The sequence below is a fragment of the Halomarina rubra genome, from assembly GCF_023699475.1.
Lineage (GTDB): Archaea > Halobacteriota > Halobacteria > Halobacteriales > Haloarculaceae > Halomarina > Halomarina rubra.
In genome coordinates this window covers 550,878-605,493 of sequence record NZ_JALXFV010000003.1, presented here as the reverse complement: position 1 = coordinate 605,493, position 54,616 = coordinate 550,878, and the positions used below count along the sequence as shown (strand labels likewise).

58 protein-coding genes (1 of these 58 running past the window's edge) are annotated in these 54,616 nt (G+C 68.6%); 21 read left to right on the top strand and 37 right to left on the bottom strand.

Going from position 1 to position 54,616, the window contains the following annotated elements; translation table 11 throughout:
• The 6 genes from fer to M1L36_RS08290 form a co-directional block, all read right to left on the bottom strand.
• Window positions 1–363, bottom strand: the 5' portion of a protein-coding gene (fer, locus tag M1L36_RS08315; RefSeq protein ID WP_250873242.1) for a ferredoxin Fer. The gene continues 333 nt to the left of window position 1, outside the view; 363 of the gene's 696 nt are visible here — the first part of the coding sequence; it begins with the start codon at window positions 361–363; the stop codon falls past the left edge of the window.
• 67 nt (window positions 364–430) lie between these two features.
• Entirely contained in the window at window positions 431–1,189 is a 759-nt protein-coding gene (locus M1L36_RS08310) for a hypothetical protein (RefSeq protein ID WP_250873241.1), read from the bottom strand.
• A gap of 55 nt (window positions 1,190–1,244) precedes the next feature.
• Window positions 1,245–2,111, bottom strand: coding sequence for a halocarboxylic acid dehydrogenase DehI family protein (locus M1L36_RS08305; RefSeq protein WP_250873240.1), 867 nt, complete (start codon window positions 2,109–2,111; stop codon window positions 1,245–1,247).
• A gap of 71 nt (window positions 2,112–2,182) precedes the next feature.
• Window positions 2,183–2,692: a thioesterase family protein gene (locus tag M1L36_RS08300; RefSeq protein WP_250873239.1), complete on the bottom strand. Its 510-nt coding sequence runs from the start codon at window positions 2,690–2,692 to the stop codon at window positions 2,183–2,185.
• Between the two features lie 24 nt (window positions 2,693–2,716).
• A complete protein-coding gene (locus tag M1L36_RS08295; RefSeq protein WP_250873238.1) occupies window positions 2,717–3,397 on the bottom strand; it encodes a uracil-DNA glycosylase in 681 nt (226 codons plus the stop codon).
• A 61-nt stretch (window positions 3,398–3,458) separates the two neighbouring features.
• Window positions 3,459–3,671, bottom strand: a complete 213-nt coding sequence (locus M1L36_RS08290) for a DUF7860 family protein (protein ID WP_250873237.1) — start codon at window positions 3,669–3,671, stop codon at window positions 3,459–3,461.
• Between the two features lie 96 nt (window positions 3,672–3,767).
• Between M1L36_RS08290 and M1L36_RS08285 the strand changes: the two genes are divergently transcribed.
• From M1L36_RS08285 to M1L36_RS08275, 3 genes are all read left to right on the top strand, one after another.
• Window positions 3,768–4,004 (top strand): DUF8151 family protein, encoded by a 237-nt coding sequence (locus M1L36_RS08285; protein ID WP_250873236.1) that lies wholly within the window; start codon window positions 3,768–3,770, stop codon window positions 4,002–4,004.
• Window positions 4,005–4,196: 192 nt separating this feature from the next.
• On the top strand, window positions 4,197–7,445 hold the full coding sequence (gene ileS / locus M1L36_RS08280) for an isoleucine--tRNA ligase (protein ID WP_250873235.1): 3,249 nt from the start codon (window positions 4,197–4,199) through the stop codon (window positions 7,443–7,445).
• Between the two features lie 143 nt (window positions 7,446–7,588).
• The gene (locus tag M1L36_RS08275; RefSeq protein WP_250873234.1) at window positions 7,589–7,936 is read left to right on the top strand and encodes a hypothetical protein; all 348 of its coding nucleotides are present in this window, start codon (window positions 7,589–7,591) and stop codon (window positions 7,934–7,936) included.
• 30 nt (window positions 7,937–7,966) lie between these two features.
• On the opposite strand, the gene prs is transcribed toward M1L36_RS08275, so the two are convergent.
• Genes prs through M1L36_RS08260 form a run of 3 tightly spaced genes read right to left on the bottom strand, consistent with a single transcriptional unit; the run spans window position 7,967 to window position 10,142 of the window.
• Entirely contained in the window at window positions 7,967–8,812 is an 846-nt protein-coding gene (gene prs / locus M1L36_RS08270; RefSeq protein WP_250873233.1) for a ribose-phosphate diphosphokinase, read from the bottom strand.
• A 22-nt stretch (window positions 8,813–8,834) separates the two neighbouring features.
• Window positions 8,835–9,311: a hypothetical protein gene (locus M1L36_RS08265; protein WP_250873232.1), complete on the bottom strand. Its 477-nt coding sequence runs from the start codon at window positions 9,309–9,311 to the stop codon at window positions 8,835–8,837.
• Between the two features lie 54 nt (window positions 9,312–9,365).
• A complete protein-coding gene (locus M1L36_RS08260; RefSeq protein ID WP_250873231.1) occupies window positions 9,366–10,142 on the bottom strand; it encodes an HVO_0234 family beta-propeller protein in 777 nt (258 codons plus the stop codon).
• A 181-nt stretch (window positions 10,143–10,323) separates the two neighbouring features.
• Between M1L36_RS08260 and M1L36_RS08255 the strand changes: the two genes are divergently transcribed.
• Complete coding sequence (locus tag M1L36_RS08255) at window positions 10,324–11,376, top strand: pyridoxal phosphate-dependent aminotransferase (RefSeq protein WP_250873230.1); 1,053 nt, start codon at window positions 10,324–10,326, stop codon at window positions 11,374–11,376.
• Window positions 11,377–11,388: 12 nt separating this feature from the next.
• On the opposite strand, the gene M1L36_RS08250 is transcribed toward M1L36_RS08255, so the two are convergent.
• Entirely contained in the window at window positions 11,389–11,739 is a 351-nt protein-coding gene (locus M1L36_RS08250; protein ID WP_250873229.1) for a hypothetical protein, read from the bottom strand.
• Between the two features lie 127 nt (window positions 11,740–11,866).
• Between M1L36_RS08250 and M1L36_RS08245 the strand changes: the two genes are divergently transcribed.
• From M1L36_RS08245 to M1L36_RS08235, 3 genes are all read left to right on the top strand, one after another.
• A complete protein-coding gene (locus M1L36_RS08245; RefSeq protein ID WP_250873228.1) occupies window positions 11,867–12,313 on the top strand; it encodes a hypothetical protein in 447 nt (148 codons plus the stop codon).
• A gap of 109 nt (window positions 12,314–12,422) precedes the next feature.
• Window positions 12,423–13,784 (top strand): phosphoglucosamine mutase, encoded by a 1,362-nt coding sequence (gene glmM, locus M1L36_RS08240; protein WP_250873227.1) that lies wholly within the window; start codon window positions 12,423–12,425, stop codon window positions 13,782–13,784.
• Between the two features lie 161 nt (window positions 13,785–13,945).
• The gene (locus M1L36_RS08235) at window positions 13,946–14,794 is read left to right on the top strand and encodes a hypothetical protein (RefSeq protein WP_250873226.1); all 849 of its coding nucleotides are present in this window, start codon (window positions 13,946–13,948) and stop codon (window positions 14,792–14,794) included.
• Here M1L36_RS08235 and M1L36_RS08230 read toward each other — a convergent pair.
• The 15 genes from M1L36_RS08230 to ahaH form a co-directional block, all read right to left on the bottom strand.
• Window positions 14,788–15,375 carry a SprT-like domain-containing protein gene (locus tag M1L36_RS08230; RefSeq protein ID WP_250873225.1) on the bottom strand — a complete coding sequence of 196 codons (588 nt, stop codon included), beginning with the start codon at window positions 15,373–15,375 and terminating at the stop codon, window positions 14,788–14,790. The two genes, M1L36_RS08235 and M1L36_RS08230, sit on opposite strands and share 7 nt — an antisense overlap.
• A gap of 98 nt (window positions 15,376–15,473) precedes the next feature.
• On the bottom strand, window positions 15,474–15,857 hold the full coding sequence (locus M1L36_RS08225; protein WP_250873224.1) for a hypothetical protein: 384 nt from the start codon (window positions 15,855–15,857) through the stop codon (window positions 15,474–15,476).
• A 103-nt stretch (window positions 15,858–15,960) separates the two neighbouring features.
• Window positions 15,961–17,130 carry a DUF7118 family protein gene (locus tag M1L36_RS08220; protein ID WP_250873223.1) on the bottom strand — a complete coding sequence of 390 codons (1,170 nt, stop codon included), beginning with the start codon at window positions 17,128–17,130 and terminating at the stop codon, window positions 15,961–15,963.
• Window positions 17,123–17,521 (bottom strand): phosphoribosyl-AMP cyclohydrolase, encoded by a 399-nt coding sequence (gene hisI / locus M1L36_RS08215; protein WP_250873222.1) that lies wholly within the window; start codon window positions 17,519–17,521, stop codon window positions 17,123–17,125. The genes M1L36_RS08220 and hisI overlap by 8 nt, the downstream gene beginning before the upstream one ends.
• Window positions 17,522–17,593: 72 nt before the next feature.
• The gene (locus M1L36_RS08210) at window positions 17,594–18,664 is read right to left on the bottom strand and encodes an A24 family peptidase (RefSeq protein WP_250873221.1); all 1,071 of its coding nucleotides are present in this window, start codon (window positions 18,662–18,664) and stop codon (window positions 17,594–17,596) included.
• A gap of 55 nt (window positions 18,665–18,719) precedes the next feature.
• Window positions 18,720–19,115, bottom strand: a complete 396-nt coding sequence (locus M1L36_RS08205; RefSeq protein ID WP_250873220.1) for a DUF6276 family protein — start codon at window positions 19,113–19,115, stop codon at window positions 18,720–18,722.
• 257 nt (window positions 19,116–19,372) lie between these two features.
• Window positions 19,373–20,068 (bottom strand): V-type ATP synthase subunit D, encoded by a 696-nt coding sequence (locus tag M1L36_RS08200; protein ID WP_250873219.1) that lies wholly within the window; start codon window positions 20,066–20,068, stop codon window positions 19,373–19,375.
• A gap of 145 nt (window positions 20,069–20,213) precedes the next feature.
• Complete coding sequence (locus M1L36_RS08195) at window positions 20,214–21,632, bottom strand: ATP synthase subunit B (protein ID WP_250873218.1); 1,419 nt, start codon at window positions 21,630–21,632, stop codon at window positions 20,214–20,216.
• A gap of 3 nt (window positions 21,633–21,635) precedes the next feature.
• Window positions 21,636–23,396, bottom strand: a complete 1,761-nt coding sequence (locus M1L36_RS08190; RefSeq protein ID WP_250873217.1) for an ATP synthase subunit A — start codon at window positions 23,394–23,396, stop codon at window positions 21,636–21,638.
• Window positions 23,393–23,722 carry a V-type ATP synthase subunit F gene (locus tag M1L36_RS08185; RefSeq protein WP_250873216.1) on the bottom strand — a complete coding sequence of 110 codons (330 nt, stop codon included), beginning with the start codon at window positions 23,720–23,722 and terminating at the stop codon, window positions 23,393–23,395. The genes M1L36_RS08190 and M1L36_RS08185 overlap by 4 nt, the downstream gene beginning before the upstream one ends.
• Entirely contained in the window at window positions 23,719–24,774 is a 1,056-nt protein-coding gene (locus tag M1L36_RS08180; RefSeq protein WP_250873215.1) for a V-type ATP synthase subunit C, read from the bottom strand. Before M1L36_RS08180 ends, M1L36_RS08185 begins: the two co-directional genes overlap by 4 nt.
• A complete protein-coding gene (locus tag M1L36_RS08175) occupies window positions 24,771–25,352 on the bottom strand; it encodes a V-type ATP synthase subunit E (protein ID WP_250873214.1) in 582 nt (193 codons plus the stop codon). Before M1L36_RS08175 ends, M1L36_RS08180 begins: the two co-directional genes overlap by 4 nt.
• Window positions 25,353–25,376: 24 nt before the next feature.
• Entirely contained in the window at window positions 25,377–25,658 is a 282-nt protein-coding gene (locus M1L36_RS08170) for an ATP synthase subunit C-like protein (RefSeq protein WP_250873213.1), read from the bottom strand.
• A gap of 170 nt (window positions 25,659–25,828) precedes the next feature.
• Window positions 25,829–28,069, bottom strand: a complete 2,241-nt coding sequence (locus tag M1L36_RS08165) for a V-type ATP synthase subunit I (RefSeq protein ID WP_250873212.1) — start codon at window positions 28,067–28,069, stop codon at window positions 25,829–25,831.
• Window positions 28,056–28,388 (bottom strand): ATP synthase archaeal subunit H, encoded by a 333-nt coding sequence (gene ahaH, locus M1L36_RS08160; RefSeq protein ID WP_250873211.1) that lies wholly within the window; start codon window positions 28,386–28,388, stop codon window positions 28,056–28,058. The genes M1L36_RS08165 and ahaH overlap by 14 nt, the downstream gene beginning before the upstream one ends.
• Before the next feature lie 521 nt (window positions 28,389–28,909).
• Here ahaH and M1L36_RS08155 point away from each other — a divergent pair.
• Entirely contained in the window at window positions 28,910–29,569 is a 660-nt protein-coding gene (locus M1L36_RS08155; RefSeq protein ID WP_250873210.1) for a methyltransferase domain-containing protein, read from the top strand.
• Between the two features lie 47 nt (window positions 29,570–29,616).
• Here M1L36_RS08155 and M1L36_RS08150 read toward each other — a convergent pair whose 3' ends face one another.
• Both M1L36_RS08150 and M1L36_RS08145 read right to left on the bottom strand, forming a co-directional pair.
• Window positions 29,617–30,102, bottom strand: coding sequence for a type IV pilin N-terminal domain-containing protein (locus M1L36_RS08150; protein WP_250873209.1), 486 nt, complete (start codon window positions 30,100–30,102; stop codon window positions 29,617–29,619).
• 78 nt (window positions 30,103–30,180) lie between these two features.
• Entirely contained in the window at window positions 30,181–31,404 is a 1,224-nt protein-coding gene (locus M1L36_RS08145; RefSeq protein WP_250873208.1) for a DUF7096 domain-containing protein, read from the bottom strand.
• A gap of 108 nt (window positions 31,405–31,512) precedes the next feature.
• Here M1L36_RS08145 and M1L36_RS08140 point away from each other — a divergent pair, with 108 nt between their 5' ends.
• From M1L36_RS08140 to M1L36_RS08125, 4 genes are all read left to right on the top strand, one after another.
• Window positions 31,513–32,715, top strand: coding sequence for a helix-turn-helix transcriptional regulator (locus tag M1L36_RS08140; protein ID WP_250873207.1), 1,203 nt, complete (start codon window positions 31,513–31,515; stop codon window positions 32,713–32,715).
• Between the two features lie 35 nt (window positions 32,716–32,750).
• Window positions 32,751–33,545: an electron transfer flavoprotein subunit beta/FixA family protein gene (locus tag M1L36_RS08135; protein ID WP_250873206.1), complete on the top strand. Its 795-nt coding sequence runs from the start codon at window positions 32,751–32,753 to the stop codon at window positions 33,543–33,545.
• A 58-nt stretch (window positions 33,546–33,603) separates the two neighbouring features.
• Window positions 33,604–34,572, top strand: a complete 969-nt coding sequence (locus M1L36_RS08130) for an electron transfer flavoprotein subunit alpha/FixB family protein (RefSeq protein WP_250873205.1) — start codon at window positions 33,604–33,606, stop codon at window positions 34,570–34,572.
• 156 nt (window positions 34,573–34,728) lie between these two features.
• Window positions 34,729–35,436 carry a class I SAM-dependent methyltransferase gene (locus M1L36_RS08125; RefSeq protein WP_250873204.1) on the top strand — a complete coding sequence of 236 codons (708 nt, stop codon included), beginning with the start codon at window positions 34,729–34,731 and terminating at the stop codon, window positions 35,434–35,436.
• 33 nt (window positions 35,437–35,469) lie between these two features.
• Here M1L36_RS08125 and M1L36_RS08120 read toward each other — a convergent pair whose 3' ends face one another.
• Window positions 35,470–35,790 (bottom strand): hypothetical protein, encoded by a 321-nt coding sequence (locus M1L36_RS08120; RefSeq protein ID WP_250873203.1) that lies wholly within the window; start codon window positions 35,788–35,790, stop codon window positions 35,470–35,472.
• A 108-nt stretch (window positions 35,791–35,898) separates the two neighbouring features.
• Between M1L36_RS08120 and M1L36_RS08115 the strand changes: the two genes are divergently transcribed.
• Window positions 35,899–36,753, top strand: coding sequence for a polyprenyl synthetase family protein (locus M1L36_RS08115; protein ID WP_250873202.1), 855 nt, complete (start codon window positions 35,899–35,901; stop codon window positions 36,751–36,753).
• A gap of 249 nt (window positions 36,754–37,002) precedes the next feature.
• On the opposite strand, the gene M1L36_RS08110 is transcribed toward M1L36_RS08115, so the two are convergent.
• A complete protein-coding gene (locus M1L36_RS08110; RefSeq protein ID WP_305794382.1) occupies window positions 37,003–37,944 on the bottom strand; it encodes an NAD(P)-dependent oxidoreductase in 942 nt (313 codons plus the stop codon).
• Window positions 37,945–38,113: 169 nt separating this feature from the next.
• On the opposite strand from M1L36_RS08110, the gene M1L36_RS08105 reads away from it, so the two are divergent.
• Both M1L36_RS08105 and M1L36_RS08100 read left to right on the top strand, forming a co-directional pair.
• Window positions 38,114–42,241: a DNA-directed DNA polymerase II large subunit gene (locus M1L36_RS08105; RefSeq protein WP_250873201.1), complete on the top strand. Its 4,128-nt coding sequence runs from the start codon at window positions 38,114–38,116 to the stop codon at window positions 42,239–42,241.
• A gap of 306 nt (window positions 42,242–42,547) precedes the next feature.
• Entirely contained in the window at window positions 42,548–43,594 is a 1,047-nt protein-coding gene (locus tag M1L36_RS08100; RefSeq protein ID WP_250873200.1) for a zinc-dependent alcohol dehydrogenase family protein, read from the top strand.
• Between the two features lie 24 nt (window positions 43,595–43,618).
• Here the strand turns inward: M1L36_RS08100 and M1L36_RS08095 are convergent, their stop codons facing one another.
• A complete protein-coding gene (locus tag M1L36_RS08095; RefSeq protein WP_250873199.1) occupies window positions 43,619–44,155 on the bottom strand; it encodes a GNAT family N-acetyltransferase in 537 nt (178 codons plus the stop codon).
• Window positions 44,156–44,232: 77 nt separating this feature from the next.
• Window positions 44,233–44,847, bottom strand: a complete 615-nt coding sequence (locus tag M1L36_RS08090; protein WP_250873198.1) for an MBL fold metallo-hydrolase — start codon at window positions 44,845–44,847, stop codon at window positions 44,233–44,235.
• A gap of 82 nt (window positions 44,848–44,929) precedes the next feature.
• Here M1L36_RS08090 and M1L36_RS08085 point away from each other — a divergent pair, with 82 nt between their 5' ends.
• From M1L36_RS08085 to M1L36_RS08075, 3 genes are all read left to right on the top strand, one after another.
• A complete protein-coding gene (locus M1L36_RS08085) occupies window positions 44,930–45,106 on the top strand; it encodes a DUF5786 family protein (RefSeq protein ID WP_250873462.1) in 177 nt (58 codons plus the stop codon).
• Window positions 45,103–45,666, top strand: a complete 564-nt coding sequence (locus M1L36_RS08080) for an endonuclease dU (protein ID WP_250873197.1) — start codon at window positions 45,103–45,105, stop codon at window positions 45,664–45,666. The genes M1L36_RS08085 and M1L36_RS08080 overlap by 4 nt, the downstream gene beginning before the upstream one ends.
• 67 nt (window positions 45,667–45,733) lie before the next feature.
• Entirely contained in the window at window positions 45,734–46,324 is a 591-nt protein-coding gene (locus M1L36_RS08075; RefSeq protein WP_250873196.1) for a uracil-DNA glycosylase, read from the top strand.
• A gap of 70 nt (window positions 46,325–46,394) precedes the next feature.
• Here M1L36_RS08075 and phnE read toward each other — a convergent pair whose 3' ends face one another.
• From phnE to M1L36_RS08060, 3 genes are all read right to left on the bottom strand, one after another.
• On the bottom strand, window positions 46,395–47,396 hold the full coding sequence (gene phnE / locus M1L36_RS08070; protein ID WP_250873195.1) for a phosphonate ABC transporter, permease protein PhnE: 1,002 nt from the start codon (window positions 47,394–47,396) through the stop codon (window positions 46,395–46,397).
• Entirely contained in the window at window positions 47,393–48,157 is a 765-nt protein-coding gene (gene phnC / locus M1L36_RS08065) for a phosphonate ABC transporter ATP-binding protein (protein WP_250873194.1), read from the bottom strand. Before phnC ends, phnE begins: the two co-directional genes overlap by 4 nt.
• A 65-nt stretch (window positions 48,158–48,222) precedes the next feature.
• Entirely contained in the window at window positions 48,223–49,293 is a 1,071-nt protein-coding gene (locus M1L36_RS08060) for a substrate-binding domain-containing protein (protein ID WP_250873193.1), read from the bottom strand.
• Between the two features lie 142 nt (window positions 49,294–49,435).
• Here M1L36_RS08060 and hisH point away from each other — a divergent pair, with 142 nt between their 5' ends.
• Window positions 49,436–50,131, top strand: a complete 696-nt coding sequence (gene hisH / locus M1L36_RS08055; RefSeq protein ID WP_250873192.1) for an imidazole glycerol phosphate synthase subunit HisH — start codon at window positions 49,436–49,438, stop codon at window positions 50,129–50,131.
• 82 nt (window positions 50,132–50,213) lie between these two features.
• Here hisH and M1L36_RS21345 read toward each other — a convergent pair whose 3' ends face one another.
• From M1L36_RS21345 to M1L36_RS08045, 3 genes are all read right to left on the bottom strand, one after another.
• Entirely contained in the window at window positions 50,214–50,342 is a 129-nt protein-coding gene (locus tag M1L36_RS21345; protein ID WP_305794381.1) for a hypothetical protein, read from the bottom strand.
• A 216-nt stretch (window positions 50,343–50,558) separates the two neighbouring features.
• Entirely contained in the window at window positions 50,559–50,906 is a 348-nt protein-coding gene (locus tag M1L36_RS08050; protein WP_250873191.1) for a hypothetical protein, read from the bottom strand.
• 118 nt (window positions 50,907–51,024) lie between these two features.
• Window positions 51,025–51,588 carry a cysteine hydrolase family protein gene (locus M1L36_RS08045; RefSeq protein ID WP_250873190.1) on the bottom strand — a complete coding sequence of 188 codons (564 nt, stop codon included), beginning with the start codon at window positions 51,586–51,588 and terminating at the stop codon, window positions 51,025–51,027.
• A 119-nt stretch (window positions 51,589–51,707) separates the two neighbouring features.
• Here M1L36_RS08045 and M1L36_RS08040 point away from each other — a divergent pair, with 119 nt between their 5' ends.
• A complete protein-coding gene (locus M1L36_RS08040; protein WP_250873189.1) occupies window positions 51,708–52,808 on the top strand; it encodes a tRNA (guanine(26)-N(2))-dimethyltransferase in 1,101 nt (366 codons plus the stop codon).
• A 75-nt stretch (window positions 52,809–52,883) separates the two neighbouring features.
• On the top strand, window positions 52,884–54,155 hold the full coding sequence (locus M1L36_RS08035; RefSeq protein WP_250873188.1) for a YihY/virulence factor BrkB family protein: 1,272 nt from the start codon (window positions 52,884–52,886) through the stop codon (window positions 54,153–54,155).
• Window positions 54,156–54,616 lie beyond the last annotated feature (461 nt).

Sequence of the window (54,616 nt, the reverse complement as noted above, 5' to 3'; positions counted from 1 at the left end):
CTCTGCTGCTCGCGCGAACAGGTCCTCGTCGTCGATTTCGAGACCCAGGTCGGCGAGCACGTCGTAGTCGAGGTACTCGACGCGGACGCCGTCGGGGACCTCGGCCTCCTCGTCTTCGGCCGAACCGCCCTCGTCGGCCGCCTCCGGGGTGGCCGTCTCGTCGGTATCCTCGCGCCTGGCGCGCTCGAACTCCTCGGGGCGGTCCTCCTGGATGGCGGCGTACGCCGCTCTGACGCGCTGGAACTCGCGCATCGACCCCCCGTGGTCGGGGTGGGCCTCCAGCACACGCTCGCGGTAAGCACGTTCTACGGCGACGTCGTCGGCGTCCGGGTCGACACCCAGTACGTCGAACGGGGACTCCACACACCGAGTAGGGAACCGGGTCGGTAAAACCCTCCCCAATCGGCACCGACGACGACCGTGACCCGCGCTACCGTTCGACGTGCTCGGACGCCGGTTCGCGGTCGTCGGCCCCGCGAGTCGAGTCCGTCGGCGGGCGGTCGGACGCCGTGGTCCGGTGGCGACCGGTCTCGTCGGACGGGACCGCGGTCGTCCCGTGGTCGAGTTCGCGCGTCACCGGCCGAGCGAGACGGGCGAGCGCGCGTCGGCCCCACCCTCGCTCCTCGCGGTCGCGGGCGACGTAGGCGCTCCCCTCGCGGACGACGAGGTCGCGCCGTTCGAGGAGTGCGAGCGCGTCGTCGACGGCGTCGGGCGTCTCGTCGAACCGCTCTCGGAGTTCGCGGCGCGTCGCCGGCCGCTCGCGTAGGTCCTCGCGAAGACGCTGGGCGAGGTACTGGCGGTAGACGGCCTCGCCGTCGGCCGGGTCGCGCTCGGCGACGGCGACGCCCTCGTGGCGGAGTTCCTGGACGCCGTCGAGGAGGAGCCAGACGCCGCCGAGCGCGAGCAGGAGACCGACCGTCTCGTCGGCGTCGCCGTCGAGCAGGTCGAGCGCGCCGCCGGCCAACAGCACCCACGCGCCGAGTCCGACGCGTCTGACCGCGTCCGAGAGACCGTACGCGTCGGCGACGAGGCCCGACCCGCCGACGAGCACCGCGGCCGCCAGCGAGTTCACGGCGCTGCCGAACGACTGGTCGAACAGCCACGCGAGGAGAGCGGTGAACGCCAGTGCGCCGGCTATCGAGCGTCGGTCGATGCGCTCGCGGAGGGTCCGGCGGAGGGGAGCCAGCATCGTGTGCGTCGTCACACCACCCCGACATGAAGGCTGTCCTCCTCGGCTCGCTCCCTCAGCCGAGCGACCGTTCGCCCGCGGCGTCGACGGTCGCCGCGAACGCCGGGAGCGCGGGCAACACCGTCTCGACCGGGCCGGTGTTGAACCGTCGGAACAACCCCTGTACGCCCTCGATGGCGTCGTCGTCCATCCCGACTCCTCGCAGGTCGTCGGGCGCGAGTCGCGGTCGGTACGGGGTCGAGGAGACGAACGCGTCGGTCAGGTCGGCGGTGTCGCGACGGGCGGTCTCGAACGCGTCGCTCTCGACGAGCGGTTCGACGTCGGCCCACAGCGCGTCGAGGAACGACGGCCACTGTGCGAGACAGCGGTAGATGCTCGGGAGGCTGTCGTCGTCGAAGCCGTGGAACGCGCGTATCGCGGCGAGCGTCTCGTCGAGTGCGTCGGGCGGCGTCTCGACCATCGACGGCGGCGAGCCCCGGTCCCGGTCCAGCCAGTCGGGGAACGGGCGGGTCGCCCACCGCTCGTCGGGTGGCGTCGGCTCGTGGTCGTCGTGGAGCGCGCGGTCCATCGTCTCGAACAGCACCGCCAGCCGCGGGGCGACCACGTCGAACGTGGCGAGTTGGCCGCGCAGTTCGGCGAACTCCGCGGGCGAGAGGTCGACGGCGCTGGGGCGGTAGGCGGGCACGTCGAGCGCCGAGAGCACCGCGTCGCGGTACTGCACCGAGAACCGGGCGAACCCGCGGGTCTCGAAGACGGGTTTCACCTGCCCCCACGCGTAGCGGGTGAACTCGGGGTCGTTCGCCGTCGCCGTCCGGAAGATCCAGTTGACGACCGGCGCGCGGAACGTCCGCTTCACGTCGTCGTAGAGACCGCGTCGCCACCCCGTCGCCGCCGACTCGTACAGCTGCTGACTGGTGTCCATGCGTTCCAGTCACACGCGAAGCGGGTAGCCGTTGTCCCCGCGGCTGGCGAGCGGACCGAAGCGGTCTTCGCTCACTCCAGCGCGTCGCCGAATCGCTCGCGCGAGACGACGCGGAACGTCATCGCCACCTCGCCGACGGGTCGCGGGTCGTTCTCGGTGGCGCGACCGTCGCTCTCGGCGTGGTGGTCGTCTCCGGTCCCGTCACCCCGCTCTCCGTCGACTCGCGACACGCTCGCGTCGAGGTGGACCGACGGCCCGTCGACGCGCCGGACGACCGTCTCGACGCGAATCCGTGCCCCCTCCGGTGCGGCCCCGCGGTGGGTCACCTCGGCGTGTTCGCCGACCGTGCCCGTCCCGTCGGGGAGCAGTCCGTGGAGGGACTCCCGGCCCGTGAACTCGCAGGCCGCCAGGAGGTGTGGCGTCCCGAGGACGTGGCGGTGTTCGTCGGGCGTCGAGTCCGCGGCCGCCGGGAGACCGGGCGGGTCGGTCTGCTCGCCGAACACCGTGGTCGTGTGGCGGCGTTCGACGACGAACTCGCGCGTGCCGCGGACGGCCTCGTCGGCGAGGTGCGAGAGGTCCATGTGAGCGCCACGGACACCGACGGGTTAACTGTGGACCCCACACGCCGCGAGCGCGTCGTCGATGGCCGCGAGGTACGACTCGCGGTCGTAGCCGAGACGCGCGATCCAGACCTCCTGATAGGAGGGGTGGAGGACGGGGAGCACCGGAACGCCGAGCGTCGGGCAGTTCTGGCGCTCCAACACGAGGTCGAGGAAGCCGTCGACGGTTCGACCCTCGACCGCCAGCAGCGACTCGGTGGCGTGTCTTCCCGTCGCCAGCACGCAGTCGGGGTCGATGCGCTCGACCTCCTCGCGGAGATAGGGCCGGCAGTTCGCCCGTTCTTCGGGGTGGGGTTCTCGGTTGTCCGTCTCGTGACAGGGGCGGTCGAGCGTGGCCGCGGCCTCGGGGTCGCCGTGGGGAATCGCGGCGCTCGGGAAGCACTTGACGGCGTTCGTGTAGTACGCTTCGTGGCCCAACTCCTCGACCATCGTTCGAATCTTCTTGCCCGAGCGCCCGCCGGAGTACGCCATCCCGGTCCAGTTGCCGCCCCGCCAGCGCTCGGCGTCGGGACTGCCCGCGGCGGGCGCTTCGCCCACGACGACGAGAGCGGCGTCTCGCGGGCCGGCACCCCAGCAGATGCGGTTGCGCGCGGCGACCAGCGCCGGACAGCGCCGGCAGTCCTCGGCGAGGGGGAGTCGCTGGTCGGCGTCGGGGAAGGTGGGCATGCTCGCGCTACGCCACCGACGGAGAAAGTCGGCGGGGCCGGCGAGCGCCGGGGGCGTCAGGTCACTCCGTCAGCGGGAGGACGACGCCGAACACGAGCGGGGCGAACAGGCCGAGGAGGATACCGAGCGCTTCCGCGTCGATGAGCAGCGTGTGTGCGAGCGACGGACCTTCTATCAGCGTCGCGCCGAGCGCGCCGCCGACGAACATCGTCACGCCGAGTGCGAACCCGGCCTTCGCGAGTCGTGGGTAGTCGAGTGCTCCGTAGCGTCCCATACCTCCGTGTTCGGATACGGTCTCGAAAACGTTGCGTGGCGGAGTGTGACACACCGACACGGAACGCTGATACGGTTCCGTCGGCGATGGGACGACGTGAGCGACTTCGCACTCGAACCACTCGTCGACCTGTTCCAGGTCCTCGTGTACGGCTTCCTGACGACGCTGCTGACCGTCGGCGGCCTGTTCATCGAACAGACGGGCGTCTCGACGCTCGCCACCGACACCACGCTCGGTCTCTGGATGGCCGGTATCGGGGCCGTCGCGCTCGGGGCGGCGTACCTCGTCGCGACCGACCGGTTCCTGCCGAGCCTCCGCGCGCTGACCGCCTGAGACGAGCGGCCGACCACCGAGTACCGACCGAACCGCACGTCAATCGGACCGCACGCCGACCGCGTTCTCGCGCCGGCGACGTTCTCGCGCCGGGGGCCACACCACGATTCTCGCCGAATCGGCAGACGGCGCGCCGACAGCCCCGTCTGTCCGACCGATTGGCCTTTAGTGACGGCGGTGTGTTGTGACCGTATGAGCGATTCCGAGGAGTCGGATGCATCCGGGCCGGCCCGCGAACGGTTCGGCGAGGTGCCCGACCAGTACGACCCGCACGCACTGGAGGAGCGCGTGCGAGAGTACTGGCGCGAGACCGAGGCCTACGAACGGACCAAGCAACACCGCGAGGGTGCGGAGCGCTACTTCTTCGTCGACGGCCCGCCGTACACGAGCGGGGCGGCCCACATGGGGACGACGTGGAACAAGTCCCTGAAGGACACCTACATCCGCTACAAGCGAATGCAGGGGTACGACGTCACCGACCGGCCGGGCTACGACATGCACGGCCTCCCCATCGAGACGAAGGTCGAGGAACGCCTGGAGTTCGAGAACAAGAAGGACATCGAGGCGTTCGGCATGGAGAACTTCATCGAGGAGTGCAAGGAGTTCGCCGACGAGCAACTCGAAGGGCTGCAGGACGACTTCAAGTCCTTCGGCGTCTGGATGGACTGGGAGAACCCCTACAAGACCGTCTCGCCGGAGTACATGGAGGCCGCGTGGTGGGGCTTCGCCCAGGCCCACGAACGCGGACTGGTCGACCGTGGCAAACGCTCCATCACGCAGTGTCCGCGCTGTGAGACCGCCATCGCGAAGAACGAGGTCGAGTACCACGAGATCGAGTCGCCGAGCATCTACGTCTCGTTCTCGCTGACCGGCCGCGAGGGGAGTCTCGTCGTCTGGACGACGACCCCCTGGACCGTCCCCGCCAACACGTTCGTCGCCGTCGACGAGGACGCGACGTACGCCGCGGTTCGCGTCGAGAGCACGGAGAGCGGCGACTACGAGGGCGAACTGCTCTACGTCGCCGAAGCGGTCGTCGACGACGTGATGGAGCGTGCCGGGGCGACCCAGTTCACCGTCGAGGAGACGATGCAGGGCACGGACCTCGTCGGCTGGTCGTACGAACACCCACTCCCCGAGGAGGTTCCCGACCACCCACAGAGCGCGGGTGCGGGCGAGGTGTACCACGCCGACTACGTCGAGATGGACCGGACTGGACTGGTTCACTCCGCGCCCGGCCACGGCCAGGAGGACTTCGAACGCGGCGACGAGTTGGGCCTGGACATCTTCTGTCCGGTCGGCCCCGACGGCGTCTACAGCCAGCAGGGTGGCAAGTACGCGGGGCAGTTCGTCCGCGACGCCAACGACGACATCATCGCCGACCTCGACCGCACGGGCCACCTGCTGAGCGCGAGCACGACGCGCCACGACTACGGCCAGTGTTGGCGCTGTGACACGGACATCGTCTTCCTCGCGACCGACCAGTGGTTCGTCACCGTCACCGACGTGAAGGGGGAGATGCTCGACAACCTCGAAGACTCCGAGTGGTACCCCGCAGAAGCGCGGGACAACCGCTTCCGGAAGTTCATCGAGGGCTCGCCCGACTGGAACGTCTCCCGGCAGCGTTACTGGGGCGTCCCCATCCCCATCTGGACGCCCGAGGAGTGGGACGGCTCGATGGACGACGTACAGGTCGTCGCCACGCGCGAGGAACTCGCAGAGCGCGTCGACCAGGACGTCGACCCCGAGGAGGTAGACCTCCACCGACCGACCGTCGACGACCTCACCATCACCGAAGACGGCACGACCTACACGCGCGTTCCGGACGTGTTCGACGTCTGGCTCGACTCCTCCGTGGCGTCGTGGGGCACGCTCGACTACCCCGGCGAGACCGAGGACTTCGAAGAGCTGTGGCCCGCCGACCTCATCATGGAGGCCCACGACCAGACGCGTGGCTGGTTCTGGTCGCAGCTCGGCATGGGGACGACCGCGATGGGCGAGATTCCGTACAAGCAGGTCCTCATGCACGGCTGGGCGCTCGCCGAGGACGGCCGCAAGATGTCGAAGTCCATCGGGAACGTCGTCACGCCGAGCGAGGCGATGGACCGCCACGGTGCGGACCCGATGCGCCTGTTCCTGCTCGGCGTCGACCCGCAGGGCGAGGACATGCGCTTCTCGTGGGACGAGATGGCGACGATGCAGCGGAACCTCAACATCCTCTGGAACGTGTTCCGCTTCCCGCTGCCGTACATGCGGATGGACGGGTTCTCGCCGGACGACGTGGCGCTCGAAGAGTGCGAGTTGGAACTCGTCGACGAGTGGGTGCTGTCGCGACTCGCCACCACCGTCGAGGAGATGACCGACCACTGGGAGCAGTTCCGCCAGGACCGTGCGCTCGACGCGCTCCTCGAGTTCGTCGTCGAGGACGTCTCGCGGTTCTACATCCAGGTCGTCCGCGAGCGGATGTGGGAGGAGTCGGACTCCGACAGCAAGACCGCCGCCTACGCGACGCTGTATCGCGTGCTGACGGAGACGACGAAACTGCTCGCGCCGTTCGCGCCGTTCGTCGCCGACGAGGTGTACGGCACGCTCACCGGCGAGAACGACCACCCGACCGTCCACATGTGCGACTGGCCCGAACCGGACGCGACCTACCAGGACGCCGACCTGGAGGCCGACGTGGCCGTCCTCCGCGCCGTCGAGGAAGCGGGGTCGAACGCCCGCCAGCAGGCAGAACGGAAACTCCGCTGGCCGGTCCCGCGGGTCGTCGTCGCCGCGAACGACAGCGACGCGGCGCGGGCGGTCCGCGAGTACGCCGCGCTGGTCGAAGAGCGCCTCAACGCCCGCGAGGTCGACGTGGTCGCACCCGGCGAGGAGTGGGGTGAACTGCGCTACTCCGCACAGGCGGACATGTCGGTGCTCGGTCCCGCCTTCGGCGGGCAGGCCGGCGAGGTGATGCAGGCGCTCAACGCCGCCCGCATCTCCGAACCGACGCTCGACGCGCTCGAAGTCGCCGTCGCCGACGAACTCGGCGAGGACGTCGACCTGACCGACGAGATGGTCGAGTTCGTCACCGAGACGCCGGAGGGCGTCGCCGCCACGCCGTTCCGCGTCGCGGGCGACGACCGCGGGGTCGTCTACGTCGACACTTCGCTCACCGAGGAGATCGAGAGCGAGGGGTACGCCCGCGAGGTCATCCGTCGCGTCCAGGAGATGCGCAAGGACCTCGACCTCGACCTGGACCGCGAGGTCCGCGTCGAACTCGACGTCGCCGACGAGCGCGTCTCCGGACTGGTCCGCGAACACGAGGCGCTCATCGCGAACGAGGTCCGCGCCGAGGAGTTCGGCCCGGTCGAGGACGGCCACCGCAAGGAGTGGGAGGTCGAGGGCGTGACGATGACCATCGCCGTCGAACCGCTCGCGGCACCCGAGCAAGCGGACTGAGTTGCCGAGGCAGCGGTTCGGCTCTCTGCTGTGGAATCGCGACGTCTCGGAACGGCGTCGTCGTCCTCGTCGCTGCCATCGCGCCCACCCTGCTGCCGGACCCGGGACAAATACTCATCACCGAGGGAGTCGTTACCACACGCATGCGCTACGGGACGAGCGTTCGGGGGGGCACCGTCTACGTCGCCACACCGAACGGTGAACTCCCCGTCGGCTCGTACGACGCCGTCGTGAAGTCCGTCGGCGGTCCCTCGTGGACCATCTCGTACTCGCCGTGGGTGCGCGAGCGCTACCCGGACCTCGACACCGACGACGAGGGCATCACGCTGAACGTCCGCGACTTCGTCGAGTCGCTCACTCACGACGAGCGGTTCGTCGACGCGCTGGCGGCGTGTCCCGACTGGCCGGTCAACGAGGAGGACCCGCTGTCGCCACGTCTGGGTCTGTTCGTCGGGCGACTGCTCCAGCGACTGGAGCGCGGGTTGGAGTGAGGGAGCCGGAGCCGAGGCGGTGTCGACTGCTCAGAGCGCGTCCGCGACGACCGACGCGACGCTGACCGAACTCACCGTCCGTTCGACGGTGTCGGTGCCGAACACGTCCTCGACGCCGGCGCGGGCGAGTTTCGTCCGAGCGTCGGCCGCGAGCATCGGGTGGACGCAGGTGGCGAACACGCGCCCGACGCCGTCGTCGTGGAGGTGCTCGATGGCGCTCGACATCGTCGAGCCGGTGGCGATGATGTCGTCGACGACGACCGTGTCGCGGCCGGTGGCGTCGGTCTCGCTCGGCGTGTGGCTCACGTCGCCGGTGTCGTAGTCGCGCACCTTCTCGAAGTGGTCGACGTCGCCCGCGCCGTAGGCGTCCCGGACGGACTCGGCGAACCCGCGGGCGCTGGCGTCGGGCGCGAGAAACAGAGGGTCCGCGAGGTCGGCGGGGAGCGGGTCGGCCAGCAACGCGCTCGCGTCGACGTGGTCACACGGCACGTCGAAGAACTCACAGACCGCGGGTTCGTGGGGCGTGACGGTCAGGACGCGGTCGGTGCCCGTCGAGACGGCACGGGCCATCGCGGCCGCCGAGACGGGTTCGCCGGCGGTGAACTGCTTGTCCTGGCGGGCGTAGCCCATGTACGGCAGGACGGTCGTGACGCGTTCGGCCTGTCGCTGTGCGAGGTCCTGCAGTTGGAGCAGTTGGACGAACGCGTCGCTCGACACCGTCGAGGCGACGACGATGGCGTGGTCGGCGTCGAACTCCGCTCGTGCGATGAGTTCGCCGTCGGCGAACCAGTCGTACTCGACGGGCGCGACGGCGTGGTCCGTCTCGGCGGCGAGTCGCGCCGCGAGCGACTGCGACGCCGACCCCGGAAGTATCATGCCCGGGCGTCGGCGGCGCGGGCTAAAACGCGTTTTCCTTCGGGGTGTCGGTCGGCGTGACGGCCCGGCAGTCGGTGACGTCGCCCAGAAGCCGAAGCACCTCTATCTCGTCGTCATCGCTGGAGAAGCCGACGCGGACGGAGACTCTGACCAGTCCCGGTTCGTCGACGCCCTCGTCCAGCGGTGTCTCCGTCCACCCGTTCGAGGACTCGTGGCGGGCACGCACGACGTAGGGGCCGGTCGTGTCGTGCCAAACGCACGGGATTTCGGCACCGTCGACGGTGTTGTCGGCGAACGCGTCGGTCTCGACGGTTCGGTCGAGGACCGTCTCCCCGTCGGCGTCGACCTGGACGGTGATAGTGTGGGGTTCGTCGTCCCAGTTGCCGATGTCGAGACTTCCGAGACCGACGTACTCCTCTCGACCGAACAGCCCCGAGACGCTCGAACAGCCAGCGGTCGCGGTCGTCCCGAGCGCTGCGAGGAGGGCGCGGCGGCGCATGGTTCGCATGGCGAGCGAACGAGAATAAGTCTTCTCGGACGAGCGTCGTGTCGCTCAGGGCACCGCCACGCCGCGCACGTCGGGCAGGCCGAGCGTCCGCGCGTGCCACTCGTCGTCGCCTTCGACGAGGAACGTGCCGTCCTCGGTGACGGCGTACAACTGTTCGCCGTAGGCGACGCCCGCGACCGTGCCCGAGACGGGCAACTCCACCCGAGTCCACGTCTCGCCGTCGAGTTCGAGGAGGGCGTCGTCGGTCGCGGCGTGGGTCCGTTCGCCGTCGGAAGTGACGACGCGGTACGACCCCTGCCCGTCGTCCATCCAGCCGTTGCCCAGCAGGTAGAGACCCTTGGCGGTGGCGACGCGGGGGACGCCGCGGACGGTCACGTCCCGCGCGTCCGCGAGGCCGGCGTGGGTGAGACCGTCGGGGGTGATGCGGAACACGCCGTCTGCGGCCGCCACGAGGTCGCCGTCGAGAGCGCGCACGTCGTCGCACTCGCCGAGTTCCGTCCACGTCCCGTCGTCAGCGTAGCGCTCGACACGGCCCTCACCAGCGGCGAGGAGGTCGCCCGCGCGGTCGAATCCGACGGCGCTCGCGGGGCCGAACCCGGTCTCGGCGAGCGTCGCGCCCAGCAGGACGTCCTCGTCGGTGGCGACCGCGAGCGTCCCGCTACTGGCGGCCACGTCGCTGGTTGGCCGGCGGTCGGCGAGGCCGAACTCGCCGACGAGGTCTCCCGAGACCGACACGCGTGCGAGGCCCATCCCGGTCGCGACGAACGCGACGGTTCGCCCCGACCGCTCGCCGTAGACCCGTTTCTCGTCGAGAGTGCTCATAGCAGAGCGCGCGCGTGCCGAGCGGGAAAAGCTGTCGTCGTCGGGCGGTCAGTGGAGAGCGGTGGGGGCGGAGCGGTCGGTCCGGGGCGGCCAGCGTGGAGCGGTGGCCCCCGGCGGTGAGCCACCGCCGGCGACGGCCGGCCGACGACAGTCACAAGTCGTCCGACTCCGAGGTTCGGCCGTGTTCTCCCCCATCGACTACCTGGAGTGGATCTCCGGGCGACCCGAACGGGCGACCCACGACCTCGCCTCCTCGGACCTCCGCCCGGAGGGGCCGTGTTCGGGCGTCGTCCCCGAACCGCTGGCGGACCTCCCCGACCCCGAGGACGTCACGCTCGAAACTCAACTCGCGGACATCTACGACTGCGCGACGGGGAACGTCCGCGTGACCGCGGGTGCGAGCCACGCCAACGCGCTGGTCGCCGCGACGTTCGCCGAGGGGCGGGTGCTCGTCGAGTCGCCGGGGTACGAACCGCTCGTCGCCTGTCCCGAGGCGTTCGGCGCACACGTCGAGCGCTTCGAGCGCCCCGACGGACACCTCGACCCCGCCCTGCTCGCCGAGGCACTCACCGACGACACCGCGATGGTCGTGGTGACGAACCGGCACAACCCCACTGGCGAACTAGCCGACCGCGAGACGCTCCGAGCGTGCGCCGAGCACGCCGCCGCCCACGACGCGCTGCTGGTCGTCGACGAGGTGTACGCCGCCTACGACCCCGAGGCCGGCGAAGGACCGTTCGGCGGGCCGACCGCCGCCAGCCTCCCCAACACGCTCGCCATCGGGTCGCTGACGAAGTTCCTCGGCCTGGGCGACCTGCGCATCGGGTGGGTCGTCGGCCCCGGGGAGTCCGTCGCAGCCCTCGACACCGCGGCGTGGTACTTCCCGGTCGTCGCCGGGCCGAGTCGCGCGCTCGCCCGGCGGGCGCTGGCGAACCGCGAGACCATCGCCGACCGCTCCCGGGAGCTGTGTGCGCGGAACCACGACCTGCTGGCGACCTGCGTCGCCGACTCGTTCGCGGGCGAGGTGCCTGACGGCTCACCGTACGCCCTGGTGAGCCACCCCGCCTACACGGGCGACGAGTTGGCCGCACGGGCCGCGGAGGAGGAGGTGCTGGTCGTTCCGGGGCGCTTCTTCGAGCGGCCCGACGCGGTGCGGGTGAGCCTCGGTGGACACCCGGAAGCGATGGACGCTGCGCTCGCAGCGTTCTCTGGGGCAGTCGAACGCACGAACTGAGCGAGCGACGCGCTACTCCTGGTCGTCCTCGTCGTCCTCGGGGTCTCTCGCGCCCGCCGGTGCGACGCCTTCGGTGCCGGTGGCGGCCGCGCCCGTGCCCGCCGACGGGTCGCCCGCCGGGTCGGTCCGGGTGTCCTCTCGGACCTCGCCCATGATGGCCTCGGCGTCGATGCCCGCGAGCACGTCGTTGAACTCCGTGGTCACCGCCGCGTCGATCTCCTCGCGGAAGCGCTCCTCGCTGGGGTACTCCCGGACCGCGAGCACGCGACCCTCTTCGGTGGTGATGACGGCTTCGGCGACGCCGTCCTCGTAGCGGTACTGTCGACCGCGGACCAGTTCGTCCTCGCCAGTGTGGTCCGTCATACTCCGCCGTACCACGGCCTCCGGGATGAAACTAGTGGCGGAGGTAACGTACGTAGCCACACCTCGGATTTCGAGAAACAATCCTAGCCCTCCTCCCTACCGGGCCGGAGGTCCCCGTGACGGATGGATGCGACTCGTCGAACAGACCAACTGGAACGACTGTGGGGCGGCGTGTCTCGCCACCGTTACCGGCGACCCGCTCGCCGACGTCAAGCGAACCGTCGACGTGCCGACCCCACACGGGCAGCTCGAAGCCTACCTCGACGGCCACGCGCTCCCCAACGACCACGTCACCGTCCGCGGCGAGCCGACGGTCCGCGCGCTCGCCCGCCAGCACCGCCCGTTCGCCCGCCCCGCCCCGTTCGAGCGCCGGACGCTCGTCCTCTCGGTGGCCTCCCCCGCCCGTGGTATCGACTGGCACGCGGTCGTCCTCCACCGGGGCCACGTCCTCGACCCGCAGGCCCAGTTCGACCGCGCACGCCTCTACGAGAGCCGCTGTATCTGGGCGACAGAGGTGTACCCGCGCGAACGCCCGACGGGGACGGCCCGAGCCGCCGGCACGAGCGCCGACTGAGCCACCCCCGAGCGCGCACTCGTCGATTCGATATAGCGCCCGAGAGTGTATCGCACCGACCGAGGCGCTCCGCAATTCCTTTGCGGACGGGCCGCAGAGAGGCGTTCGAATGAAGATTTTCGGCTCCAGCGGCGTTCGAGGCGTCGCGAACGAGGAGCTCACCCCGGCGTTCGTCGCGCGGGTCGCCATGGCCGTGGGGTCGGTCTGGCGGACCGACCGCGACGAGCCGGTCCGCGTCGCGCTCGGCCGTGACACCCGCGTCACCGGCCAGATGTTCGCCGATAGCGCCAGCGCGGGGCTGGCGAGCGTCGGCTGCGACGTCGACCACCTCGGCGTGCTCCCGACACCCGCCCTCCAGGCGTACGCCGCCGAGGAGGAGATTCCGGCCGTGATGATCACGGCGAGTCACAACCCGCCACAGTACAACGGCGTCAAACTCGTCGGCACCGACGGCGTCGAACTGGCCCGGGACGCGCTCGAACGCGTCGAGGACCGCCTGCTCGGCGAGCGGTTCGCGCAGGTCCCCTGGGACGAGACCGGCGACACGCGCCTGGTCGACGACGCCCGCGAGCGCTACGTCGACGCCCTGCTCGCGAGCGTCGACCGCGAGCGCATCGCCGCCGCGGACCTGACGGTTGCGCTCGACCCCGGCCACGGGGCGGGGGCGCTCACCAGCCCCGAGTTCTTCCGTCGACTGGGCTGTCGGGTCGTCACCGTCAACGCTCAGCCGGACGGCCACTTCCCCGGCCGCGACCCCGAACCCGTCGAGAAGAACCTCGGTGACCTCCGGCAGTTGGTCGCCACCACCGACGCCGACGTCGGTATCGCCCACGACGGGGACGCCGACCGGGCCATCTTCGTCGACGAGACGGGCACGCACGTCGAGGGCGACGCGGCGCTCGCGGCGTTCGCCGCCAGCGAACTCGCCCCCGGTGACACGACCGTCAGCGCGGTCAACGTCTCCCAGCGCCTCGTCGACGCCGTCCGGGAGGCGGAGGCGGACCTCGAACTCACCCCCATCGGCAGCACGAACATCATCACCAGCATCCAGCGCCTCGAACGCGAGGGCCAGCGCGTCCCCGTCGCCGGCGAGGGCAACGGCGGCGTCCTCTTCCCGGACTACCGCCTCGCCCGTGACGGCGCGTACGCCGCCGCCCGGTTCCTCGAACTGCTCGCCGACCGCGCGGCGAGCGACATCGCCGCCGAGCACGCCGGCTACCACAACGTCCGTGTCAACGTCCACTACGAGGACGACGCCGAGCGCGAACGACTCATCTCCCTGGCCGAGGAGGCCGCACTCGAGGCCGACGCCGAACTCACGACCATCGACGGCTTCCGACTGGACTACGGCGACGCGTGGGTGCTCGTCCGACCCAGCGGCACCGAACCCGTCGTCCGCATCTACGCCGAGGCCCGCGACCTCGCTCGCGCCGAGGAGTTGGCCGAGTCGATGAACAGCGCGCTCCAGTAGCGAGACGCCGATTTTCCGAGACCGCTTCGACCGCGAGCCGAGAGGCATCCGAGCCACCGATAAATCCGATATCGCTATACGAAATCGGTGTCGTGGTCAACAGCTCGTGCACGGACTGCGGCTCCCGAAAGCATATGCCGCCGAGCATGAACGTTCGGTCGATGAATTGGTCTGCCTCCCGTCGTCAGTTCCTCCTCACCGGTAGCGCCGCCGTCGCCGGGGTCGCGGGCTGTCTCACGACATCCGAAGAGTCGTCCGCGTCGAACCGGACCGATACGACCGGGTCGACAGACACGCCGAACCGAACCGATACCGCGACACCCGCCGGGACACTCGCCGTCTCGGACACCAGAACGAAGTCGTGGGCCATCGACTACGACTTTCCGGATTCGAAGGACGTGTTCGGCGAACACGGCAAGCAGTACCTCCTGTTCGACGTCGCCGTCGAGGGGACGACGACCGTCCCCTACACCGAGTTCGAACTGGTCGCCGGGGACACCACGTACCAGCCGACGAAGTACATCGGCATCGCGGACTCGCCGGCACCGTCGGGGTTCGGCGACCGGTACACCCCCACGTCGGACGGGTGGGTCGCCTTCCACGTCCCCGAACCGCTCGACGCCTCGTCGGTGGTGCTCCGGTGGCCGGGCGGAGAGTACGACGTGGAAGACGCGTTCCTCGACACACTGGCCGAACCACCGGCCGAGTTCGCCGTCCGCGAGTTCGCGGTAGGGACGGCAGACGACGGTACCCGGCGACGGGTGACACTGACCGTCGAGAACACCGGCGGCGTCGACGGGACGTTCGTCGCGCTGGTCGCGAAGGAAGCACTGGACGGGGACTACTTCGAGAGCGTCGAACTGTCACTCGACGTCCCGGCCGGCGAGGCGGAGACGTGGACCCGCACGTACGACGCCCCTCCCGAGGCGGTGGCCGTCTACCTCCGGTGGGCGGGTGCGGAGCGCGAGGTCGAACTCGCTCCCGACGAGCGGCCGACGACGGCTCAGTGAGCGTCGCGGTTGTCGACGACCCGGAACGACCCGCCACAGCCACCACAGCGGTAGGACGCGGTGTCGGTCACCAGTTTCGAGCGACGGTAGCGCGCCAGCCGACTGCCGCAGTCCTCACAGACGACCCACCAGTTCGGGTCGGCGAACCGCTCACAGCGGACGCCCGTCTGTAACTGCTCGGCGAGGGTCCGGAACCGCTCGCCGTGGCCGGCGTCGCCGTGTTCGTTCAGGAGGTGGACGTGGAGCAGTTCGTGGCGAATCGTCTCGGCGGCCGCCCCCCACCCGCGCTCCTGAAACTGTTCCCAAGTCAGCGAGACGGCGAGCGGTTCGCCGTCACGGTGTCGCACCGCTCCGGCGCGGCGTTTCGCGCGCTTGCTCACCTCCCAGTCCAGCGCCGAGACGGACACCGAGAGGTCGAACGCCTGGACGACCGCCCGGGCGTACACCTTCGCGACGGCGAGGAACTCCACGACCGAGACGTCCGCGTCGACCGCGAAGTACGCCGACTCGGGGAGTCGCGACTGGAGGGCGTCGGCGTCGGTGTCCGAGTGGGTGTCGGCCGGTCTCGACTCGTCGACCACGGTCGTTCGAGCGGTGGTCGTGACTCGGCGACGGTACGTGTGTCGATTCGTCGCACGCCCCGGTGGAGGGCGACGAGGGACCGTTCGGGCGGACCCGCTCAGGCCGACCCGGCGTCCAGGCCCGCGAGCAGGTCCTCGGCCTCCGCGTGGCTCTCGGCCTCGGCGACGTGGTAGCCCTCCCGGTCGCCGACGCGTTTGAACTGCATGGTGCCGACGACGGACTCGCCGGTGATGCGGACGAGCGCGCCCGCGCCGTTCTCCGCGAGTATCTGCTTTCCCTCGCCGATGGCCGCGGCGACGTCCTGGGAGAGCGGTTTGAACCCCGAGATGTCGTTGACGACCTCGAACCCCGGCGAGAGCTTCCGGGACTCGGTGTCGACCGCGTCGACCGCCGCCTCCGCCTGTGTCTCGTCGAGCGAGCCACGCAGTTCCATGTTCAGTCGGTTCGCCGCCACGTCCGCCTCGATGTCGAATCCTGCCATCTGTCGTCTCCTCGACTTTTTCGCGGGCGAGTGGTTGCATAACAGTTGCCACACACTTTTCAACGTTGATAATCGGCGGTCGACGTCGCGGTCGAGCCCGCGGTCACTCGACCGCCGGTAGCTCGTCCAGCGGCGGGTGGTTCGCGAGCGCCGTCTCGAGCGTCGCGATGTCGTCTCGGACCCGGTCGAGGTCACTGGCGACCGCCCCCGACCGGACCTGCTCGTGCTCCTCGGTCGTGAGGTGCGCACGTGCGACGGCGCTGTTCCGGAGGCGGTCGTAGTCCTCGCGGCGGGTCGCCGCCCTGACGGTTCGCAGGTGGGCGGCCGTCTCCTCGTCGGCGAACCGGCCGACGACCGCGAGTAGTTCGCGACACCGCCAGCGCACCTCGGCGGCGGGGGCCGGGGGCCACTCGACCGTGAGCGGGTCGGCGGTGAGCCGTTCGAGGTAGGTTCGGTTGGTCGCCACCGCCCCCTTCAGCGCCTGGGGGTCCTCGACGTAGTGGCTCAGCTTCGAGTTGGAGTAGTCGGCGTAGTCGAGCAGTTGCGGGAGCGGTTCCTCGCCGACCTGGGCGCGCTCGACGAACGCCCGGAGGCGGTCGGGAGGAGCCTCGAAGCCGACGAGCGGGTAGTCGGCCGCCGCCGTCTCGACGAGCGCCAGCAGGTCACGAGCGCTCGTCTCCTCGCGGTAGGTCGCGAACGCCTCGCGGACGGCCGCGTCGTACGCCTCGATGGGGTCCCGGAGCTCGTCGACCGGTGCGTCGAGGTCCGCCTCGCCGAGCCGTTGGAGGCGTTCGAGGTCCTCGCGGCGCTCCTCGAGGGTGCGGCGACGGGCCAACACCGCACGACGGGCGTCCCGGTACGCCTCCCGGGCGTCGTCGTGTTCGGCGTCGAGGTCCGCCAGCGCCTCGGCGGGGGCGAGCGCGTCGCGGGCACGCTCGAAGTCCGCCGCCGAGAGCGTCTTCTGCTGGAGCGCCTCGTCGGCGGCTTCGAACGCCTCGCGCTCGGGGAGGTCCTCGTCGACGTCGTCGAACACGTCGGCGGCGGCCTCCTGGAACGCGATGTACTTGTCGAACTCGCCGTAGCCCGTCGCGTCCTCCTCGTGACGGTCGAGCGTCGCCGCGAGCTCGCGGTAGGCGGCGGCCGTCCGCGCGAGGTCGGTTGGACCGACCTCGGCGACTCGCTCGCGGGCGGCGTCGAGTCGGTCGGCGGCCCGGTTCAGGGCCGCGACGACGGACTCGGTGTCGCGCTCGCCCGCGCCGACGGCGTCACTCATACACCTCGTCGGGGTCGAACACGCGCTCGCCGACGACGCTCACCTCCGCGGTGACACCGGACTCGTCGCCGTCGACGGCCTCGACCGACCGGTGGAAACAGCTCTCGTGACCCGTGTGGCACGCTCCGCCCTCCTGGTCGACGAGGTAGAGCACCGCGTCGGCGTCGCAGTCGACCCGGACCTCTCGGACCTGCTGGACGTTGCCGCTGGTCGCCCCCTTCTGCCACAGCTCCTCGCGCGACCGGGAGTAGTAGTGAGCCAGCCCCGTCTCGTGGGTGCGCTCGACCGCCGTCGGCGAGGCGTACGCGAGCATCACGACCTCGCCCGAGTCGGCGTCCTGTGCGACGGCGGGGACCAACCCGTCGTCGTCGAACGCGATGTCGACGTCCATACCCGGGAGAACGCACAGCGGGCGAATAGGCCTTTTGTCACCGCGAGGGCGTCCCCAGCCGGGCGGGCAACTTCACACCAGTCCGACCGCCCGGAAGGTGGCGAACAGCACGTCCCCGAACCCGAACGCGACGAGCAATCCGACGAACATCGGGACGATGAACGGCAGGCCGGGGGTGAACCACACCGTCTCGCGCTCGACGAGCACGTCCAGCCCCTCGCGTAACTGCTCGGGACTCGTCCCGTAGGCGCTCCCCTCGATATCCGCGAGGAACGCCGCCGCTCCCCACGGGTCGTCGTGGTCGGTAGTGGGAGTCGTTCCGGACGTCGGCGAGGCGTCGGCCTCCTCGCCGTCGTCGGTCTCCTCGGTGTCGCCGTCGGCCGTCGCGCGCCCGCCGTCGGTGGCCGGGCGGCCCGTCTCGACGGTACCGTCACCGGGGTGGTGGGTCTCGGTGATGCTCGCGGGGTCGCGGTGGCGAGTGGGGGTCGCCAACAGCGCTCCGAGGGTCGTCCCTCGCCAGCGCAGGTACATCCGGAGCGCGTCGAGGTCCAGTCCACCGCGAGAGCGGCCGCTCGGCGTCTCGAGCAGCCGGCCGTACTCCTCGTCGACGCGGGCGCTGTCGATGGACCGGCCGACGAACATCAGCCACGAGCGCTCGCCCGCCAGGAGGTTGTGCACCGCCAACACGAGCGGGAAGGCGAGGCCCACGAGCACCGTGTTGGTGAGGACGGTCAGGGAGAACACGCCGAGCGAACTCGGTTCGAGCGGCAGCGTCGCCCACGGCAGGTCGTAGGTCGGGTACGTCGGGAACAGCACCGCGAGCGCGACGAGCGCCTTCGCGTCCGCCCCGCCGAAGCCGCCGAGTCGCCAGAACAGGAACCCCAACGGGGCGACGACACCGAGGCTGACGACGACGCGGACGGCGAAGCGGTAGCGGACGAACGACCCCACGGGAGCCGAGAGCGCCGCCCACCCCTCGACGGCGAGGAGGACGAACCCTAGCGCGAACAACGGGAGCCACGTCACGTTCGCGACCCGGCGGGTTCGGACGTCGTGGTACGCCGCCCACGCGAAGACGGGGACGGCGACCAGCCGGAGCCAGTCGGGGATGGAGGCGATGGCAGTGACGCTCTCTGCGAACACAGCGGCCCTCACCGCCCGACCGGATTAAAACTTCAGGAAACGTGTGTCGTGAAACCTACTCGCGGAGCTGTTCGACCTGGTGGCGACGACGCTGGAGGTCGACCGCCGGCTGGAGCGACCCCTGCGCCGAGAGGCGGTCGAGCAGCATCAGCGGGTCCGCCCCCTCGCGCTCGACGACGGCGAGCGCCGCGTCGATGTCCCGACGGTGCAGCGCCAGCGAGTCGAGGTAGCCCACGGCGAGCGCCATCGCCGCACCCGCCTCCCCCTCGGGGAACTCCTCGCTGATGCGCCCGAAGTCGGTCTCGCTCGGCGCGTCGCTCGCGTCGTGGAGCGTGAGACAGCGCGAGCAGATGGCCGCCACGCCCGAGTCGTCGGGCGCGTGGTCGGCGAGTTCGTCGGGAACCGCGAAGGCCAGCGTCGGTGCGTCACAGTGGGGGCAACGGTCGCTCATACGTCGAGATTCGGCCCCTCCGTGAAAAGGATAGGTAGAACGGTCGCGGTGTGGGTGTGGGAGCGGACGCGGTGCGGTGTGGGTGCGGTCAAACGCGGCCCGGACTGTACCGCGAGCGACCGACGGGAGCGAGCGGGGTGACTGAACCACCGAGGAGACGAGCGCAGCGAGTCTCCGACGTGGTGAGGGAGTCCTTTTGGTCGAGCTTTTACGCTGCCGGGGTCGCTCTGCGACCCCGGCGCGTGGATAAAAGGTCGTTAGTCGTCCGCCGTGACGGTCTCGTACTTCACTTCCTCGTCGTCCTCGACGAGGGCCTCCTCGGCCTCCTCCGCTTCCTTCTTGGCCTTGATCTTCTTCATGCGGAAGATCTCCTCGCGCTCCTGCTCTTCGAGTTTCTGCTCGATGAACTCCTGGGCGTCGTGCAGTTCGGGGAGCAGTTTGAACTCCAGGGCGTTGACGCGGCGCTTGGTCGTCTCGATCTCCTCGAGCATCTTCTTCATCGCCGTCTCGACCTCGGCGGCGAGGATGACCTGTTCGAGCAGTTCCTCGTAGGCCTCTGCGGCCTCGTCGATGCGCGCGGAGGTGCCGACGACGCCGTAGCCACGCTGGTCGAGGGACTTCTTCACCTTCGAGGACTCGATCTCGGGGACGACGACGCCCATGATGTTCTTCGAACGGGTCGTGATCTCGGGGTGCTCCTTGAGTGCGGCGGCCGCACCGCGAACTGCGACGTCGCCGTCCATCGCCCGCGCCATGTTGATGTTGCGCTGGGCGTCGGTGTAGGCGTCGTCGAGGTCCGAGCGGACGTCCTGCGCCTGGTCGAGGATGTCCATGAACTCCATGATGAGACCGTCACGCTTCTTCTCCAGCGTGCTGTGGCCCCGCGTCGAGAGGTCGATGCGGTCCTCGATCGCCATGAGGTTCTTTCGCGTCGGCTTGACGTCCTTGGCCATGTTGTGGCAGGCTAGCCGACCGAGGCGCTTAGGTGTTGTCGTTGGACGCGACGGTGCCCGAGACGGGCGGGAGCGTCCACGCCGGACGGTGCCGTCGCTCGGCGGTGGGAAAACGAAAGAACGAGCGAACCAGTGCCGAAGCGACTCAGTCGGCGGTCGCTTCGACGGTCTCGGACTCGTCTTCGAGGTAGTACTTCTCGATCTCCTCCTCGTCGACGCGGTTGAGCTCCGACTTGGGGAACATCGACAGCAGTTCCCACGCGATGTCGAGGGTGTCCTCGATCTCGCGGTCGGTGTCGTAGCCCTGGTCGACGAACTCCTGTTCGAAGCGCTCGGCGAAGTCGAGATACCGGTTGTCACGCTCGTCGAGCGCTTCACGACCGACGATGTTCACGAGGTCGCGCAGGTCCTCACCCTCCGCGTACGCGGCGTAGAGCTGGTCGGACACACCGGAGTGGTCCGCACGGGTCAGCCCCTCGCCGATACCGTCGTCCATCAGTCGCGAGAGGCTGGGCAGCACGTTGACCGGTGGCTGGTAACCCTGCGAGTTGAGGTCGCGGTCCATCATGATCTGTCCCTCCGTGATGTAGCCCGTCAGGTCGGGAATCGGGTGGGTGTCGTCGTCGCCGGGCATCGTGAGGATGGGAATCTGCGTGACAGACCCCTCACGCCCCTCGATACGACCGGCACGCTCGTACAGCGTCGCCAGGTCGGTGTACATGTACCCGGGGTAGCCACGTCGGCCGGGCACCTCTTCACGCGCTGCACCGATCTCACGCAGCGCTTCACAGTAGTTGGTCATGTCCGTGAGGATGACCAGCACGTGGTAGCCCTTGTCGAACGCGAGGTACTCCGCCGTCGTGAGTGCCATCCGCGGGGTGACCGTCCGCTCGACTGCGGGGTCGTCCGCGAGGTTCGTGAAGACGACCGACCGCTCCAGCGCGCCGGTGCGCTCGAAGTCGTCCATGAACTCGTTGGCCTCCTCTGCGGTGATACCCATCGCGCCGAACACCACTGCGAACTCGCTGCCACCGTCGCCGTCGTCGGCGGCGTCCTCGGGGACGGTCGCCTGACGGGCGACCTGCAGTGCGAGTTCGTTGTGGGGCAGCCCCGACGCCGAGAAGATGGGCAGTTTCTGCCCACGAACCAGCGTGTTCATTCCGTCGATGCTGCTCACACCGGTCTGGATGAACTCCTCGGGGTACTCGCGTGCCGTCGGGTTGATAGCCGCACCGACGATGTCGCGGCGTTCGTCCGGGACGATCTCCGGGCCACCGTCGATGGGGCGGCCGGACCCGTCGAGGACGCGACCGAGGAGGTCCTCGGTCACGGGCATCTTCAGGGTCTCACCGAGGAAGCGAACGGAGGACTGGCGGTCGATACCGTCGGTCCCCTCGAACACCTGCACGGCGACGAAGTCGCTGGTCGATTCGAGCACCTGTCCACGGCGGACGTCGCCGTTCGGCGTCTCGATCTCAACCATCTCGTCGTACCCGATCGGCTCTTCCGTCTCGACGAACACCAGCGGGCCGCTGATCTCCGAAATCGTTTGGAATTCCTTCATGGTTTAGTAGAGGTCGCGCAGTTGCGCGGCGAGTTCCTCCTTGAGGTCGGCGATGTACTCTTCGTACTCCGAAGCGGTCCCCATGCGGTTGAGCTTGGGGGCGGCCTCGACGGACGTAATCTCGGGGACGGGAACGCCCGCGTCGAGCGCCTTGAACCCCTCGTCGTTGAACGTCTTGATGGCCGTCAGCATGAGGAACGTCTTCTCCGGCGGACAGTAGCGGTCCTCGTCGTGGAACGCGTTCTGCTGGAGCCACGCCTCACGCAGGTAGCGTGCGACCTCGAGGGTGAGCTGCTGGTCCTCGGGCAGGGCGTCCTTCCCGACGAGCTGGACGATCTCCTGGAGTTCGTCCTCCTCGTCGAGCGTGTCGACGGCCCACTGTCGCGTGTCCGCCCAGTCGTCGTCGATGTTGTCGACGAACCACGGGTCGAGCTGTTCGCGGTACAGCGAGTACGACTCGTTCCAGTTGATGGCCGGGAAGTGTCGCCGTTCGGCGAGGTCCGCGTCCAGCGCCCAGAACGTCTTGACGATACGCAGCGTGTTCTGCGTGACCGGTTCGGAGAAGTCGCCGCCGGGGGGCGACACTGCACCGATGACCGAGATGGAGCCCTCGCTCCCGTTGAAGTTCTCGAAGTAGCCGGCACGCTCGTAGAACCCGCTGAGGCGAGCGGCGAGGTACGCGGGGTACCCCTCCTCGCCGGGCATCTCCTCCAGTCGCGAGGAGATCTCGCGCATGGCCTCGGCCCACCGCGAGGTGGAGTCGGCCATCAGCGCGACGTCGTAGCCCATGTCGCGGTAGTGCTCCGCGATGGTGATGCCGGTGTAGACACACGACTCGCGGGCGGCGACGGGCATGTTCGAGGTGTTCGCGATGAGGCACGTTCGGCTCATCAGCGGGTTCCCGGTCTGCGGGTCGGGCAGTTCCGGGAAGTCCTCGATGACCTCCGTCATCTCGTTGCCGCGCTCACCACAGCCGATGTAGACGACGATGTCCGCGTCGGCGAACTTCGCCAGACTCTGCTGGGTGACGGTCTTCCCCGACCCGAACGGACCGGGAATCGCGGCCGTCCCACCCTTCGCGAGCGGGAACAGGCCGTCGAGGATGCGCTGCCCCGAGACGAGCGGCGTCGTCGGGGTCTGTTTGTCCACCGTGGGACGGGCCTTCCGGACCGGCCACTCCTGGCGCATCGTGATCTCCTCGCCGGAGTCGAGGGTCGCGACGGTGTCGGTGACCGTAAAGGAGCCCTCCTCGACGGACTCGACTTCCCCACCGTCGTAGTTCGGCGGGACGAGCACCTTGTGGTCGATGCTCTCGGTCTCGGGGACGATTCCGACGACGTCGCCGGCTTCGAGTTCGTCACCGACCGCGACCTCGGGAGTGAACTCCCACTCCTTCTCGAGGTCGATACCGGGGGCGTCGACCCCGCGGTCGAGGAACGCGCCCATCTGTTCTTCGAGCACGTCGAGCGGACGCTGGACACCGTCGTAGATGGTGTCGAGCATACCCGGCCCGAGGTCGACGCTCAGCGGTTCGCCCGTGTTGACGACGGGTTCGCCGGGGGCGACGGCGGACGTCTCCTCGTACACCTGAATCGTGGTCAGGTTCCCTTCGATTTCGATGACCTCGCCCATCAGCCCTTCGTCGCCGACGTAGACGACGTCGTTCATCCGGGCGCCGAGGTCCGTGGCGACCACGACGGGGCCGCTCACGCTCTCGATGACACCGTCGGCGTCATCGATGTCGATGTCTTGTGCTTGACTCATTGTTGATCCTCATCCATCAGGTCGATGCCGATGGCACGTTTGATCTGCTCTCGCAGCCCACTGCTACTCCCGCTCCCGCCCAGGGTGACCAGGACGGGTTCGACGCTCGTCTCCACGCTTCGGCGGACGTTCCGCGAGAGGTGGTCGAGGTCCTCGTCGTGCATCACGACGATGCCGACCTCCTCGTCCGCGAGCATCTGCTCGACTGCATCGTCGAGCTCCTCGGCCTTGTCGGCGTCGGGGACGTTCGCGAAGCGGCGCACACCCGCGAGCCGGAAGCCCGTGGTGAAGTCGGGGCTGCCGATGACGGCGATCTCTTGGCTCATTGGACGACCAGCTCCTCTTCGATCTCGTCGGCCGAGAGGCCGGCTTCCTTCCCGCGTGCGATGGCGCGGATGTTGTCGACCTCCCGTTCTTTCGCGAGGATGTACGCGAGGACGGGACAGACCGACAGCGGGTAGCGGTTCGACAGCTGACTGGAGTACTCCAGCAGCGCCCGTTCGAGCGCGAGCTCGAACTCGATGAGGCTGCCCGCGGCGTCGAGGTCGTTCAGCGCCTTGTCGAGGTCGTCGCCGTACGTCGACGACCGGATGGCCTCGACCAGCTGGTCGGGGTTGTTGACGAGCGCCTGCAGTTCGCCCGCACTGAACAGCGGCCCGCCGGGGATGTAGTACTCCGCCGGGTCGATGTCCGCACCGGAGCGCGCCAGTCGCAAGGCGTTGCGCATGTTCCGGAAGTCGATCTCGGCCTCCAGGAACTCGACGTACAGCCGCGTCGCGCGGTCGGGTTCTGCGGGAACGTCCGCGAGCAGCAGGCGGTAGTACGCCCGGTCGACGGCGTTCTCCAGCGGGACCAGCACGCCGGTCTCCTCGTAGTCCTCGTAGGCGGCGGCGAGCGAGTCGCCGAAGATGGTGCCGTCGAGTAGTTCGACGACCGCCTCGATGGAGTCGGCCTCCAGCAGGCGGTCGACGGTCCGTTCGGGGAGTTCGCCCGCGCGGATGAGGTCGTCCTCGATCTCCTGGCGTTCGGAGCCAGCGTAGAGACCACGGATGACCGTCTTGACGTTCCACGCGTCGAACTTGCGGAGGTACCGTGCGATGTAGTCGTACAGTTTACCCTCCGCGAACCGCAGCAAGTCGTTGAAGTGCTTCGCGAGGTTCCGGTTGAGCGCGTACTCGATGAGGTCGACGCCGGAGTAGCGCGCACCGAGCGCGTTCATCTCGGCTTCGTACTCGCTCTCCTCCATGAAGCGGGCGATCTCGCCCGGCCCCATACGAACGAGCTTGCGGTAGTCGTCCGCGTCGAACAGCGCGGCACGGCGCGACTTCGCCCGTGCGGTGACGTACTCGTAGTTCGATGCCTCGCCTCTGGCACTCATCGTTCGTCGAACAACTCCGTGCTGATGTCCCGGAGGCTGTCCTCCCAGACGTCGTCGAGCACGGAGTCGAAGGTGTTGTTCACGCGGACACGCGAGCGCTCGCTCTCGACCACGACGCCACCGAGGCAGTCGCGCTCGCCGGCGAGGTCGTAGCCGTCGTAGTCCGCCAGGATGTCCGTGAGCAACGCTTCGTCGTCGGCGCGACCGTAGACGTGGACGGTCGCGTCGTCGGCGAACTCCGTCGCCGCGTCGTCGAGTAGCGCGCGGGTGAGGTCCTCGCGGCCCTCGTCCATCGTCGCGATGCGCTGTTCGACGGTCTCGCGGACGTCCTGGAGGACGTCGCGGCGCGCCTCGAGGCGCATCTGCTTGGCCTCGAGTTTCGCACTGGAGAGCGTCTGCTCGCGTTCCTGTTCGATCTGTTGCTCCACCGCCTGTTGTCGCTCTTCGAGGATATCGTCGGCGTCCGCCTCGGCGTCGGCGACGATCCGGTCGGCACGCTCGTCGGCGTCCGAACGGATCTGTTCCGCACGCGCGCGGGCTTCGTCTCGGATGTCCTCTACGACCGTATCAAGGCTCATTGACGTGAGAAAGCGGTGTGGTGGTTACCCGACCACGAAGACGGTGACCAGCGCGAGGATGACGAGCGTCTCGGGCAGGACCGTCAGAATCAGGCCACGACCGAACAGACTGTCGTCCTCGGCGACCGCACCGACGGCGGCCGCACCGATACCTCGCTGGGAGTACCCCGCCCCGAACGCCGCGAGACCGACTGCGAGTGCGGCGGCGGCCTGTGCTGGGATAGCAGGCGACGAACCGGCCTGTTGGGACCCTTCCTGGATGAGCGGTGCAAGCGTGCTGACGAATGCGATGACGAATTCTAGCATGGTTCCGTATATGGTTCGCTCGTAACCGAACGGTTCAGAATCACCTCAGCGCGCCCATAAAGCTTCCCAAGTTCGACGGCGAAACCGGGAGGCTCCCCCACTGTGACGCGGTACCACGCCGGATAGCGACCGCTCGAGGAGTCGAGAGAAATCGGAGAGACAAGGCTCGGTCAGTCCTCGGTGGTGTACCGGCGGTCGTAGCCGAACGGCGAGTAGGTCTCGCCGCCACCCTCGAAGAACTTCCCGAAGAACTCGACGTACTCCAGTCGCACGGCCTGCAGACCGGCGCTCGTGATACCGAGGACGAGCACCAGCGCGTGACCGACGACGAGCAGGAGGATGCCACCGATGGCCCCGAGGACCACCGCGACGGCTCCCTCACCGTTGACGAGGCCGGGGAACATGACGGCTTCCGCCCCGTACTTCGAGGTGACCTCCGAGACGGTGTACCCCTCGGTGAAGATGAAGTGCCACTCGCCGTGGTGCTCGTACGCACCGAACACGAGCAGGTTGACGACGAACGCCATCCCCGCCTTCGCGAGCAACACTGCCGCGAGTCGGGTGTACGACAGCACGTTCACCAGCACGTTGAGGAACTCGACGGCCTCGATGGGTTCACCCGCGACGAGCATGACGAGCCCGACGAGGAAGACGACGAGCCACCCCGAGAGCGCCATCCCGACGACCGGGATGGTGAACAGGTCGAACGCCGGTAGCCCCGTGAAGCCGAGGGCGACCGGGTTCCCGTTGAACACGCTGTCGGGACCGACCATGAAGCCGGGCGAGGTGCCTTCGAGCGCGTAGCTGAAGATCCACGCCCACAGGCCGAACATCATGACGAGCCACGAGCCGGATTCGAGCATCGCTTCGCCGAACCCGTGGTCGAGGCGCTGGTAGAAGTCGACGATCCACCCGATAGCGAGGTGGAGGATGCCGAACAGCACGCTCACGACGAGCCACAGCAGGGCGTACTGTTCGTAGTGCGGCTGTAACCCCTTGTGGAACGGCGGACTGCCGCTCGGCCAGACGACCTCACCGAGGACGTGCAGCCCGAATATCTCGCCGTAGAGGATACCGAAGATGGCGGTGAACACACCCGCGAAGATGCCGACACCGCCGAGACTCTTGATGGCCGGGTTGTCGAACCGCGTCGCCAGGAACCAGCCCAGCGTCATGTACAGCAAGCCGTAACCGAGGTCGCCGATCATCAATCCGAAGAAGATGGGGAACGTCAGGAAGACGAAGATGGTCGGGTCGATTTCGGAGTACTTCGGCCGGTTGATGACCTGGACCAGCGTCTCGTAGGCGCGAACCCCGGAGGGGTTCTTCTGGATGACCGGCGGGTTCGTGTTCGTCTGGCCGTGGACGCCGCGTTCGGCGCTGACGTCCGCGCCACCGTCGGCACGGACCTGGCCACCGTCGGCCGCCGTCGGGTCGGGCGTACCGGGGGCGTCCCGGCCGCCGACCTCTTCGCGGCTGATGACCTTGCCTTCGCCGTCGTACTGGGCGCGTTCGAGTTCGTCGACCTCGACGTGGTCGCCGACCTCCTCGTAGAGCCCTTCCGCGAGGTCGACGAAGCGGGTCGTCGGAATCCAGCCCTCGGCGACGAACGCGTTCTCGGTCGTCGCGAAAGAGAGGGGTGCCTCGCGTTGCTGGACCTTGATGGCCAGCGTCTCCTCGGCGGCGAGCAGGAACCCGCCGACGTCGAGACGCTGTTCGTCGAGTTCGTCCTCGACGGTCCGGAGCTTCGAGCGCAGTTGTTCGCGCTCGTGACGGAGGTCCTCGAGGTACTCCTCGGGACTGCCGTCGGCGTCGGGAATCTCGTAGGCCGTGAACTCGGCGTCGACGAGGATGCTGTCGAGGTCGTCGGTCCGAGCGAAGACGGCGAGCACGCCGTCTCCCTCGTAGACCTCGTAGCTGTCGACGTCCGCGTCGACGAGCGCGCGACGGACGCGCTGTTCGTCGCCCTCACCGACGGCGACCGACAGCGTGTCGTAGCCCCGGAGCAGGTCGAGGTCGATGCCGAGCCGTGCGAACGGCTCCATCGTCGCGATGCGGTCCTCGACCGCTCGAAGGTCGTCACGCAGCGTGCTGCGTCGGTCGTCGAGGCTGTTGACCTCGGTGCGGATCTCCTCGAGTTCGGTCGCCAGCGCATCCTCGGTGACGATGCGGGCCGGCCCTGCGTCCTCGTCTTCGACGCCGAGGATGCTCTGGAGCGACCGGACGGTCACCAGCTTCTCGGAGGCGGCGTCGGCCCCGACCATCGGGTCGCCGGGGTCGAACCCCTCCCACGCGCCCTCGTAGTCGGTGACGTGGAGCAGACGGAGGTCGTGGACGGTCTCGATGACGTCGTCCATCACGCGTTTCGAGCCGGTTACCGAGACCCGGCTCATCCGCTCAGGTCTGAGCATGTACAGCCTCCGTGAAGCGGTCTAGCACCTCCTCGACGACCTCTTCCTCTCGACTCTCCGCACGGGTCTCGAGCTCTTCGCGCTCGGCACGGCCGCGTTCGAGGATGGTCTCGCGCTCCTCCTCGATCTGTGCACGGGCTTCGGCGAGGCGCTCTTGCTCCATGTCGTCGGCCTCGGCTTCGGCCTGCTCTCGAATCTCGTCGGCGCGAGCGCGAGCTTCCGAGATGCGCTCGTCGCGGTCGGCTTCCGCCTCCTCGACGATCTCGTCGGCCTCGCGCTCGGCCTGTTTGATACGGTCCAGGACCTCGGGTCTCGCCATAATTATGTCAGGCGGAGGTTTGTCGAGGGCCTATTTGCATCTTGCCATCCCACCTTTTGCTGCGCTCGCGTCGTGGTGACACACCTCGCTCGCGCTCGGCGATCACCACTCGGCTCGCTGGCAAAATCTGGACCAAAAGCCTCGTCGCTCCCGTTGGTCGCTCTTCGGCCCGCTCGCTCGCTCCGCTTGTTCGCGGTACGACACGCTGACGTCCCGCAACCGCTCGGCCGGGAGTGCGTGTCGCGCCAGCGACCGCGCGACTCGGGGAAGGGCTGGACTGCTGGTGCGTGGCGGCCCTGTGGATGAAGGGCGAGCGCTCCCGGGGAAGGTGGACACCCAAGCACCGCAGCGAGTGACCGAAGGGAGCGAGCGAGGAGCGCAGGGTGTGGGCCCCCGACCCGAGAGCGCGAGGGCTTCGGAGGCAGTCACACCGTTTCGAGAGACACCGCCGAAAACAGCCCAAACGAACCTTAGCCGTGAATCCGCAGAACTAAGCGCGCGACCCTCCTACCGACGGGAAAATGGGAGTGCTCGAAAACAAGGCCCGTGCGCGGCTGTTCTACAAGTACCTCTCGAAGGTGTACGACGAGATCAACCCGTTCATCTGGAACGAGGAGATGCGCACCGAGGCGCTCGACCTGTTCGGCATCGAGGAGGGCGACGTCGTCCTCGACGTCGGCTGTGGCACCGGCTTCGCCACCGAGGGCCTGCTCGAACGCACGGAGAACGTCCACGGTCTCGACCAGTCCATCCACCAACTGGAGAAGGCCTGGGCGAAGTTCGGCAAGAACGAGCAGGTGAAGTTCTACCGCGGCGACGCCGAACGCCTCCCGTTCGAGGACGACACGTTCGACGCGCTGTGGTCCTCCGGGTCCATCGAGTACTGGCCAAACCCCGTCGACGCGCTGGCGGAGTTCCGCCGCGTCGTCAAACCCGGCGGGTCGGTGCTCGTCGTCGGCCCGAACTACCCCCACTCGACGGTGTTCCAGAAGCTCGCCGACGCCATCATGCTGTTCTACGACGAGGAGGAGGCCGACCGGATGTTCACGGCGGCCGGCTACGAGGAGTTCGACCACCACCTCCAGGGGCCGAGCTACAACCCCGAAATCGCCATCACGACGGTGGCGACGGTCCCGGAAGCGACGGCCGAAGACGAAGAGCCGCTGGCGGCCGACGACTGACCGGCCGGTCGACCCGACACCCCTTCTCTGCACCACACCACTCGTGCTCACGCGCGCGTCTCGCAGTCCGCGACGAGCGACCCGTCCGCCCAGAGCCGTACCCGGACGCGCTGGCTGGCGTCGAGGTGCGTGTTCGTCCCCGCGAGCGTGACCGACGCCGTCGTGCCCGTCGTCCACTCGCCGGCCCACCCGCGGTTGAACGGTCCGGTCGGCCCGGACCGGAACCCACGGGCGGCGAAGAAGGGAACCGGCGGCTGGTGTGCCAGCAGGTCGCCGGCGACACGGACGCGCACCCGGAGGGACGAGGGGTCGAGCGCGTCGCCGCCACGGTGGGTCAACGAGAGTCGGTTCGCGTCGGCGTCGGCCGAACACCCCACCGCCGTCGTCGCGGGGACCGAGAGGTCCGTCTCGCCGACGCCCGTCACCAGTGCGGTCGCCGTGATACCCGCGAGGACGACCGTGATGGCGAGCAACAGCGCACCGGCGACCGGGGTGAGCGCTCGGTCGCGAGCGAGAGAGTCGTGGCGCGACACGCGCGTCGCTGGTCGCGTGTTCGTACGTGAAGGTTCGTGTCGGCGGCGTGGGCAGGGACGACCGTCCGGAGCGGGCCGTCAGTTTCCGCCGTAGCGGATTATCGTCACCGTCTCCCCGCGGTGTTCGGCCGTGACGACGAGGTTCGCCCGGTAGGGCGTGACCGTCCAGAGCATCCCGTCGTCGCCGGTCTGGCCGACCTGCCGACCGTTGACCGTGACGGTCGCGGGCACGCGCTGACCGGAGATGTCCGTCACGGTGACGTTGAGCGGTCCGCCTCTGTGCGTCCGACCCAGCGAGACGGTGAGCCCGCTGGAGACGTTCGTCTCGTTGGTGTAGACCGTAGGGGTGCGGTCGAGGGACGCCGTGCTGTGTTCGGCGAACACGCGCCCGCTCTGGCCGTCGAGGAAGACGACCGTCGAACCCTGCGAGTGGGTTCTCGTCGCCCGGTAGACGTCCGGTTTCCCGCTGACCGAGGCGTCACGCGCCGAGAACACCCAGGGGTAGAGTTCGCCCAGACGGTTGAGGGCGCGACCGGCGTTCCCGTCGTAGCGGTCGGGACCGGAAGAGCGCCGCCGAACGTCCCCGAGGTAGGTCTCGCTGGCGAACGCCGGACCGATTCGGTCGTCGACGAACGCGCCGAGTGCGAACCCGGAGTCGGTCGTCGTCACGTGCACGCGCAGCGACGACCGGTCGCCCGCGTAGACCTGAGCGAGTCGGTTTCGGACTGGCCCCCCACGGAGACCGTAGAGGTCGGCGAGCGTCTCGGCGGTCTGACCGCCGTACCTGACGTTGATGAAGTCACCGACCGACCACAGTCGGTCGGCCTTCGCGTCGATTTCGGCGAGCTCCTTGAGGTACTCCTCGCCGGAGAGCCGACCGTCGTTGTACGCACGCAGTGTCGCCCGCTCGCGGTCGCGGAGGTCGTCGGTCGCGTTGCGCAGGTCGGACTCGAACCCCTCGATGACGGCACGCCGGGAGTCACGGGGGGCAGTCTCGTAGGCTGCCGCGATGGACTCGCGGGTGAGGCGGGCGCTCGTCGCCGAGACGTCGGTCGCGACCGCGGTCGCCACGTCGAGCGAAGAGTCGTTCGCCGAGACGGTAATCACGTCGCTCCCGTTCAGCGAGAGGTAGTTCGACCCGTTCTCGACACAGCCGACGTTCGGGTCGTCGACCGAACAGGTGGCCGGGGACGCCGGGGCGGCCCGGTCGGCGGAGGAGGGCGTGTCGGTCGTCGGCAGGCCGGCGATGCCCATCGAGAGGACACAGCAGACCGCCAGCACGACCGAGAGCGCGCGGGACATTCGTGCGTCCCGTGTAACCGAAGGCACAAAAACTCGACCATCCGCGGGGATTCGTTCGCCGGTTGACCGATGGAAAGCGTTTTCCTGTCAGGGTGACGAGTGCCGCGCATGCGGTCCGGCTTGCTCGTCGCCCTCCTCGCCGTCGGACTCCTCGCCGCACCGGTCACAGCGGCCCCGAGCGCCGGCACTCCGTTCTCGGAGCCAACGACGACGTTCGACTTCACGCTCGAGGAGGACGGCGACGCCAACGTCTCCGTCACCGTCGAGTACACCCTCGACTCCGCCAACGAGACCGCGGCGTTCCGCGACCTCGCCGAGGACTTCGAGCGCGGGGCGACGGGGCCGGACATCGCCGTCTTCGAACGTGCGGCCGCCGCCGCCAGCGAGGCGACCGGTCGAGAGATGACCCTTCGAGCGGAGAACCGGAGTCACGAGGTCACCAGCGACGGCGACGCGACCGTCGGCGTGCTCGAACTGACCTTCCAGTGGACGAACTTCGCACGCGTCGACGGCACGGACCTCCGCGTCGGCGACGCCTACGAGACACCGAACGGGACCTGGCTCCCCGAACTTCGGGAGAACCAGCGCCTCCGGGTCGCCGCGCCGGAGGGCTACAGCTACGACGACAGCGGCGAGGGGCGCGTCGAGAACCGGGCGCTGGTCTGGGAGGGGCCGACGACGTTCCAGTCGGGCGACCGGCAGGTCGTCCTCGGCGGCGACGGCCCGCCACCGACACTCGGGACGCCGACACCGACCACGCCGACACTCGGCCCCAACGGGACGAACGCGACCAGCGACCCGCCCGGGACCGGCGGTCTGCTCGACGGGGGTGTCGTCACCGCGTTCGGTGGGGTCGTCCTCGCGCTCGCCGTCGCCTCGGCCGGCGTCTACGCGTTCGCCTCGCGACGCGAGCGAGACACACCGTCGGCGGCCGTCGACGGCGGGGCGAGCGCCGACACGCCGGGCGACGCCGCCGGGGCGGACGTGGCGACCGCGACGAGCGACGCGGGGCCCGAACCGGACGCAGCGACCGGCCAGTCAGCCGACGCCGAGGGGGCCGGCCCGTTCGCGGGCGTCGACGAGGAGCTGTTGAGCGACGAGGAGCGCGTCGAACACCTGCTGGAGTACAACGGCGGGCGGATGCGGCAGGCGAACATCGTCGACGAGACGGGCTGGTCGAACGCGAAGGTCTCCCAACTGCTCTCGGCGATGGACGAGGCCGACCGTATCGACAAGCTCCGCATCGGTCGGGAGAACCTCATCAGTCTCCCCGGCGTCGACAACGGAACCGGCAACAACAGCGGTTCCTAAACGTTTAACCACACACGGCGGCGACACTGTGGTGCATGAAGATACTGGTCACCGTCAAGGAGGTGGCCGAGGCCGAGGACGATTTCGAAATCGACGGCCTCGACATCGACGAACGGTACCTCGAGTACGACCTCAACGAGTGGGACGACTACGCCGTCGAGGAGGCGGTCACCATCGCCGAGGACGGCGACGACGTCGAAGTCGTCTCCGTCACCATCGGCCCGGAGCGCGCCGAGGAGACCGTCCGCATGGCGCTGGCGAAGGGCGTCGACCGCGCCATCCGCGTCTGGGACGACGACCTCGAATCGGCGGACATGCTCGACGTCGGCACCAAAGCAGACATCCTCGCGGCGGTCGTCGAAGAGGAGGACCCGGACCTCGTCTTCTCGGGCGTCCAGGCCAACGACGACGGGTTCGGTGCGACCGGTGTCGCACTCGCCGAAGTCGTCGATATGGAGTGGGGTGCGGTCGTCAACGACCTCGACCTCGACGCCGAGGGCGGCGTCGCGCACGTCCACCGCGAACTCGAAGGCGGTGTCGAAGAGCTCACCGACATCGAGCTTCCCGCCGTCCTCACCATCCAGACGGGTATCAACGAGCCTCGCTACGCCAGCCTGCGCGGCATCCGCCAGGCCCAGCGCAAGCCCCTCGACGTACAGGGACTCGGTGACCTCGGACTCGACGCATCCGTCCTGGAGAGCGCCGTCTCCCGGACCGCGATGTTCGAACCCGAATCGGAGAGCGACGTGACCGTGTTCGAAGGCGGTGCCGAAGAGGAGGCCGGGCAGTTGGCCGACCTGCTGCGGGACAAGGGGGTGGTCGAGGGATGACTTCAGTCGGACGCTTCGCGCCCGACAGCGTCACACTCGTCACCGGAGGTGACCTCGCGTGACCGACGTCCTCGCAGTCACCGAACACCGCCGTGGTAGCCTGCGCGACGTCTCCTTCGAGATCGTCACCGCCGGTCGCAAGCTCGCCGACGCACAGGGCGGCGACCTCCACCTCGCCGTCATCGGCGGCGACGTCGAGAGCTTCGCCGACGAGCTGAACGTCGAGGGTGTCGACACCATCCACACCGTCGCCGACGGTGAGGAGTTCAACCACGACGTCTACACGCAGGTCGTCGAACAGCTGTACGCCGATGTCGCGCCGACGACGCTCCTGCTCCCGAACTCGGTCAACGGGCTAGACTACGCGCCCGCGGTCGCCGAGCGCCTCGACGTGCCCATCGTCACCGACGCGGTCGGCTTCGACCACGACGGGACGCTCGAGGTCACCCGCGAGATGTACGCCTCGAAGGTCGCGACGACCGTCGAGGTCGACGCCGACGAGGCCGTCGTCACCATCCGTCCCTCGGAGTTCGCCAAGGCCGAGGGCGAGGGCAGCGCCGACGTCCAGTCGTTCGACGCCGACGTCGACGAGTCGGCCGTCCGCTCGACGGTCACCGGGTTCGAGGAGGTCGGCGGCGGCGACGTCGACATCTCCGAGGCCGACGTGCTCGTCTCGGTCGGTCGCGGTATCGAAGAGGAGGAGAACATCGAACTCGTCGAGGCGCTCGCCGAGACGCTCGGTGCGACGCTCTCCTCGTCTCGGCCCATCGTCGACGCCGGCTGGCTGCCGAAGAACCGCCAGGTCGGGCAGAGCGGGAAGGTCGTCACGCCGAAGGTGTACCTCGCCATCGGTATCTCCGGCGCGGTACAACACGTCGCCGGCATGAAGGGCAGCGAGACCATCGTCGCCATCAACACCGACCCGAACGCCCCCATCAACGACCTCGCGGACTACGCCATCCACGACGACCTGTTCGACGTGGTTCCGGCACTCATCGAGGAGTTCGGCGGCGAGTCCCCGCTCTGAAGCGGGAGACGTAGCGTTCGACGTTTCCATTCTTTCGGTGACCGACCACCGAGCGACAGCGACCGTCTCTGATGCCCTCGCCCTCCATCCGCCAGGAAACGGAGACCGCAGAGATGCATCGCGTCGTTTTTCACTGCACACGGGGTCGCTTCGAGGATGACCGACGACGACCCCATCGCCCTCGACGCCTACGAGACGATGGCCGACGCCTACAGCGAGCGGGTCGGCCACGCGCCGTTCAACGCCTTCCTCGAACGACCGGCCACCCGGTCCCTGCTGCCCGACTGCGAGGGCGAACGGGTTCTCGACGCCGGGTGTGGCCCGGGCGTGACGACCGAGGAACTGTCGGAAGCGGGCGCGGACGTCGTCGGCCTCGACGTGAGTCCCCGGATGCTCGGCCACGCACGCGAACGGGCCGGAGGGTGCGTCGTCCGCGCGGACCTCGGGTCGCCGCTGCCGTTCCCCGACGACCGCTTCGACGGGGTTCACAGCTCGCTCGCGTTCCACTACGTCCGCGACTGGTCGGCGCTGTTCGCCGAGCTCGCACGCGTGCTCGACCCCGGCGGCTGGCTCGTCTGTTCGGTCCAGCACCCCTACGCGGACTTCGAGCGGGTCGGGAAGGACTACTTCGCGGCCGAACGCATCGAGGAGACCTGGGACGGCTTCGGCGGCCCCGTCGAGGTGCCGTTCTTCCGGCGGCCGATGGGTGCGCTCCTCAACGGCCTGCTCGGGGCGGGCTTTCGCTTCGAGCAGTTCGAGGAGACCGAACCGACCGAGCAGTTCCGCGAGGCGGTTCCCGAGACGTACGAGCGGGTCTCGAAGGAGCCGACGTTCCTCACGGTGCGGGCGCGACTCGACGGCTGAGTCGGGGACGACGACCGAGTCGGTCGCCGGCCCTCACACGGCGTCGGGGTCGAGCGCGAGTGTGACGGCGAGCACCGGCGCGGCGAGCACGCTGAGGACGACCGCGACCGTCCCGAGGAGGAAGAAGAGGTCCCCCGTCTCGGGAGGGAGCGTGGCGACGAACGCGAACGTGCCGAACCCGACGATGGCCGGGAGCGCGGCGGTTCGCGTGAGTCGCTGGGCGACCGCTCGCGTCCGACCGCTCACGGCGGCGGCACCGACCAGCCCCAGGAGGAAGTAGACGGCGGCCGTCGCGAGCGAAGCGGCGAGCAACACGGTGGGGTCGAGCGTGAACGCCGAGACCGACTGGACCATGGCGGGAGCGTTCGTCGCGGGCGAGAAAGCTGGTTCGACTCGCGCGCGCCGGCCGTTCGCCCCCGCTTTCGTCACCTACAAAGCGCGTGCGACCGTCTCTCCGTGTGAATGGAGTATCTGGAGTCCCGGCGCGAACGCGTCGAGGAGCGGTTGGAGGCGGTCCTCGACGGGGTCGGACCGTCGGAACTCGCCGACCAGGTGCGACACGTCTCGCTGTCGGGCGGCAAGCGCGTGCGACCGACCATCACGGTCCTCGCCTGCGAGGCCGCCGGCGGAACGGCCGCCGACGCCGTCGACTTCGCGGTCGGTATCGAACTCGTCCACAACGCCTCGCTCGTCATCGACGACATCATCGACGACTCCGACCTGCGCCGGGGCGTCCCGGCGGCGTGGGCGGAGTTCGGCTACGGCCCGGCCATCGTCGCCAGCGACGGCCTGCTCGGCGAGGCGTTCGCCCTCTTCTCGAGCGACCCCGAGGCGATGCAGGTCGTCAGCGAGGCGATGGTCGAACTCGGCGAGGGTGAGGCGACCGAACTCGTCGCCCAGCCCGCCAACGAGACGGAGTACATGACCCTCGCGCGTCGCAAGACGGGGGCGCTGTTCCGGGCGGCGGCCGAACTCGGTGCCATCGCCGCCGACGCCGACGGCTACACCGTCGAGGCGTTCGGCGACTACGCCGAGGGCGTCGGTATCGCCTTCCAGATTCGCGACGACGTGCTCGACGAGGTGGCCGACCCCGAGGAACTGGGGAAACCGACCGGCCAGGACGAAGAGATGGAACGCCCCTCGCTCGTCCAGATTACGGACCTGACCCCCGAGGAGGCCGACGAGCGCGCGCAGGCCGAGGCGAGGGCGGCGCTCGACGCCCTCTCGCGGGCGCGGGTCCCCGAGGGTCGCCGCGACGGGCAGGCGATGGAGTACCTCCGGGAGTTGGCGGAGTTCGTCGTGGTTCGGGAGCGGTGAGGAGCAGTCAGACGGCGGGCACCGGCCGGCGCGCGGTTTATCCTCGCGGCCGACCAACTCGCCACGACGATGAATCGAGCAGAACGACGGTTCGTCTGCGACATCTGCGGAGACCGCTTCGCGACGAAGACCGAACGGGCCGACCACGTCTTCGCCGCACACGAAGTCGGCGAGGACGACGCCTGAGCCGACCGACGCCGACCCGTCTCGGTTCGTGACGAGGGCGCGAGCGCCGGCGAGGAGGTCCCTTCAGTCGTCGCTCTCGACGCGCGCTTCCGTCCCCGCCAGCATCTCGACGACCTGCATCACGCCGGAGTTGTCGTCCCGGCCCATCCCGTTTTCGACCATCGACTTGTACAGTTCGTGGCTGAGTTCGGTCGCGGGCATCGGCGCGCCGAACGCCTCGCCCGCGTCGGTGGCGATGCGGAGGTCCTTGTACTGGTAGTCCGCGAAGAAGCCCGGTTCGAAGTTCCCGCGAATCATCCGCGGGGCACGGTTGTCGAGCGTCCAGCAGCCAGCGGCCCCGCCGCTGATGGCCGAGACGACGGCGTCTAAGTCCGCGCCGGCTTTCTCGGCGAACACGAGCGCCTCGCTGACGGCGACGTTCGTACACGCGACGACGATCTGGTTGCAGGCTTTGGTGACCTGCCCGGCCCCGGAGGGGCCACAGTGGGTGACCGTCTCGCCCATCACGTCGAGGACGGGTCGCGTCGCGTCGAGCGTCGTCTCGTCCCCACCGACCATGATGGAGAGCGTCCCCTCGACGGCCCCCTCCTCGCCGCCGGAGATGGGTGCGTCGAGCATCGAGACGCCCATCTCGTCGAGTTCCGCGGCGACGCGCTCGGTGACGGTCGGCGAGATGGTGGAGGTGTCGACGAGCGTCATCCCCTCGGCGAGGCCGTCGACGACCGGGTCGGACTCCTCGCCCTCGCCCAGCACGACGTTCGTCACGTCCGGGGAGTCGGGGAGACAGGTGACGACGACGTCCGCTCGCGCGGCGGTGTCTGCGGGGGAGTCGCCGGCCTCGCCACCGCGCTCGACGAGCGTCTCGACGGGAGCGTCCGAGCGGTTGTAGCCGACGACGCGGTAGCCCGCGTCGAGCAGGTTCGTCGCCATCGGGAGACCCATGATACCGAGGCCGACGAAGCCGACGGTCGGGCGGTCGCCGTCCGTGTCGCTGTGTGCTGCCATGGCGAGACGCGCGTGGCACGCGACCAAAACTGTGCGTGATGCTCGCGGGTGGGGTAGTCGAGTCGGGAAGACTTTTGGGTCGCTCGTACTACCGCCAGCACATGTACGTACCGGGCGCTCGCTGGACTGCGGAGCGCGAGCGACCACCCGCTCTCGGGGGGGAGCGCGCGTGAGACCGTCGGACGAGCGCTACTTCGAGCGCCTGGAGTCGCGACTGGACGAGGCGTTCGACGTCGCGCGGGAGGCGAAGCGGCGGGGCGGCGACCCGAGGCCGGAGGTCGAGATTCCCGTCGCGAAGGACATGGCCGACCGCGTCGAGAACATCCTCGGCATCGAGGGCGTCGCCGAACGCGTCCGCGAACTCGAAGGGGAGATGTCGCGCGAGGAGGCCGCGCTGGCGCTCGTCGACGACTTCGTCGAGGGAACCGTCGGCGACTACGACACCGACGCCGGGAAGATAGAGGGTGCGGTCCGCACGGCGGTCGCCCTGCTCACCGAAGGTGTGGTCGCCGCACCCATCGAGGGCATCGACCGCGTCGAGGTCAACGACAACGACGACGGGACGCAGTTCGTCTCGGTGTACTACGCCGGCCCCATCCGCTCTGCGGGGGGCACTGCTCAGGCGCTCTCGGTGCTCGTCGCCGACTACGCCCGCGCACTGCTCGGCATCGACGAGTACAAAGCGCGAGACATCGAGGTCGAGCGCTACGCCGAGGAGGTCGCGCTGTACGACTCCGAGACGGGCCTGCAGTACACCCCGAAGGACAAGGAGACGAAGTTCATCGCCGAGAACAGCCCCATCTGTCTGGACGGGGAGGCGACCGGCCAGGAGGAGGTCTCGGGCTTCCGCGACCTCGAACGCGTCGACACCAACTCCCCGCGTGGCGGGATGTGTCTCGTGCTCGCGGAGGGTATCGCGCTGAAAGCGCCGAAGATTCAACGGTACACCCGCAATCTGGACGAGGTCGACTGGCCGTGGCTCCAGGACCTCATCGACGGCACCATCGGCAAGGACGACGGCGACGAGGCCGAGGACGCCGAAGACACCGAGGAGAGCGAGGCCGACGCCGAGGGCGAGGCGGAGGACGCTCCCGACGACGCCGACGACGAACCGGACGGTCCACCGCGCGTCGAACCGGCCGACAAGTTCCTCCGTGACCTCATCGCCGGGCGACCGGTGTTCGGCCACCCCTCGCGGCCGGGGGGCTTTCGCCTGCGCTACGGCCGTGCGCGCAACCACGGCTTCGCGACGGCGGGCGTCCACCCCGCGACGATGCACGTCCTCGACGACTTCCTCGCGACGGGCACCCAGATAAAGACCGAACGCCCCGGGAAGGCCGGCGGCGTCGTCCCCGTCGACTCCATCGACGGCCCGACGGTCAAACTCGCCAACGGTGACGTCCGGCGCATCGACGACCCCGCCGAGGCGCTCGAACTGCGCAACGGTATCGTCGAGATACTCGACGTCGGCGAGTACCTCGTCAACTACGGAGAGTTCATCGAGAACAACCACGCGCTGCCGCCCGCCTCCTACGTCGTCGAGTGGTGGGTCCAGGACCTCGAACACGCCGGCGCGAATCTGCAGGCGCTCCGTGACGACCCCCACGTCGACCTGGAGGACCCGAGCGCCGAGGAGGCGCTGGCGTGGGCCGAGGAGTTCGACGCGCCGTTGCACCCGAAGTACACGCCGCTGTGGCACGACGTCTCGGTCGAGCAGGTCGACGCGCTGGCCGCCGCCGCCAGCGAGGGCCGGTTCGTCGAGGCCGACGGCGCGGCGCTCGCGCCCGACACCCCGACCGCAGACGAGGGCGACACGCTCGTCCTGCCGCGTACCGACGCGCTCTGTGAGACTCTCGAGACGCTCCTCGTCGAACACACCCAGGGCGAGGAGACGGTGACGGTCCCCGACGCCCGGCCGCTCGTCGCCTCGCTCGGACTGACCGACGACCTCGAACGGACGTGGAGCCTCGACGACCTCTCCGAACGCGCCCGGTCGTGGCCCGGTGACGACGGGAAAGCGGGTGGCAACGCCGTCGAAGCAATCGGCGAGGTCGCACCGTTCGCCGTCCGGGAGCGCGCCCCGACCCGCATCGGCAACCGGATGGGTCGCCCCGAGAAGTCCGAGAAACGCGAGATGAGCCCCGCCGTCCACACGCTGTTCCCCATCGGCGAGGCCGGTGGGAGCCAGCGCGACGTGAGCCAGGCCGCCAGCTACACCGCCTCGATGCGCGGGAAGGCCGGCCAGATTTCGGTCCAGGTCGCCCGCCGGGAGTGTCCCGACTGCACGTCGCGGACGTTCAAGGCCCGCTGTCCGGACTGTCGGACCCACACCGAAGCCGTCTACGAGTGTCACAAGTGCGAGGTCCGCGCGGAACTCGACGAGTCGGGCCGGGCGCTCTGTCCGCGCTGTGAGGGCGAGGCCGAACCGGTCCAGTTCGCCGAGATAGACCTCCGTTCGGAACTCGACGACGCACTCGCCGCCGTCGGCGAACGCCCCGGCGTCTACGACATCCTGAAGGGGGTCAAGGGACTCACGAGCGAGCACAAGCTCCCCGAACCCATCGAGAAGGGCATCCTCCGGGCGAAACACGGCGTCTCCTCGTTCAAGGACGGCACCGTCCGCTACGACATGACCGACCTGCCAGTGACGTCGGTCCGGGCGAGCGAACTCGACGTCTCGGTCGACCAACTGCGGGGACTGGGCTACGAGACGGACATGGACGGCGACCCGCTGCGCCACGACGACCAGTTGGTCGAGTTGCGCGTGCAGGACATCGTTCTCTCGGACGGCGCGGCCGAACACATGCTCAAGACCGCGAGCTTCGTCGACGCGCTGTTGGAGCAGTACTACGGGCTGGAGCCGTTCTACGACGTCGACGACCGCGAGGACCTGGTCGGCGAGCTGGTGTTCGGGATGGCTCCTCACACCTCCGCGGCCGTCGTCGGGCGCGTCGTCGGCTTTACGAGCGCCGCCGTCGGCTACGCCCACCCGTACTTTCACGCGGCGAAGCGTCGCAACTGCTTCCACCCCGAGACGAACCTCTGGTACGAAGGCAAAGACGGCTGGGAGCATGGGAGCATCGAACGGTTCGTCGAGAAGTATCTCGACGAGTCGACGGCCGATACCGACGACTTCGGAACGCTCGTCTCTGAACTGGACGGCGAGGTTCGCGTCCCATCGGTGACCGAGAACGGCGAACCGGTCTTGAAACCGGTCGAGGCCGTCTCGAAACACGTCGCACCGGACTATCTCGTCGAAATCGAAACTGCAGACGGGCGGTCGGTTACCGTGACCCCCGACCACGAGATGCTCGTCTGGAAAGCCGGTACGACTCGGGTTCGCGCTAGCGAACTGAGCGAGGGAGACGAGATACTCGCGCGACAGTCGGTCATAGACCAACCAACTGACGACCCGTTGGCCGCAGACGGTGGGACCACCAGTTCGGAAGTAGTTCGTGTCGAGATAGTCCGTTCCGACGTCGACCACACGTACTGCCTCACCGTTGCAGACACCCACACCGTCGCAGTAGAAGGACTACTGGCGGGGAACTGCGACGGTGACGAGGACTGCGTCATGCTCCTCATGGACGGGCTGCTCAACTTCTCGAAGTCGTTCCTGCCGGACAAGCGCGGCGGGCAGATGGACGCGCCGCTCGTGATGTCCTCGCGCATCGACCCCTCGGAGATCGACGACGAGGCGCACAACGTCGACATCGTCGACCGGTACCCGCGGGAGTTCTACCTGGCGTCCCGCGAACTGAAAGACCCCGAGGAGGTGCCAATCAAGATCGCCGAGGAGACGCTGGGCACCGACGAGGAGTACACCGGGTTCCGTCACACCCACGACACCTCCGACATCGCGCTCGGGCCCGACCTCTCTGCGTACAAGACCCTCGGGAGCATGATGGACAAGATGGACGCCCAACTCGAACTCGCGCGGAAGCTGAAGGCGGTCGACGAGACCGACGTCGCCGAGCGCGTCATCGAGGGCCACTTCCTGCCCGACCTCATCGGGAACCTCCGGGCCTTTTCGCGCCAGGAGACGCGCTGTCTCGACTGCGGCGAGAAGTACCGCCGGATGCCCCTGACCGGCGAGTGCCGGGAGTGTGGTGGTCGCGTCAACCTCACCGTCCACCAGGGGTCGGTGAACAAGTACATGGACACCGCCATCCACGTCGCCGACGAGTACGACTGCCGCGACTACACCAAACAGCGTCTCGAAGTGCTCGAACAGTCCCTGGAGAGCGTCTTCGAGAACGACAAGAACAAACAGAGCGGGATTGCGGACTTCATGTAGCACCACCTTTTGCTGCACTCGGCGCGCTTCGCGCGCCTCGTTGGCAAAATCTGGACCAAAAACCTCCCTCACCCCCTTCGGGGGTTCGGTCGGCCCGCTCGCTCGTTCTACTCACTCGCGGTCCAATCGAGACCGCGACCGCGTCGCCTTCCGCAACCCCCCGGTTTCGCCTCGAAGTCCGCTCTCCGGGCCGAATACGGGCGACCGAAGCCATCTCTCCGAGAGCCGTTCACTTTCACCCACCCCCCGAGTGGTAGTGGTTGCCGGGGACACGAGCTATTACTGTCCCACGCTCGCAGACGACCCATGCGCGCCGCCGTCTTCCAGGGACCCGGAGAGATAACCGTCGAGGACGTACCGAAACCCGAAATCGAGGCACCGACCGACGCCATCGTCCGCGTCACCCACACCGCCGTCTGCGGGTCGGACCTCTGGTTCTACCGGGGTGAGAGCGACCGCGACTCGGGGACCCGCGTCGGCCACGAACCGATGGGTATCGTCGAGGAGGTGGGCGACGACGTGCGCTCGGTCGAACCGGGCGACCGCGTGTTCGCGCCGTTCGTCGTCTCCTGTGGGCACTGTGAGTTCTGTCGGAAGGGCCTCCACACCTCGTGTGTCGACGGCGACGGGTGGGGCGGGGACAACGGCGGCGGGCAGGGCGAGTACGTCCGCTCGCCACACGCCGACGGGACGCTCGTGCGGGTGCCCGACCGGCACGCCGACGACGAGGAGACGCTGGAGGCGATTCTCCCACTGACCGACGTGATGGGGACGGGCCACCACGCCGCGCTCAGCGCGGGCGTCGAGGAGGGGTCGACCTGTATCGTCATCGGTGACGGTGCGGTCGGTCTGTGTGGCGTGCTCGCCGCCCGTCGACTCGGGGCGGAGCGCATCGTCGCCATGGGCCACCACGAGGACCGCCTCGACATCGCCGAGGAGTTCGGCGCGACCGAGACCGTCAGCGCCCGTGGCGAGGAGGCCGTCGAACGCGCCACGGAGTTGACCTACGGTGGGGCGAACCACGTCGTCGAGTGCGTCGGCGCGGCGTCGTCGATGGACACCGCAATCGGCGTCTGTCGGCCCGGTGGGACCGTCGGCTACGTCGGGGTCCCCCACGGCGTGAACGAAGACGGACTGGACCTGCTGTCGATGTTCCGGGACAACATCGCGCTTCGGGGTGGCGTCGCACCGGTCCGCGCGTACGCCGAGGAGTTGCTGGCCGACGTGTTGCAAGGGACGCTCGACCCCTCGCCCATCTTCACGAAGACCGTCGACGTCGAGGGCGTGCCGGAGGGCTACCGGGCGATGGACGAGCGCGAGGCCATCAAGGTGCTCGTGAAACCCGAGCACTGACCGGGAGACGCGGTCGGCTTCGACTCACTCCTCGCGCCACTCCGATTCGAGGACGGCGTAGAGGTGTTCGTCGAGGTACTCGCCGTGGAGGTACATCGCTTCCCTGTGGACGGCCTCGTGACGGAACCCCAGTTTCTCCCAGACGCGCTGTGAACCGACGTTGCCCTCGAACACGCGGGCGACGACGCGGTGGTGGCGACGCTCGTCGAACGCGTAGTCGGTGATGAGCCGACCCGCCTCCGTGCCGTAGCCCTCGCCCCAGAACGGTTCGGCGAGGAAGATGCCGATCTCGGCGGTGACACCGAGGTCACCGTCCCTGGGGTGGAGGCCGACGCTCCCCATCACCTCCTCGTCGCGGCAGACGAGCAGACTGGTGTAGTCGTCGCTGGAGCCACGCTCCTCGAACCACTCTCGCTCCTGCTCGCCGTTGATGGGCGAGGTCGCGCCGAGGAACCGACGGACGTCGGGGTCGTTGACCTGTTCCTGGAGGAAGTCGAGGTCCTCCGCCTCGACCGTGCGGAGCGTGACACGCTCCCCACGGATGAACGCTGGGCCGGGCATACCCTCTCGTTGGCACGGGGAACAAAGCCGTTGCTGGTGGCGTGTGACGTCTTGACAACCGACGTGTGGCGGCCCGACTACTGTTCGTCGGGGTACTTCGGTTCGCGCTTCTGGGCGCGGCCGAGCGCCGTCTCGACGACGTCGCGGACGTCACCGTGGAACTCCTCGCCGTGGCCCGAGTACATGTGCTCGACGCCGTCGGGCAGTCGTTCGAGGAGGTCGTCGATGGACTGGATGAGCCGTTCGCGCGACTGGCCGGGGCGGTCGGTCCGCCCGAAACTGCCGTAGTCGAACGCGCCGTCGTCGTGGACGACGACGTCGCCGCTGAACAGGGTGTCCTCGGAGACGAACGAGACGTGGTCGCCGGCGTGGCCCGGCGTGTAGACGACGTCGAACGCGTCGTCGCCGATGACGACGCGGTCGCCGTCCTCGATGGCGTGGGTGCGGCGGTCGTTCTCGCCGTAGGCGTAGCAGTCGGGGTCGAACGCGTCGCAGACGGCGTCGAGTTGGGCGACGTGGTCGGGGTGCTGGTGGGTGAGCACGACCCGGTCGACGTCGTCGACGTGGTCGCGGACGGCGTCGACGACACCCTCCCACGCCCCGGCATCGACGAGCGTCGTGGTGTCACCGACGACGAGATACGCGTTGCAGGTGAACGTCTCGGCGTTCGCCGTGACGTTGTAAACCTCCATGTCTCACCCAACGGGAGATGGTCACTTCAGCCTAGCCGTCGGCCCAATACTTTTCAGTCGTAATTCCTTAGGCAGGGATGTCATGGGCTTCGGGAGCTACGATGAATCCGAGCAGGAGAACCAACAGATCAACACCGACCTCGACGACGACGACGTGGACGCCGGCGAGGCCCACGACGGTGCTGTGACGTTCGAGTTTGGCGCCTCGAACGACGAACTGCTCGACCGGCTCGGCGACATGAAAGACGACGGGGAGTGACGCTTCGGGGACGCGTCCTCGGCGTCGCCGAGTCACACGGTACTGGCTCGCAGAGCACGATAGCGGGCGCGGTCTGCCGACCGGACCGCGCGCTCGACGGACTGGCATTCTCGACGATTTCTCACGGCGGGAGCGACAGCACCGCCCGCATCGCCGCCCTCACCGAGGACCTCGGACGCGAGGACGTCCAGGCGCTCGTCCTCGCCGGCGTCGCCCCGGCGTGGTTCAACCTCGTGGACCTCCGGACGCTCGCCGAACGTGTCGACCGCCCCGTCCTCGCCGTCTCCTTCGAGGCGAGTCCGGGTCTCGAACCCGCCCTCCGCGAGCAGTTCGACGGCGAGGCGCTCGACCGGCGACTCGCGGTCTACGACCGACTGCCCGATCGTCGGACCGTGTCGGTGAACGACGAGACGCTGTACCTCCGGTCGGTCGGCTGTGACTACGCCACCGCGGTCGACCTCGTCCGTCGCCACACGCCGGAGGGCGGTCGCCCGGAGCCGCTCCGGGTCGCGCGACTCGCCGCCCGTGCGGCCGACACGTTCCGCGGCGGATCGGCGTGACCGGGAGGACCCATCCAGCACCGACCGCAACCACAACCAGTAGGGCACTCGCCCGCCGACGAAGCCCATGGAGAACATGGAGGGGCTGACGGTGACCGACTGCGAGCGCTGTCCGGCGCTGTGTGAGTCGCGCTCGCGCATCGTCAACGGCGACGGCCCCGAGGACGCCGCCCTGCTGTTCGTCGGCGAAGCGCCCGGCGCACAGGAGGACGCCGAGGGCAAGCCGTTCGTCGGTCGCTCGGGCGACGTGCTCCACGAGGCGCTCCGCGAGCGCGGACTGGCCCGCTCGGACGTGCGCATCACCAACTGCGTGCGCTGTCGCCCGCCCGACAACCGCGACCCGCACAAGGAGGAACTGACGAACTGTCGGGGCTACCTGGAGACCGAACTCGCGCGCGTCGACCCCGACCTCGTCGTCACGCTCGGGAAGGTCCCCACGGAACACCTCCTGGAGCGTTCGGTGGCGGTGACGAAGGAGGCCGGCAGCGTCCACGACGTGCGACTGGGCGAGACCACCCACCGACTGCTGGTGTGTGTCCACCCCGCGGCGACGCTGTACGACCGGAGTCAACGCGCGACGTTCGACGACGCGCTCGACGAGGCCGTCGCGCTCGTCGGCGAGGGGGCGGGCGACCAGTCACGGCTCGGCGACTACTGAGCCGTCACTGGCGGGCGCAGAGAGCGACGTGAAGAGAGACCGCGAGAACCGCGAGAGAGCCGTCCTGCCGTTAGCGCCAGAGCGACTCGGTCATCCGGCGCGGGAAACCGAGGAACAGTTCGGCCGTGCTCATCGGTTCCCAGTCACCACGCAGGTACGCGCGGATGCGCTGGCTGATCATCTCGACGGTGATGACGAGCACCAGGACGACGAGGATGGTCGCCATGATGTTCGTCGGGTTGTAGAACCGGCGCTCGGCGGAGAGCACCGCCCCCAGCCCACCACCGCCGATGAGCCCCATCGTCACCGCGACGCGGGTGTTGATCTCGAAGATGTACAGCGCCCAGGCGATGAACGAGGTGTACACCTGACTGAGCATCCCGAAGACGACCGTCTGTGGCCGGTTCGCACCGGTCGAGGAGATGCCCTCGATGGGACCCTCCTCGATCTCTTCGAGTTCGTCGGTGAACAGGCGGCCCATGTTCCCGATGGTGTCGGTCCCGATGGCGAGCGTCGCCGTGAACGGCGAGAGTCCGCCGAGCGGGATGAAGATGAGCGCCCAGACCAGCGCCGGGATGGCGCGGATGGTGCTCATCACACCGCGGAAGATGAAGTTGAACGGGAACGGCGTGACGCGCTCGCTCCCCAGAATCCCGAACAGCAGGGCGAGCGGGAAGCCCAGCGCGGTGCCGGCGAAGCTCATCGCCAGCGTCGTCACGGCGTAGTCCCACAGCGGGTGGTCGTAGCCTGGCGGGTTCGAGATGAACGACCAGTACGCCCCGAAGTCGAGAAACGGGATGCCGAGGTACGTCGTCGTCGGGAAGAACCCACCCATAGCCTCGGAGAACGCCGGCCAGTATCGGACGATCTCGTCGATGGAGAACCCGACCTGACCGAGCGCCTGCGAGAACAGGTAGAGAAACCCGACGGCGGCGGCCAGCGACAGGATGCGACCGATGGTCTTCGCGCGCTTGAGGTCGGTCAACCGCTGGTCGATGGCGTCCTCGCCCTCGTAGCCGATGCCGAAGTACGCCCGAAGCTTGTAGCCGAGGCTGTCGTTCTCGCTGCTCATACGTGCGCCTCCTCCGGGTCGCGGCCCCGGCGGATGGCGTCCGTGCTGACGTTCCCGTAGATCTCGTCGATGACGTCGATGGTGAGGTCGTCGATGCCGCCGTCGAAGATGAGTTCGCCGTCGCGCAGGCCGATGAACCGCTCACCGAACTCGCGGGCGATGTTCACCTGATGGAGGCTGACGATGCTCGTGATGTTGCGCTCCATCGCCGCCTGTCGGAGGTACGCCATCACCGTCTCGGCGCTCGCCGGGTCGAGGCTGGCGACCGGCTCGTCGGCCAGCATCGTCGCGGGGTTCTGGACGAGCGCGCGGGCGATGCCGACGCGCTGCTGTTGGCCCCCGGACATCTGCCGGACCTTCTTGCTCGCGTCGTCGAGCAACCCGACGGTGTCGAGTGCGCGCACCGCTTCGAGCTTCTCCTGGCGGTTGTGCCAGCGCATCACGCTACGAAGCGACGAGGTGCGACCGAGCGCACCGGTGAGCGCGTTCTCGTAGGCGCTGAGCTGTGTGATGAGGTTGTGCTGCTGGAACACCATCGCGACGTCGTCGCGTGGGCCCGTGATCCGTTCGTCGTCGATGTAGATCGCCCCCTCCGTCGGCGACGCCAGTCCGTTGAGACAGCGGAGTAGCGTCGATTTCCCGGCGCCGGACACGCCCAGCAGGACGGCGAACTCCCCCTCGTCGAGTTCGAAGCTCACGTCCTTCAGCGCGTCGACGTTCCCGTAGGACTTGCTGAGGTTCTCCACCCGTATCGATCCCATTGTAATCTATAGCAACTTATCTGCGTATTTGTCTGTCTATCGAGTCGGCAAACCCCGGAGACGCCTTACAGCGTCGCCGACGGGATGGCGTCGAACGCGTCCTTGACCGGCTGGTAGTCCTCGACGGAGCCCTCCTTGACGCCCGTGAACCAGAGCGGTTCGTCGGCGTCTTCGAGCACGAGGTCCTCCTCGGTCGCACTGAGCAGCGCCTCGGAGACACGGGACTTGACGCCCGAGTCGAGGTCCGCACGGTGCACGATGGGTGCGCGGGGGATGGGGTCCGAGCACTCGAGCAGGCGGTACTCCTTCTCGCCCGTCTTCGAGCCAGCGCCGTCGGCTTCCGCCGAGATGTCGAGGAACTGCTGGGGGAACTGGTCTTTGGGGATGTAGTCGGCGGCGACGAACGCGCCGGTCCCTGCGGCCTTGACCTCCTCACGCGTCTCGAGTGCCTGCGTCGCGGCGGCGTGGTCGGACCACGTACCGCTGAAGTTGCCGGGCTGACCCTTCGGCGCGTTGCCGATGTCGAGGCCCGCCTCCTTCAGCATGAACAGCGGGAAGATGGACCCGCTCGTCGAGATGCGGTCCGCGAAGGCGACCGACGTGCCTTCGAGATCGGCGGTCTGTTCGATGCCCGAGTCGGCCATCGTGTACAGCAGCGAGAAGTACTTGTCCGCGCCGTAGGCGACACGGATGCCGGTGACCTCGGTGACGCCGTCCTGCCCGCCCTTGAGGGCGATGGACGGCGAGGAGTCCGCGAAGTCGGCCTGGCCGGCGTCGAGCGCCTGCAGGACGGCCGTGTAGTCGGCCGCGACGGTCGACTCGACCGTGACGTTCGCCTCGCTCTCGAGGTACTCGAACATCGGTTTGTACTGCTCTTCGATGCGGACGTCGCCCTCCGCCGGTGTCAGAGCGAACATGATGGAGTCGGCCTCGCCCGACGACCCCGTCGTCGTCCCCGGTTCCTGGCTCGTGGAGTTCGTCCCGTCGCCGGTCGACGTAGAGCCGTCCTCGCCGGTCTGGTTCGAACCCGAGGGCGAAGTCGTCCCCTCGCCCTCGTCGCCTCCGAGACAACCAGCCAGAAGTCCCGCTGCGCCTACCGCACCCGCCGATTTCAGAAACTCACGTCGCTTGGACATTGCGTGAACGTGTGAACCTTCAGGAGGATGCCTCTAAATGTTTCTATTTCACCCTGATTGCCAGGCTAACTACATAGAAATATATACACATAGCGGGGTGCGGGGTCGAAAACCCCTTGCTTCGGAGCCGCCGACTGGACGTATGAGCATGCAGGTCGGAGCGGAGGTCGTCGTCGTCGACTACGGACTCGGTAACCTCCGCAGTGTCACCCGCGGTCTCGAACGCGCAGGGGCGGCCGTCGAGGTGACCGACGACGCCGGCGCTATCGACCGAGCCGACGGCGTCGTCCTCCCCGGCGTCGGGGCGTTCAGCGAGGGGATGGAGAACGCCGGACCGTTCCGCGACGCGCTGACCGACGCCGCCGCCGACGGGACGCCGCTGTTCGGCATCTGTCTCGGGATGCAGATGCTCCTCACCGCGAGCGAGGAGGCAGCCCACGCCGGCGAGGGCGACGTCGAGGGTCTGGACCTGATTCCGGGCGACAACCGCCGGTTCACCGGCGACCTGAAGGTCCCGCACATGGGCTGGAACGACCTCACCGTCACGCGCGAGCACCCGCTCGTCGAGGGCGTCGACAGCGTCGCGTCGGAGACGCGACTGGCAGACGGACCCGCCGGTGGGTCCGTCGACGGAGAGTACGCCTACTTCGTCCACTCGTACTACGCGGTGCCCGACGACGACAACGCGACCGTCGCCACCACGGAGTACGGCGAACCGTTCCCGGCCATCGTTGCCAACGACGCGGGGAACGTGTTCGGCACGCAGTTCCACCCCGAGAAGTCCGGCGAGACGGGCCTGCGAATCCTCAAGAACTTCGTCGACGTCTGCGCCGAGTAGCCCTCCAGCGCCGCTGCTCGCCGTCGAGAAATCGAGAAGGTGTGGAACCGCGCGCCGACGTTCTCCGACGACTCCGTCCGACTCAGGCCAACAGCTGTTCCCGACTCACGCCGAGGTCCGCGAGTTCCTCGTCGGTGTGTTCCTCGGCGATGTCGCGTTTCTCGGTCGCGCTCAGTTCCGCGAGGTCGACGTCTTCGATGTGGTGGCACATGGTAGCGTGATAGGACGCCACACGCTTGAATGTTGGCCGTGGGTGTCGAGACACCAACGAAGCGAGATGCGGAGCGTCCACACGAGCGACCGGAGGAAGCGAGTGTGGTTCACCGACCCGAGAACGAGCGCCAGCGAGTGAGGGGCGGCCTTTTTCGTCCAGGGTTTTGCGAGGAGTGTTGCGACTCAGGCGCACCCGACGAGAAAAACGGTGGGTTCAGAGGAACTCCCGGACCTCGGAGTACCACATGTCGTGGTGGTCGACGGCCCCGACGCGGGTGGCGATCTCGGCGGCCAGCACGTGCCAGCAGAGTTCGGTCGGGTCCTCCGGGTCGAGGTTGTAGCGAGCGTCCTCACACGCACAGCCCCGACCCTCGACGACGTACTCCTCGCGGTGGCCGACGACGACGGTGAAGTCGTTGTACTGCTTGACGCGGCGTTCGGCGACGGCCTCGATGGCGCGACTGGCGCGCGACCCGTGGGTGCGGAGCAGTCGCTGGGTCGCCGTCGCGTCGAGTTCGCCCGCGTCGTCGAGGGCGGCCTGCCAGTCGTCGACCGCAGTCACGACCGTCGCTTGATGCTCATCTCGCAAAACAGGTTCGGTCTCGACGGTCAGAGGCCGTCTCGATGACGTCGAACGGCGAGTCCGGACGTCCCCGCCACCCGACTGGGGACGGTCGTCGCTACGCGGAGCGTCGGCGTTCGGGCACGTCCAACTCGTCGCTGTCGAGAACCGTCGCGAACTCCCCCGAGAGGTGTGCGAGCGCGAAGCGGTGGTTCTCCTCGGCGGAGAGACGCGTGCCGTCGTGGCCGGGGCGGTCGAACGTCGCGGTGGCGTCGGCGAGGACGGTCACCTCGTAGCCGCGGTTCTCGGCCATCCGCGCGGTCGTCGAGACGCAGTGGTCGGTGGTCAGGCCGGCGAGCACGAGGCGTTCGTAGCCCCGTTCGCGCAGCCAGTCGTTGATCTCGGTCTCGACGAACGGGCCGTTGACGCTCTTGACGAACACCGGTTCGTCGTCGACGGGTGCGGTCTCGGGTTTGAACTCGAAGCCGAGACGGTCCGAGCGCAGCGGCGAGTCGTCCTCCGTCGAGGCGTGCTGGAGGTGGACGACGGGCCAGCCGAGCGCGCGCCAGCGGTCGAGGAGGTCCGCGACGGTCGATTCGAGGTCGGGCGTGGTGCGCTCGCCCCAGACGGGGTCGTCGAACCCGCGTTGCATGTCGACGAGGACGAGGACGGGGTCGCTCATCGCCGGGAGTAGACGGTCGAGGAGGATACGCTGTTCGCATCGGGTCGACGAGGAGGGACCGCGGCGACGCGGCGCGGCCGATGCGGGTGGCTTTTCGCGTCGGCCACGCGAGGAGAGGTATGGAGATTCGGGAAGGGAACGTCTCGGTCGAGGTCCCCGAACAGGCCGACGCGGGCCGCGGCGACGGCGTGTTCTTCAACCCCGACCAGGAGTTGAACCGCGACCTCACCGTCGCCGTCCTGCGCGCCCACGCCGAGGAGCACGGCGTGGGGTCGTACCTCGACGCGACGGCCGCCAGCGGGATTCGGGGCGTCCGGGCCGCCAGCGAGGGCTGGGCCGTGACGTGTAGCGACACCGACCCCGACGCCGTCGCGCTGGCTCGCGAGAACCTCGCACGCAACGACCGGGAGGGCGAGGTGCTGCATCGCAACGCCAACGCCCTCATGCACGAGTCGTGGTACGACGTCGTCGACCTCGACCCGTTCGGGACGCCCGTCCCGTTCGCCGACGCGGCGTTCAACAGCGCTCGGGACCTGCTGTGTGTCACCGCGACCGACACCGCACCGCTGTGTGGCGCGCACTTCGAGAGCGGCGTCCGCAAGTACGGCGCCGTTCCGGTCAACACCGACTACCACGCCGAGGTCGGCATGCGCATCCTGCTGTCGGCGCTCGCCCGGACCGGCGCACGCTACGACGTCGGCGTGACACCCGTGTTCAGCCACGCGACGCGCCACTACGTCCGGACGTACCTCGCGCTCGACCGGACCGCGACCGCCGCCAACGCCGCCGTCGACGAACTGGGCTACGTCTACCACTGCTTCGAGTGCAGCTACCGCGAACACGAGTACGGCTACCTCGCCGACCCCATCGGTGACTGTCCGAACTGCGGGACGGCGACCCGGACCATCGGCCCGCTGTGGCTCGGTCTGACCCACGACCCGGCGTTCGTCGAGCGCGTCGCAACCCACGTCACCGACGAGATGGGCGAGCGAAAGCGCGCCGAGCGCCTGTGTGACCGACTCGCCGGCGAACTCGACGAGCCGACTCACTACGACCAGCACCGCCTCTCGAAGCAGTGGGGGGTGAGCGCCGTCGGGATGGACGAGTTCGTCGAGCGCCTCCGTGACGCCGGGTTCGCCGCGTCGCGTAGTCACTACGGCGGGACGACGGTCAAGACCGACGCCGACGTGGCCGAGATTCGGGACGCGGCGGTCGAGTAGAACCGACAGTTCCCCCTCATTATATGTAATCCTCATGCGAACCGTTTCCGCGTGAGTCGAAGCGCAAGTCGCTCGGTGGACATTCTCAGAGGGGTGATTCGCGGGGTGCAGTCCGACCGCATCACGTTCATCGCCGCGAGCCTCTCGTACTACGCGTTCATCTCGCTGATTCCACTGTTGTTACTCGCGCTCGTCGTCGCGAACGTCGCCGGTGGGGAGGCGTTCGAACAGGCCGTCATCGATCTCGCGGAGGCGAACCTCGGCGGCGATACCGGGAAGACCGTGACCGACGCCGTCACCGGAGAGGAGGGGCAGGCCGGTGCGTCGGCGGTCGCCCTCGTCACCCTCACCTGGAGCAGTCTGAAGCTGTTCCGGGGGATGGACGTCGGCTTCTCCATCGCGTACCGCTCGCCGCTCCCGGAGGGTATCGTCGGGCAGGTGAAACGCGGGTTCATCACGCTGCTCGCGGTCGGTGGTGGCATCGTGTTCACCGTCGCCGTCGGGACGGTCATCGCGCTCGCGCGCTTCGACATCGTCGTCGGGAGTGTCAGCGTCATCGGCCTGCTGGGAACGCTCGCGCTCCTGCTCGGCCTGACCGTCACGTTCCTCCCGCTGTACTACTTCCTCCCCAACGCCGACATCACGGTCCGCGAGGCGCTGCCGGGAGCGGCGTTCGCGGCCGTCGGCTGGACCGCCCTCCAGACCGGCTTCCGGCTGTACACCGAGCTATCGACCGGCTACGAGGCCTACGGCGTGCTCGCCGGAGCGCTGTTGCTCCTGACGTTCCTCTACTTCGGCGGCCTCATCGTCCTCACGGGGGTCGTCTTGAACGCCGTGCTCGCCGGGCGGGTCGACACCGACGAGGACTTCGACGCATCGCACTCGACCGACACCACCCGTTCACTCATGGCAGACGACACGACGACAACCAGCCTCGGCGAACAGAGCGACGACCGCGACCGATCGGCCGAGATGGCCGAAGACGACCTCGAAGCCGAGGTCAGACGGCTCCGCCGCGAGGTGCGCTCGTTCGAAGAGCGCATCGAGGAGCGGACCGTCCACCGCGACGAACTGGAGTCGGACCTCCGGAAGTACGTCCGCCAGCGCGTCCGCCGCGGGAAGGCCCGTGGCTGGGGGCCGTACCTCGTGCTCCTCTACGGGACGGCGATGACGCTCGGTGCGTTCTACTTCCTCCAGGAGTCGGCGTGGGCCGCCGTGCTCGCCATGCTCGTCATCTGGCTGTCGACGCTCGGTCTCTACGTCGTGTTCGTCGTCCTCGGGTTCACGTTCGGCGCACTGGGTCTCCCCGGGAAACTGCTCGACCGCGTGCGCTCGTTCCGGAGCTAGACGACTTCGCGACCGACGGAGGACGTCGTGTTTCTTCCAGCCCGAAACTCGCCAGCGACGGCCGTGGCCGCGCTGCTAATCGTGACTTCGCCGTCCTCGCCACTGTAGCCGAAGCGCCACCAGTTGGTGACCACCTCGACGGGGACGACGTGGATGGTCCACCGTCTCCAGCACGACGGACAGAGACTGCGTGAGGGAACCGTACCGACTCGACAGCGCCCCTATCGCGTCGGTCAGCCGGTTTCGGCACTACCCATCGTATCGCGACCGGAATCGGTCGCTCGGCCGTGAGGGGCGAACAGGCGGTGTCGTGGCGCGACGCCCGACGTGTGACACCACGCAACCGCGTAGGCACGTCGGAACGAGATTTAGACCACGCTGGCGCTGGTCGCGTGCTAGTACTTCAGTTCCCGGAGCGGCCCGAAGAGCCGCGTCGCTCGGCAGGTCGGTGTCGAAAACGG

Coding starts and splice junctions, on each gene's coding strand:
- M1L36_RS08310 (WP_250873241.1), bottom strand. CDS start 1,189: ATGCTGGCTCCCCTCCGCCGGACCCTCCGCGAGCGCATCGACCGACGC.
- M1L36_RS08305 (WP_250873240.1), bottom strand. CDS start 2,111: ATGGACACCAGTCAGCAGCTGTACGAGTCGGCGGCGACGGGGTGGCGA.
- M1L36_RS08300 (WP_250873239.1), bottom strand. CDS start 2,692: ATGGACCTCTCGCACCTCGCCGACGAGGCCGTCCGCGGCACGCGCGAG.
- M1L36_RS08295 (WP_250873238.1), bottom strand. CDS start 3,397: ATGCCCACCTTCCCCGACGCCGACCAGCGACTCCCCCTCGCCGAGGAC.
- M1L36_RS08290 (WP_250873237.1), bottom strand. CDS start 3,671: ATGGGACGCTACGGAGCACTCGACTACCCACGACTCGCGAAGGCCGGG.
- ileS (WP_250873235.1), top strand. CDS start 4,197: ATGAGCGATTCCGAGGAGTCGGATGCATCCGGGCCGGCCCGCGAACGG.
- M1L36_RS08275 (WP_250873234.1), top strand. CDS start 7,589: ATGCGCTACGGGACGAGCGTTCGGGGGGGCACCGTCTACGTCGCCACA.
- prs (WP_250873233.1), bottom strand. CDS start 8,812: ATGATACTTCCGGGGTCGGCGTCGCAGTCGCTCGCGGCGCGACTCGCC.
- M1L36_RS08265 (WP_250873232.1), bottom strand. CDS start 9,311: ATGCGCCGCCGCGCCCTCCTCGCAGCGCTCGGGACGACCGCGACCGCT.
- M1L36_RS08260 (WP_250873231.1), bottom strand. CDS start 10,142: ATGAGCACTCTCGACGAGAAACGGGTCTACGGCGAGCGGTCGGGGCGA.
- M1L36_RS08250 (WP_250873229.1), bottom strand. CDS start 11,739: ATGACGGACCACACTGGCGAGGACGAACTGGTCCGCGGTCGACAGTAC.
- M1L36_RS08245 (WP_250873228.1), top strand. CDS start 11,867: ATGCGACTCGTCGAACAGACCAACTGGAACGACTGTGGGGCGGCGTGT.
- glmM (WP_250873227.1), top strand. CDS start 12,423: ATGAAGATTTTCGGCTCCAGCGGCGTTCGAGGCGTCGCGAACGAGGAG.
- M1L36_RS08235 (WP_250873226.1), top strand. CDS start 13,946: ATGAATTGGTCTGCCTCCCGTCGTCAGTTCCTCCTCACCGGTAGCGCC.
- M1L36_RS08225 (WP_250873224.1), bottom strand. CDS start 15,857: ATGGCAGGATTCGACATCGAGGCGGACGTGGCGGCGAACCGACTGAAC.
- M1L36_RS08220 (WP_250873223.1), bottom strand. CDS start 17,130: ATGAGTGACGCCGTCGGCGCGGGCGAGCGCGACACCGAGTCCGTCGTC.
- hisI (WP_250873222.1), bottom strand. CDS start 17,521: ATGGACGTCGACATCGCGTTCGACGACGACGGGTTGGTCCCCGCCGTC.
- M1L36_RS08205 (WP_250873220.1), bottom strand. CDS start 19,115: ATGAGCGACCGTTGCCCCCACTGTGACGCACCGACGCTGGCCTTCGCG.
- M1L36_RS08200 (WP_250873219.1), bottom strand. CDS start 20,068: ATGGCCAAGGACGTCAAGCCGACGCGAAAGAACCTCATGGCGATCGAG.
- M1L36_RS08195 (WP_250873218.1), bottom strand. CDS start 21,632: ATGAAGGAATTCCAAACGATTTCGGAGATCAGCGGCCCGCTGGTGTTC.
- M1L36_RS08190 (WP_250873217.1), bottom strand. CDS start 23,396: ATGAGTCAAGCACAAGACATCGACATCGATGACGCCGACGGTGTCATC.
- M1L36_RS08185 (WP_250873216.1), bottom strand. CDS start 23,722: ATGAGCCAAGAGATCGCCGTCATCGGCAGCCCCGACTTCACCACGGGC.
- M1L36_RS08180 (WP_250873215.1), bottom strand. CDS start 24,774: ATGAGTGCCAGAGGCGAGGCATCGAACTACGAGTACGTCACCGCACGG.
- M1L36_RS08175 (WP_250873214.1), bottom strand. CDS start 25,352: ATGAGCCTTGATACGGTCGTAGAGGACATCCGAGACGAAGCCCGCGCG.
- M1L36_RS08170 (WP_250873213.1), bottom strand. CDS start 25,658: ATGCTAGAATTCGTCATCGCATTCGTCAGCACGCTTGCACCGCTCATC.
- M1L36_RS08165 (WP_250873212.1), bottom strand. CDS start 28,069: ATGCTCAGACCTGAGCGGATGAGCCGGGTCTCGGTAACCGGCTCGAAA.
- ahaH (WP_250873211.1), bottom strand. CDS start 28,388: ATGGCGAGACCCGAGGTCCTGGACCGTATCAAACAGGCCGAGCGCGAG.
- M1L36_RS08155 (WP_250873210.1), top strand. CDS start 28,910: ATGGGAGTGCTCGAAAACAAGGCCCGTGCGCGGCTGTTCTACAAGTAC.
- M1L36_RS08145 (WP_250873208.1), bottom strand. CDS start 31,404: ATGTCCCGCGCGCTCTCGGTCGTGCTGGCGGTCTGCTGTGTCCTCTCG.
- M1L36_RS08140 (WP_250873207.1), top strand. CDS start 31,513: ATGCGGTCCGGCTTGCTCGTCGCCCTCCTCGCCGTCGGACTCCTCGCC.
- M1L36_RS08135 (WP_250873206.1), top strand. CDS start 32,751: ATGAAGATACTGGTCACCGTCAAGGAGGTGGCCGAGGCCGAGGACGAT.
- M1L36_RS08125 (WP_250873204.1), top strand. CDS start 34,729: ATGACCGACGACGACCCCATCGCCCTCGACGCCTACGAGACGATGGCC.
- M1L36_RS08120 (WP_250873203.1), bottom strand. CDS start 35,790: ATGGTCCAGTCGGTCTCGGCGTTCACGCTCGACCCCACCGTGTTGCTC.
- M1L36_RS08115 (WP_250873202.1), top strand. CDS start 35,899: ATGGAGTATCTGGAGTCCCGGCGCGAACGCGTCGAGGAGCGGTTGGAG.
- M1L36_RS08110 (WP_305794382.1), bottom strand. CDS start 37,944: ATGGCAGCACACAGCGACACGGACGGCGACCGCCCGACCGTCGGCTTC.
- M1L36_RS08100 (WP_250873200.1), top strand. CDS start 42,548: ATGCGCGCCGCCGTCTTCCAGGGACCCGGAGAGATAACCGTCGAGGAC.
- M1L36_RS08095 (WP_250873199.1), bottom strand. CDS start 44,155: ATGCCCGGCCCAGCGTTCATCCGTGGGGAGCGTGTCACGCTCCGCACG.
- M1L36_RS08090 (WP_250873198.1), bottom strand. CDS start 44,847: ATGGAGGTTTACAACGTCACGGCGAACGCCGAGACGTTCACCTGCAAC.
- M1L36_RS08085 (WP_250873462.1), top strand. CDS start 44,930: ATGGGCTTCGGGAGCTACGATGAATCCGAGCAGGAGAACCAACAGATC.
- M1L36_RS08075 (WP_250873196.1), top strand. CDS start 45,734: ATGGAGAACATGGAGGGGCTGACGGTGACCGACTGCGAGCGCTGTCCG.
- phnE (WP_250873195.1), bottom strand. CDS start 47,396: ATGAGCAGCGAGAACGACAGCCTCGGCTACAAGCTTCGGGCGTACTTC.
- phnC (WP_250873194.1), bottom strand. CDS start 48,157: ATGGGATCGATACGGGTGGAGAACCTCAGCAAGTCCTACGGGAACGTC.
- M1L36_RS08060 (WP_250873193.1), bottom strand. CDS start 49,293: ATGTCCAAGCGACGTGAGTTTCTGAAATCGGCGGGTGCGGTAGGCGCA.
- hisH (WP_250873192.1), top strand. CDS start 49,436: ATGAGCATGCAGGTCGGAGCGGAGGTCGTCGTCGTCGACTACGGACTC.
- M1L36_RS21345 (WP_305794381.1), bottom strand. CDS start 50,342: ATGTGCCACCACATCGAAGACGTCGACCTCGCGGAACTGAGCGCGACC.
- M1L36_RS08045 (WP_250873190.1), bottom strand. CDS start 51,588: ATGAGCGACCCCGTCCTCGTCCTCGTCGACATGCAACGCGGGTTCGAC.
- M1L36_RS08040 (WP_250873189.1), top strand. CDS start 51,708: ATGGAGATTCGGGAAGGGAACGTCTCGGTCGAGGTCCCCGAACAGGCC.